Annotated in this window: 58 protein-coding genes (1 of these 58 only partly in view); 24 read left to right on the top strand and 34 right to left on the bottom strand. The window is 74.4% G+C overall.

Annotated elements, in window-relative coordinates; translation table 11 throughout:
• The 9 genes from ACI79A_RS00885 to ACI79A_RS00845 form a co-directional block, all read right to left on the bottom strand.
• Positions 1 to 610, bottom strand: the 5' portion of a protein-coding gene (locus ACI79A_RS00885; protein WP_457078935.1) for a class III extradiol dioxygenase family protein. Its footprint begins 248 nt before the window's first position; 610 of the gene's 858 nt are visible here — the first part of the coding sequence; its start codon is at positions 608 to 610; its stop codon lies beyond the left edge, outside the window.
• Positions 610 to 984, bottom strand: coding sequence for a protocatechuate 4,5-dioxygenase subunit alpha (gene ligA, locus ACI79A_RS00880; RefSeq protein WP_457078933.1), 375 nt, complete (start codon positions 982 to 984; stop codon positions 610 to 612). Before ligA ends, ACI79A_RS00885 begins: the two co-directional genes overlap by 1 nt.
• Before the next feature lie 67 nt (positions 985 to 1051).
• The gene (locus ACI79A_RS00875) at positions 1052 to 1330 is read right to left on the bottom strand and encodes a muconolactone Delta-isomerase family protein (RefSeq protein WP_153361195.1); all 279 of its coding nucleotides are present in this window, start codon (positions 1328 to 1330) and stop codon (positions 1052 to 1054) included.
• A gap of 19 nt (positions 1331 to 1349) precedes the next feature.
• Positions 1350 to 2051: an alpha/beta fold hydrolase gene (locus tag ACI79A_RS00870; RefSeq protein WP_457078930.1), complete on the bottom strand. Its 702-nt coding sequence runs from the start codon at positions 2049 to 2051 to the stop codon at positions 1350 to 1352.
• On the bottom strand, positions 2048 to 2752 hold the full coding sequence (locus ACI79A_RS00865) for a 4-carboxy-4-hydroxy-2-oxoadipate aldolase/oxaloacetate decarboxylase (protein WP_457078928.1): 705 nt from the start codon (positions 2750 to 2752) through the stop codon (positions 2048 to 2050). The genes ACI79A_RS00870 and ACI79A_RS00865 overlap by 4 nt, the downstream gene beginning before the upstream one ends.
• Positions 2749 to 3474, bottom strand: a complete 726-nt coding sequence (locus ACI79A_RS00860) for a PIG-L deacetylase family protein (protein ID WP_457078926.1) — start codon at positions 3472 to 3474, stop codon at positions 2749 to 2751. The genes ACI79A_RS00865 and ACI79A_RS00860 overlap by 4 nt, the downstream gene beginning before the upstream one ends.
• A gap of 209 nt (positions 3475 to 3683) precedes the next feature.
• Positions 3684 to 4388, bottom strand: coding sequence for a response regulator transcription factor (locus ACI79A_RS00855; protein ID WP_457078923.1), 705 nt, complete (start codon positions 4386 to 4388; stop codon positions 3684 to 3686).
• Positions 4385 to 5926: a GAF domain-containing protein gene (locus tag ACI79A_RS00850; protein WP_457078921.1), complete on the bottom strand. Its 1542-nt coding sequence runs from the start codon at positions 5924 to 5926 to the stop codon at positions 4385 to 4387. The genes ACI79A_RS00855 and ACI79A_RS00850 overlap by 4 nt, the downstream gene beginning before the upstream one ends.
• Positions 5927 to 6044: 118 nt before the next feature.
• On the bottom strand, positions 6045 to 6221 hold the full coding sequence (locus tag ACI79A_RS00845) for a hypothetical protein (protein WP_457078919.1): 177 nt from the start codon (positions 6219 to 6221) through the stop codon (positions 6045 to 6047).
• A gap of 330 nt (positions 6222 to 6551) precedes the next feature.
• Here ACI79A_RS00845 and ACI79A_RS00840 point away from each other — a divergent pair, with 330 nt between their 5' ends.
• Positions 6552 to 8027 (top strand): aldehyde dehydrogenase family protein, encoded by a 1476-nt coding sequence (locus ACI79A_RS00840; RefSeq protein ID WP_457078917.1) that lies wholly within the window; start codon positions 6552 to 6554, stop codon positions 8025 to 8027.
• A 58-nt stretch (positions 8028 to 8085) separates the two neighbouring features.
• On the opposite strand, the gene ACI79A_RS00835 is transcribed toward ACI79A_RS00840, so the two are convergent.
• Entirely contained in the window at positions 8086 to 9855 is a 1770-nt protein-coding gene (locus ACI79A_RS00835) for an FAD-dependent oxidoreductase (protein WP_457078915.1), read from the bottom strand.
• Between the two features lie 230 nt (positions 9856 to 10085).
• Here ACI79A_RS00835 and ACI79A_RS00830 point away from each other — a divergent pair, with 230 nt between their 5' ends.
• Positions 10086 to 10913 carry an IclR family transcriptional regulator domain-containing protein gene (locus ACI79A_RS00830; RefSeq protein WP_457078913.1) on the top strand — a complete coding sequence of 276 codons (828 nt, stop codon included), beginning with the start codon at positions 10086 to 10088 and terminating at the stop codon, positions 10911 to 10913.
• 10 nt (positions 10914 to 10923) lie between these two features.
• On the opposite strand, the gene ACI79A_RS00825 is transcribed toward ACI79A_RS00830, so the two are convergent.
• The 5 genes from ACI79A_RS00825 to ACI79A_RS00805 are packed head-to-tail and all read right to left on the bottom strand — an operon-like array spanning position 10924 to position 15220.
• A complete protein-coding gene (locus tag ACI79A_RS00825; protein ID WP_457078911.1) occupies positions 10924 to 11895 on the bottom strand; it encodes a quinone oxidoreductase family protein in 972 nt (323 codons plus the stop codon).
• A 17-nt stretch (positions 11896 to 11912) separates the two neighbouring features.
• Positions 11913 to 12272: a hypothetical protein gene (locus tag ACI79A_RS00820; protein WP_457078909.1), complete on the bottom strand. Its 360-nt coding sequence runs from the start codon at positions 12270 to 12272 to the stop codon at positions 11913 to 11915.
• Entirely contained in the window at positions 12269 to 13180 is a 912-nt protein-coding gene (locus ACI79A_RS00815; RefSeq protein WP_457078907.1) for a DODA-type extradiol aromatic ring-opening family dioxygenase, read from the bottom strand. The genes ACI79A_RS00820 and ACI79A_RS00815 overlap by 4 nt, the downstream gene beginning before the upstream one ends.
• Positions 13173 to 14030 (bottom strand): citryl-CoA lyase, encoded by an 858-nt coding sequence (locus ACI79A_RS00810; protein ID WP_457078904.1) that lies wholly within the window; start codon positions 14028 to 14030, stop codon positions 13173 to 13175. Before ACI79A_RS00810 ends, ACI79A_RS00815 begins: the two co-directional genes overlap by 8 nt.
• Positions 14027 to 15220, bottom strand: coding sequence for a CaiB/BaiF CoA transferase family protein (locus ACI79A_RS00805; RefSeq protein ID WP_457078902.1), 1194 nt, complete (start codon positions 15218 to 15220; stop codon positions 14027 to 14029). The genes ACI79A_RS00810 and ACI79A_RS00805 overlap by 4 nt, the downstream gene beginning before the upstream one ends.
• Positions 15221 to 15454: 234 nt before the next feature.
• On the opposite strand from ACI79A_RS00805, the gene ACI79A_RS00800 reads away from it, so the two are divergent.
• The 3 genes from ACI79A_RS00800 (at position 15455) to ACI79A_RS00790 (ending at position 18049) form a co-directional block, all read left to right on the top strand.
• On the top strand, positions 15455 to 16957 hold the full coding sequence (locus ACI79A_RS00800) for an amidohydrolase family protein (RefSeq protein WP_457078900.1): 1503 nt from the start codon (positions 15455 to 15457) through the stop codon (positions 16955 to 16957).
• 124 nt (positions 16958 to 17081) lie between these two features.
• The gene (sodN, locus tag ACI79A_RS00795) at positions 17082 to 17486 is read left to right on the top strand and encodes a superoxide dismutase, Ni (RefSeq protein ID WP_457078898.1); all 405 of its coding nucleotides are present in this window, start codon (positions 17082 to 17084) and stop codon (positions 17484 to 17486) included.
• Positions 17483 to 18049 carry a flavin reductase family protein gene (locus ACI79A_RS00790; protein WP_457078896.1) on the top strand — a complete coding sequence of 189 codons (567 nt, stop codon included), beginning with the start codon at positions 17483 to 17485 and terminating at the stop codon, positions 18047 to 18049. The genes sodN and ACI79A_RS00790 overlap by 4 nt, the downstream gene beginning before the upstream one ends.
• On the opposite strand, the gene soxR is transcribed toward ACI79A_RS00790, so the two are convergent.
• The 4 genes from soxR to ACI79A_RS00770 are packed head-to-tail and all read right to left on the bottom strand — an operon-like array spanning position 17969 to position 21511.
• Positions 17969 to 18535, bottom strand: coding sequence for a redox-sensitive transcriptional activator SoxR (gene soxR / locus ACI79A_RS00785; protein ID WP_457078894.1), 567 nt, complete (start codon positions 18533 to 18535; stop codon positions 17969 to 17971). The two genes, ACI79A_RS00790 and soxR, sit on opposite strands and share 81 nt — an antisense overlap.
• Positions 18532 to 19902 (bottom strand): FAD-dependent oxidoreductase, encoded by a 1371-nt coding sequence (locus ACI79A_RS00780; protein ID WP_457078892.1) that lies wholly within the window; start codon positions 19900 to 19902, stop codon positions 18532 to 18534. The genes soxR and ACI79A_RS00780 overlap by 4 nt, the downstream gene beginning before the upstream one ends.
• On the bottom strand, positions 19899 to 20453 hold the full coding sequence (locus ACI79A_RS00775; protein ID WP_457078890.1) for an NAD(P)H-dependent oxidoreductase: 555 nt from the start codon (positions 20451 to 20453) through the stop codon (positions 19899 to 19901). Before ACI79A_RS00775 ends, ACI79A_RS00780 begins: the two co-directional genes overlap by 4 nt.
• On the bottom strand, positions 20450 to 21511 hold the full coding sequence (locus ACI79A_RS00770) for an LLM class flavin-dependent oxidoreductase (RefSeq protein WP_457078888.1): 1062 nt from the start codon (positions 21509 to 21511) through the stop codon (positions 20450 to 20452). Before ACI79A_RS00770 ends, ACI79A_RS00775 begins: the two co-directional genes overlap by 4 nt.
• A 90-nt stretch (positions 21512 to 21601) precedes the next feature.
• On the opposite strand from ACI79A_RS00770, the gene ACI79A_RS00765 reads away from it, so the two are divergent.
• The 5 genes from ACI79A_RS00765 (at position 21602) to ACI79A_RS00745 (ending at position 24674) form a co-directional block, all read left to right on the top strand.
• Complete coding sequence (locus tag ACI79A_RS00765) at positions 21602 to 22072, top strand: MarR family winged helix-turn-helix transcriptional regulator (protein WP_457078886.1); 471 nt, start codon at positions 21602 to 21604, stop codon at positions 22070 to 22072.
• A 95-nt stretch (positions 22073 to 22167) separates the two neighbouring features.
• Complete coding sequence (locus ACI79A_RS00760; protein ID WP_457078884.1) at positions 22168 to 22497, top strand: putative quinol monooxygenase; 330 nt, start codon at positions 22168 to 22170, stop codon at positions 22495 to 22497.
• 71 nt (positions 22498 to 22568) lie between these two features.
• Entirely contained in the window at positions 22569 to 23420 is an 852-nt protein-coding gene (pdxY, locus tag ACI79A_RS00755; protein WP_457078881.1) for a pyridoxal kinase PdxY, read from the top strand.
• A 16-nt stretch (positions 23421 to 23436) separates the two neighbouring features.
• Positions 23437 to 24150: a TSUP family transporter gene (locus ACI79A_RS00750; RefSeq protein ID WP_457078880.1), complete on the top strand. Its 714-nt coding sequence runs from the start codon at positions 23437 to 23439 to the stop codon at positions 24148 to 24150.
• Positions 24151 to 24194: 44 nt separating this feature from the next.
• Positions 24195 to 24674 carry a heme-degrading domain-containing protein gene (locus tag ACI79A_RS00745; protein ID WP_457078878.1) on the top strand — a complete coding sequence of 160 codons (480 nt, stop codon included), beginning with the start codon at positions 24195 to 24197 and terminating at the stop codon, positions 24672 to 24674.
• Between the two features lie 537 nt (positions 24675 to 25211).
• Here the strand turns inward: ACI79A_RS00745 and ACI79A_RS00740 are convergent.
• Both ACI79A_RS00740 and ACI79A_RS00735 read right to left on the bottom strand, forming a co-directional pair.
• A complete protein-coding gene (locus ACI79A_RS00740; RefSeq protein ID WP_457078875.1) occupies positions 25212 to 27140 on the bottom strand; it encodes an MDR family MFS transporter in 1929 nt (642 codons plus the stop codon).
• Entirely contained in the window at positions 27137 to 27667 is a 531-nt protein-coding gene (locus ACI79A_RS00735) for a MarR family winged helix-turn-helix transcriptional regulator (protein ID WP_457078873.1), read from the bottom strand. The genes ACI79A_RS00740 and ACI79A_RS00735 overlap by 4 nt, the downstream gene beginning before the upstream one ends.
• A gap of 182 nt (positions 27668 to 27849) precedes the next feature.
• On the opposite strand from ACI79A_RS00735, the gene hrpA reads away from it, so the two are divergent.
• A complete protein-coding gene (hrpA, locus tag ACI79A_RS00730) occupies positions 27850 to 31866 on the top strand; it encodes an ATP-dependent RNA helicase HrpA (RefSeq protein ID WP_457078871.1) in 4017 nt (1338 codons plus the stop codon).
• Positions 31867 to 31875: 9 nt separating this feature from the next.
• Here the strand turns inward: hrpA and ACI79A_RS00725 are convergent, their stop codons facing one another.
• A complete protein-coding gene (locus ACI79A_RS00725) occupies positions 31876 to 32238 on the bottom strand; it encodes a hypothetical protein (RefSeq protein WP_457078869.1) in 363 nt (120 codons plus the stop codon).
• A 160-nt stretch (positions 32239 to 32398) separates the two neighbouring features.
• Here ACI79A_RS00725 and ACI79A_RS00720 point away from each other — a divergent pair, with 160 nt between their 5' ends.
• The 5 genes from ACI79A_RS00720 (at position 32399) to ACI79A_RS00700 (ending at position 36825) form a co-directional block, all read left to right on the top strand.
• A complete protein-coding gene (locus ACI79A_RS00720) occupies positions 32399 to 32803 on the top strand; it encodes an ATP-binding protein (RefSeq protein WP_457078867.1) in 405 nt (134 codons plus the stop codon).
• A 75-nt stretch (positions 32804 to 32878) separates the two neighbouring features.
• Positions 32879 to 33034, top strand: a complete 156-nt coding sequence (locus tag ACI79A_RS00715) for a hypothetical protein (protein ID WP_457078865.1) — start codon at positions 32879 to 32881, stop codon at positions 33032 to 33034.
• Between the two features lie 184 nt (positions 33035 to 33218).
• Positions 33219 to 35516: a xanthine dehydrogenase family protein molybdopterin-binding subunit gene (locus ACI79A_RS00710; protein WP_457078863.1), complete on the top strand. Its 2298-nt coding sequence runs from the start codon at positions 33219 to 33221 to the stop codon at positions 35514 to 35516.
• Positions 35513 to 36016: a (2Fe-2S)-binding protein gene (locus tag ACI79A_RS00705; protein WP_457078861.1), complete on the top strand. Its 504-nt coding sequence runs from the start codon at positions 35513 to 35515 to the stop codon at positions 36014 to 36016. Before ACI79A_RS00710 ends, ACI79A_RS00705 begins: the two co-directional genes overlap by 4 nt.
• Positions 36013 to 36825: an FAD binding domain-containing protein gene (locus ACI79A_RS00700; RefSeq protein ID WP_457078859.1), complete on the top strand. Its 813-nt coding sequence runs from the start codon at positions 36013 to 36015 to the stop codon at positions 36823 to 36825. Before ACI79A_RS00705 ends, ACI79A_RS00700 begins: the two co-directional genes overlap by 4 nt.
• Positions 36826 to 36912: 87 nt before the next feature.
• On the opposite strand, the gene ACI79A_RS00695 is transcribed toward ACI79A_RS00700, so the two are convergent.
• The 5 genes from ACI79A_RS00695 to ACI79A_RS00675 all read right to left on the bottom strand — a co-directional run bounded on the left by ACI79A_RS00695 (position 36913) and on the right by ACI79A_RS00675 (position 42519).
• The gene (locus ACI79A_RS00695; RefSeq protein ID WP_457078857.1) at positions 36913 to 38199 is read right to left on the bottom strand and encodes a sulfate adenylyltransferase subunit 1; all 1287 of its coding nucleotides are present in this window, start codon (positions 38197 to 38199) and stop codon (positions 36913 to 36915) included.
• Positions 38199 to 39119, bottom strand: coding sequence for a sulfate adenylyltransferase subunit CysD (cysD, locus tag ACI79A_RS00690; RefSeq protein WP_457078855.1), 921 nt, complete (start codon positions 39117 to 39119; stop codon positions 38199 to 38201). Before cysD ends, ACI79A_RS00695 begins: the two co-directional genes overlap by 1 nt.
• Before the next feature lie 126 nt (positions 39120 to 39245).
• Entirely contained in the window at positions 39246 to 40859 is a 1614-nt protein-coding gene (locus ACI79A_RS00685; protein ID WP_457078853.1) for a sensor histidine kinase, read from the bottom strand.
• Between the two features lie 4 nt (positions 40860 to 40863).
• The gene (locus tag ACI79A_RS00680; protein WP_457078851.1) at positions 40864 to 41589 is read right to left on the bottom strand and encodes a response regulator transcription factor; all 726 of its coding nucleotides are present in this window, start codon (positions 41587 to 41589) and stop codon (positions 40864 to 40866) included.
• Between the two features lie 126 nt (positions 41590 to 41715).
• A complete protein-coding gene (locus ACI79A_RS00675) occupies positions 41716 to 42519 on the bottom strand; it encodes a siderophore-interacting protein (RefSeq protein WP_457078848.1) in 804 nt (267 codons plus the stop codon).
• A gap of 339 nt (positions 42520 to 42858) precedes the next feature.
• Between ACI79A_RS00675 and ACI79A_RS00670 the strand changes: the two genes are divergently transcribed.
• Together ACI79A_RS00670 and ACI79A_RS00665 are read left to right on the top strand one after the other, a co-directional pair.
• On the top strand, positions 42859 to 43068 hold the full coding sequence (locus ACI79A_RS00670) for a DUF2945 domain-containing protein (protein ID WP_457078846.1): 210 nt from the start codon (positions 42859 to 42861) through the stop codon (positions 43066 to 43068).
• 34 nt (positions 43069 to 43102) lie between these two features.
• Positions 43103 to 43531 (top strand): DUF2795 domain-containing protein, encoded by a 429-nt coding sequence (locus ACI79A_RS00665; protein WP_457078844.1) that lies wholly within the window; start codon positions 43103 to 43105, stop codon positions 43529 to 43531.
• A 64-nt stretch (positions 43532 to 43595) separates the two neighbouring features.
• Here the strand turns inward: ACI79A_RS00665 and ACI79A_RS00660 are convergent, their stop codons facing one another.
• A complete protein-coding gene (locus ACI79A_RS00660; RefSeq protein WP_457078842.1) occupies positions 43596 to 44576 on the bottom strand; it encodes a hypothetical protein in 981 nt (326 codons plus the stop codon).
• Between the two features lie 955 nt (positions 44577 to 45531).
• On the opposite strand from ACI79A_RS00660, the gene ACI79A_RS00655 reads away from it, so the two are divergent.
• A complete protein-coding gene (locus tag ACI79A_RS00655) occupies positions 45532 to 47133 on the top strand; it encodes an LCP family glycopolymer transferase (RefSeq protein WP_457078840.1) in 1602 nt (533 codons plus the stop codon).
• A 267-nt stretch (positions 47134 to 47400) separates the two neighbouring features.
• Here the strand turns inward: ACI79A_RS00655 and pstB are convergent, their stop codons facing one another.
• The 6 genes from pstB to ACI79A_RS00625 form a co-directional block, all read right to left on the bottom strand.
• Entirely contained in the window at positions 47401 to 48180 is a 780-nt protein-coding gene (pstB, locus tag ACI79A_RS00650) for a phosphate ABC transporter ATP-binding protein PstB (RefSeq protein ID WP_457078837.1), read from the bottom strand.
• A gap of 25 nt (positions 48181 to 48205) precedes the next feature.
• Positions 48206 to 49294, bottom strand: coding sequence for a phosphate ABC transporter permease PstA (gene pstA, locus ACI79A_RS00645; RefSeq protein ID WP_457078835.1), 1089 nt, complete (start codon positions 49292 to 49294; stop codon positions 48206 to 48208).
• Entirely contained in the window at positions 49294 to 50244 is a 951-nt protein-coding gene (gene pstC / locus ACI79A_RS00640; protein WP_457078833.1) for a phosphate ABC transporter permease subunit PstC, read from the bottom strand. Before pstC ends, pstA begins: the two co-directional genes overlap by 1 nt.
• Before the next feature lie 124 nt (positions 50245 to 50368).
• Positions 50369 to 51487, bottom strand: coding sequence for a phosphate ABC transporter substrate-binding protein PstS (gene pstS / locus ACI79A_RS00635; RefSeq protein WP_457078831.1), 1119 nt, complete (start codon positions 51485 to 51487; stop codon positions 50369 to 50371).
• A 261-nt stretch (positions 51488 to 51748) separates the two neighbouring features.
• A complete protein-coding gene (mshD, locus tag ACI79A_RS00630) occupies positions 51749 to 52702 on the bottom strand; it encodes a mycothiol synthase (RefSeq protein WP_457078829.1) in 954 nt (317 codons plus the stop codon).
• 5 nt (positions 52703 to 52707) lie between these two features.
• Entirely contained in the window at positions 52708 to 53445 is a 738-nt protein-coding gene (locus tag ACI79A_RS00625) for a winged helix-turn-helix transcriptional regulator (protein WP_457078827.1), read from the bottom strand.
• 75 nt (positions 53446 to 53520) lie between these two features.
• Between ACI79A_RS00625 and ACI79A_RS00620 the strand changes: the two genes are divergently transcribed.
• The 5 genes from ACI79A_RS00620 (at position 53521) to ACI79A_RS00600 (ending at position 55812) form a co-directional block, all read left to right on the top strand.
• Positions 53521 to 53688 (top strand): hypothetical protein, encoded by a 168-nt coding sequence (locus tag ACI79A_RS00620; RefSeq protein WP_457078825.1) that lies wholly within the window; start codon positions 53521 to 53523, stop codon positions 53686 to 53688.
• Between the two features lie 112 nt (positions 53689 to 53800).
• Positions 53801 to 54634: a hypothetical protein gene (locus tag ACI79A_RS00615; protein WP_457078823.1), complete on the top strand. Its 834-nt coding sequence runs from the start codon at positions 53801 to 53803 to the stop codon at positions 54632 to 54634.
• Between the two features lie 18 nt (positions 54635 to 54652).
• On the top strand, positions 54653 to 55333 hold the full coding sequence (locus tag ACI79A_RS00610) for an LmeA family phospholipid-binding protein (protein WP_457078821.1): 681 nt from the start codon (positions 54653 to 54655) through the stop codon (positions 55331 to 55333).
• 46 nt (positions 55334 to 55379) lie between these two features.
• Positions 55380 to 55718, top strand: coding sequence for a thioredoxin family protein (locus ACI79A_RS00605; protein ID WP_457078818.1), 339 nt, complete (start codon positions 55380 to 55382; stop codon positions 55716 to 55718).
• Entirely contained in the window at positions 55699 to 55812 is a 114-nt protein-coding gene (locus ACI79A_RS00600; protein WP_457078816.1) for a putative leader peptide, read from the top strand. Before ACI79A_RS00605 ends, ACI79A_RS00600 begins: the two co-directional genes overlap by 20 nt.
• Positions 55813 to 55909: the final 97 nt, after the last annotated feature.

The raw sequence follows: 55909 nt of genomic DNA, 5'->3' as shown, positions 1-55909 counted from the left end.
TGAACCCCGCCCGCGCACCGGCCAGCTGGTGGGACATGCCACCGGTGCCCAGCACCCCGACCGTGATGTCCTCGGGGAAGCTGCGGATCGCCCGGCCCAGCGCCTTGCCCAGCGCGTAGCAGCGCGCCGCGGTCGGCTGCGGGTACTGGATGACGTTGACCAGCAGCGGCACGACCGGGCACGGCCACGCCTCCCCCGGGTCCGGAGTCCACACCGACAGCGGCACGGTCAGGCCGTGGTCGACCTCCAGCTCCTGGAAGACCGTGAGGTCGAAGCCCTCGTCGACCAGGTTCTCCAGCAGGTGCAGGGAGAGGTCGGGGTGGCCGACCACCTCGGGCACCGGCCGCTGGCCGAAGCCCTCGTCGGCGACCGGGTAGCGCTCGGCGGTGCCGATGCCGAAGGTCGGCACGATGTCCAGGTCGATGCCGTTGGCGTGGTCGTTGTAGATCACGATCGCCACGTCGGGCTTGTGCTCGGCCAGCCACTCACGGGCCGGCTGGTAGCCGTCGAACAGCGGCTTCCAGTTGTCGTCCTGGGTCTTGTCCCGGTCCATCGCCGCGCCGATGGACGGCACGTGCGAGGTCGCCAGCCCCCAGATCACCTCGGCCATCAGGACCGCCCTCCCGCGGCGAGCGCCGCCTTGAACTCGTCCTCGGTCATCCCGGTGAACACACCGCCGAGGTACTGCATGGAACGCCCGTCCATCATGGCGAGCTTGTAGACGTAGAAGATGCTGCCGCCGAGGTCGATCATCGCCTGCCAGTCCCGCTCGGTGACCGCGCGCGTCTGCTCGGGGGTGAGCCCGAACTCCGCGCAGTAGGCCGGCTCGTCGGACAGGAAGCGGTCCCGGGCCTCCTTGGTGCGCAGGCTCATGAACAGCTTGTTCATCTTGAACCCGCGCCGGCTGGTGGCGCCGTCGAAGATGGGCGTGCCCGGCACGTCGATCTTCGACCGCGGTGGTGCGCTGGTCTGTTCGGTGGTCATGAGGGCCTCCTCGCCCGTCGGCCGTGCTCCCTGCTGGTGTCCGTGCCGTGCCTGGTGCCGGTGCCGCTCACGTGCGCTCCTGCGGGTGGGTGGCCAGCGCCTCGACGTGCACGTCGAGCCAGGGGGCCATGGGCAGCGACATCAGTGCGTCGTGCAGCTCGGCCGGGTCGGCCGCCTCGTAGAGGCCGACGGTGGCGTTGCGGCCGGGCACCCGCCACAGCCGCTTGAGCACGCCCGCCTCGCGCAGCTCGACCGCGCGCGCCCGCTCACCGGCGCGCAGCTCAGCCCGCCGCTCGGGCGGGAAGTCGGCGGGCAACCGGTTCTCCGACCGGACCAGGAACTCCATCTGCAGGTCTCCTCCCCGCTCAGGCCAGCTCGTGCAGCACGTCGGCCAGCGCCTTCGGCGCGGTCACCATCGCCTCGTGCCCGGTCTCCAGCTCGTGCACCGGCCAGCCACGTTCCCGTGCCCGGTCGGCCTGCGACTGGAACACCCGCATCCAGCTGACGCACTCGATGAACGCGGCCGGCACCCCGTCAGCGGCACCGGAGAGCCGCAGCGGGTCGGTGTAGGTCTTCCACGGGTGCGCGGTCAGCCGCGGGGTCAGCCAGTCGACGTCGGCCTGCTCGGTCACCCCGAGCACCGACAGCTTCCGCACCGGGACCAGCCAACCGAAGCCCTGCTCGGCCGCCGACTCCGCCCAGTGGTGGGCCACCGTCTCCGGCTGCAGCGAGACCGCGGTCTCCCCGTCGGACCCCACGAAGGCGTCGAGGAACACCCGCCGGCGGATGCGCTCGGGCACCCGGTCGGCGACCATGCTGATCACGTGGCCGGCGTAGCTGTGCCCGACGAGCACGACGTCGCGCAGGTCCAGCACCTCGATCAGCCGGACGACGTCCTCGGTGTGGGTGTCCAGCCCGACCTGGGGCGAGAGCAGGTGCGCCCGCTCGGAGAGCCCGGTGAGCGTGGGGGCGTGCACCTCGTGGCCGGCGGCGCGCAGCAGCGGCGCGACCCGGTCCCAGCACCAGCCGCCGTGCCAGGCGCCGTGCACGAGGACGAAGGTGCTCATGCCCGCTCCTCCAGCTCGCTCGCGGGGACGTAGGTGACGCCCAGGGCGGCCAGCTTCTCGCGCATGCCGTAGACGTCGAGGCCGAGCACCCCGGCCTGGAACTGCTCGCGCTTGGCCTGCTCGTTGGCCTCCCGCGCGGTGGAGGCCTCGGCCACGACGGGCGCGTCGGCGCGCGGGACGACGAGCACGCCGTCGTCGTCGGCGACGATCACGTCACCGGGGCGCACCAGCGCGCCGGCGGCGACGACCGGCACGTTCACCGACCCGGGCGTGGCCTTGACCGTGCCCTGCGCGGAGACCGCCCGGGACCACACCGGGAAGCCCATCGCGGTCAGGTCGGCGACGTCCCGGACACCGGCGTCGATGACCAGGCCGAGCACGCCGCGGGTGGCCAGCTGGGTGGCGAACAGCTCGCCGAACATGCCGTCGGTCGACGGCGAGGTCGTGGCCACCACCAGCACGTCACCGGGGCCGCACTGCTCGATGCTGGCGTGGATCATCAGGTTGTCCCCGGGCTGGCTGAGCACCGTGACGGCGCGGCCGGCGATCCGGGCGCCGGGGTAGATCGGGCGCAGCACCGGGTGGGTGAGGCCGCGCCGGCCCATCGCCTCGTGCGCGGTGGCCACCCCGGCCTTCGCCAGCACCGCCACGGCGTCGGCGTCCGGGCGCGGGGTGTCGGTGACGATGACGTGCCGGCTCACCACAGCTGGTTCCCCACCGTCGGGAAGGTGCGCTGGAAGGCCTCGGCCTGGGTGACGCCCTTCGGGGCGCCGTTGCGCCGGGCCTGCACGCCGCGCCGGGTGCCGAGCTGGGTGTAGTAGTCGACCAGGTGCCCCTGCCCGCCGCCCATGCACTGCATCGCCTTGCTCTTGAGCTCGAACACCGGGGTGATGTCCAGCAGCAGCTCGGGGACGAACCCGCAGACCTCGGGCTGGTGCGGCTCGAACTGCAGCACCTGCGCGGCCCCCAGTGGCGTCGCGCCCGGGTCGTGCCCGTGCGCCTGGGCGACCATCCGGGTGAGCAGCGTCGTCTCGTGCGCCAGGTTGTGGTCGCGGTTGTACGGGTCGTTGGCCACGTGGGTGAGGAGCACGTCGGGCAGCCGCTCGCGCATCACCCCGACGATCCGGTCCTGCGCGGCCTCGTCGACCCGCAGCGGGTAGTCGCCGAGGTCCAGGAAGTCGATGCTGGCACCGAGCAGCCCCGCGGCCTCGGTGGCCTCGGCCCGCCGGGCGTCCTTGACCCCCTGGAGGGTCATCCCCTCCTTGGCCCACAGCCCCTGCGACTCACCGCGCTCGCCGAAGCTCAGGCAGAGCACGTGGACCGACGCGCCGCGCTGGGCCGAGAGGGCGATGGCTCCCCCCGCCCGCCAGACGAAGTCGGCCGAGTGGGCGCTGATCACCAGCACGGACGGGTTGTCGGGCATCGGGTGCGCGCGCTCCTCGGTTCGGGGTGCCGCCGTCGGGAGTGACCGGTGACACGTCCACGCTAGGCCTGCGAGGCCTCCGGCGGTATCCGTCGGCGGTCAGCTCGTGACCGGGCAGTGCGACAGGTGCCGGCTACGTCATCCGTCGCAGCGTCATCCGTCGCAGCGCCATCCGTCGCAGTCATCCCGTCGCAGTCATCCCGTCGGCGTCAGCTGGGCGGTGGGATGAGCCCGTCGCGGATGGCGAGCAGCGCGGCCTGGGTGCGGGAGGTCAGCTGCAGCTTGGAGAGCACGTTGCTCACGTGCGTGCGGGCGGTGCGCTCGCTGATCACCAGCCGGTCGGCGATCTCCCGGTTCGAGTGGCCCTGCGCCACCAGCACCAGGATCTCCCGCTCCCGGGTGGTCAGCGCGGCCAGCCCCACCTGCGGCCCGGACATCCGCCGGGTCAGCTGGCGGGCGACCGCGGAGTCCAGGTGCACCTCCCCCGCCGCCGCCGCCCGCACCGCGGCGACCACCTCGGTCGGCTCGGCGTCCTTGAGCACGTACCCGGAGGCGCCGGCGGCCAGGGCCGCGTGCACCCGCTCCACCTCACCGAAGCTGGTCAGCACCACCACCGCGACGCCCGGGTGCACCCGCGCGATCGCCTCGGTGGCCTCGATGCCCCCCATCCGCGGCATCTGCAGGTCCATCAGGACGACGTCGGGCAGCGGCGCACCGGTGGTCTGCCGCTGGGTCAGCTGGGCCAGCGCGTCCTGCCCGTCGCCGGCCTCGGCGATCACCTCGAGGGCGGGAACCGCGTCGACGTAGGCGAGGATCCCGCGCCGGACGACGGCGTGGTCGTCGACGACCATCAGCCGGATCACCCCCGTCGCCGGCGCACCGGCCTCCTGGCCCCCCTGCTCCTGCTCGCTCACCGGTCCAGCCCTCCCTGGGTCCGCTCTCGTCCCTGCTCGACCAACGGCAGCGTGAGCCGCACCTGCCAGCCGCCACCGTCGCGTGGTCCGGCGGTGCAGCGCCCGCCCCACCGCTCGGCCCGCTCGCGCATCGACACCAGCCCGAGCGTGGGGCCGGCCGGCACCTCCGCCGCACCGCGCCCGTCGTCCAGGACGGTCACCACCAGGCAGTGCTCCGCCGGGTCGAGGGCGAAGCGGACCTCCACCGCGGAGGCCTGCGCGTGCTTCACCACGTTGTGCAGCGCCTCCTGCACCACGCGGTAGACGTCCTCCTGCACCGTCAGCTCCCAGGCGGGCTCGACGTCGCCCTCGGCGAGCACCTCGATCACCAGACCGGTCCGCACCTCGACGCTGTCGGCGTGCGCGCGCACCGCCTCGACCAGGCCCCGGTCGGCCAGCTCCAGCGGCCGCAGCTCGAAGACCAGCCCGCGCAGGTCGGCCAGGGCGCTCTGCGCCAGCTCGGCCAGCTCGCCGGCGGCGGCCCGCACCCCGGCCGGCCCGGCGTCCCCGGCGTCCAGCTGGGCGCGCAGCGCGCCGGCCTGGAGCCGCATGGAGAACAGCTGCTGGACCACCGAGTCGTGCAGGTCCCGGGCCAGCCGGCGGCGCTCGTCGGACTCCGCCTCCGACCGGGTGTGGGCCAGCAGCGCCGCGATGTGGATGGCGACCGCGGCCTGGTCGGCCATCGCCTCGAGGAAGGCCAGCGAACTGGCGCTGGGGTCCTCCCCCGGCTTGTAGTACGCGTTCATGACGCCGACGGTGCGCCCCCCCACCACCAGCGGGACCGAGGCGAAGCTGTCCCACTCGGGGGTGTCCATCACCGCGTGCAGCGGCGCCCAGCGGGGGTCGGCCATGATCACCGGCTTGCGGTGCCGGACCACCACCGGCCGGCCGGTGGCGAAGGCGTCCATGAAGCGGACGTGGGCCCCCAGCCGGCGGACCGCCGACAACCGCTCGGTGAAGTCCGCGGCGTCCCCGAAGCCGGCCATGCCCAGCACCCGCACCTCGGCCCGCGGGTCGTCCAGGGCGAAGATCTGCACCGCGCCCAGCTGGGCGGTCCGCACCACCTCCTGGGCCACCGCGTCCAGGGTCGTCCGCAGCGAGCGGACGCCGGCCACGCGGGCCGCGGCGCGGGTGATGGCGGTCAGCCGGTCCTGCTGGCGCAGCTCGTCGGTGACGTCGCTGAACCAGACGGCGGCGTGCCCGTCGGGCAGCGTGGTCAGCCGGTACTCGAGCGTGCGTCGACGGCCGTCCGCGGTGGTGACCGCCTGCAGCGCGCCGCTGCCGTCGGGCACCCCGAGGCCGGCGGCCGAGGTGCCGAAGGGGACGAACCCCGGCGGCAGGTCACCGTCGGCCAGCCCGAGGATGACCCGCCCGGCGCGGTTGACCCGCACCAGCCGACCCTCGGGGTCGAGCACGCCGAGACCGTCGGCGGACACCTCGACCAGGGCGACCAGCAGCTCCTGCGCCGTCCGCTCCTGCGCCACCGTCCCTGCGCCCATCGCCACCCACCCCCAGCTCGGGTCCGGCCGCACCGGTGCGGCCGTACGACCAGAGCGTGGCAGGTCGGGCATCGGGGCAGGACGGGGTGTCACCCCGCGGGGGTCCGCCACCGGTCGGTCACCCCGCGGCGGGGCCGGGGAGGAACTGCCCGGGGACGTCATGGCCGGCGACGTCATGGCCGGCGACGTCATGTCCGGCGACGCTGTGGCCGCCGCCCGCGGCGAGCGTGCCGGCGGAGCGCGCCAGGACCGTCGCGCACGGCGCCGCGGACCACGTGCTGGTGCTGGCGGACACGGGCCGTGCTCCTCTCGACGCGGGTGGGCCGTGCACCGGTCGCGACCGGTGGACGCCTGCTGCTGTGATGCAACCCGGAACGACAACGGCTGTCGCGCGCGCCCGGGCGCGATCGCCCTACGTCATCCGTCCCACGGGCGGCGGACCCGCCGGGATCGGGCACCGGTACCACCGAGACGGATGACGTAGCCGGGCCCGCCGCCGGGTGACGAGTTGCGGACAGCTGTCCGATCCGCCTTCCGTCGAGCCGTCGGCCTGCCTACGGTGGACGGCGAACCACCCCGGGCCGTACGTACCGGCCCTGGTCACCGCCGACCCCCGGGAGCATCCGTGCCGTCCCTCGCAGACCTGCCCGAGATCACCACAAACCTCTTCATCAACGGCGAGGTGCACACCGCCGACGACTCACTCCAGGTCATCGACCCCGCCGACGGCGTCTCGATCGTCGGCTACGCCGCGGCCGCCAGCGCCAAGCAGGCCGAGCAGGCCGTCGCCGCCGCGCACCGCGCCTTCCCGGCCTGGGCCGCCCGCACCCCGGCCGAACGCGCCGAGCTGATCACCGCCGCCCTCGCGCCGCTGGAGGCCGACCGGCCGGCGACGGCCGAGGTGCTCACCCGGGAGAACGGCAAGATCCGGATGGAGTCCTTCATCGACTCCATCGTGTTCGCCCACCGCTTCGGCCTGGCCACCGCGCTGGTCGACGAGGTCGACCGGGTCGTCGAGCTGCCCGCGCCGCCGACCGACCTGCGCATCTCGTACCTGCCGCTGGGCGTCGTGACGATCATCGTGCCGTTCAACTGGCCGCTGGCGATCCTCGCCGCCTCGCTGCCCCAGGCGCTGCTCGCCGGCAACACCGTGGTGGTCAAGCCGCCGCCGTCCTGCCCGCTGGCCACCGTGCGCACCGTGCAGCAGGTCGCCGAGCTGCTGCCGCCGGGCGTGCTCAACGTGGTCACCGGCGCCGACGCCGAGATCGGCGCGGCGCTGATCCAGGACGACCGGGTGAAGAAGGTGTGCTTCACCGGCAGCCCCGGCGGCGGCAAGCGGATCATGGCGATGGCCAGCGAGTCGCTGACCCGCGTGGCGCTCGAGCTGGGCGGCAACGACCCCGCGCTGATCCTGGCCGACGCCGTGCTCGACGAGGACGCCTTCCAGAAGCTGTACAGCGGCACGTTCGACTCCACCGGCCAGATCTGCATGGCGGCCAAGCGGATCTACGTGCACCGCTCCCGCTACGACGAGGTCGTCGAGGGCCTGTCCGCGGCGCTGTCCGGCGTCCGGTTGGGCCACGGGCTCGACGAGGGCGTGAACATGGGCCCGCTGCACAGCCCCAAGCAGAAGGAGTACGTGCAGGAGCTGGTCGACTCCGCCCGCTCCGCCCGCTCCGCCGGCTACGAGGTGCGCGAGTTCGGTGAGCCGGCCCCGGGTGCGGACACCTCCCGCGGCAACTTCCTGCGGCCCTCCATCGTGCTCGACCCCAGCGACGACGCCCGCATCGTGGTCGAGGAGCAGTTCGGGCCGACCATCCCGATCCTGCCCTTCGACGACGAGGAGGACGCGATCGCCCGGGCCAACGACACCTGGTCGGGCCTGTGCTCCTCGGTGTGGACCGGCGACCGGGACCGCGCCGCCGCGGTGGGCGCCCGGCTGCGCACCGGCTACACGTTCGTGAACTCCCACGGTGCCGGCGTGCTCGACGAGCGCGCTCCCTTCGGTGGCTTCGACGGCAGCGGAATGGGCCGCGAGCTGGGCATCGAGGGCATCCGCGAGTTCATGGACACCCACTCGGTCGGCCTGCCGCCGCAGTGAGTGCCCCGGGGCCCCGCGGCGACGTCGCGGGGCCCCGGCCGCAGGCGCCCGGGGTCGGTCACGCGCTCCCGAGCACGGTGGTCAGCGCCGTCCGCAGCCAGTCGGCGGCCTGCCCGGCCGACTCCGGCGCATCGAGGTGGCGGGCGGCGACGTAGCAGTCCGGCCGCACCAGGAGCACCCCCGCGTCGCCGATCTCCCGTCGTTCCGCCCAGGTGCCGTAGGGGTCCTCGAACGGCTCCCCCGGCCCGATCGACACCAGGGTGATCGAGAGCCCCAGCTCCTCCCCCAGGGCGGCTGCCGCGTCCAGCCACGACCGCCCGCCGATGCCGGTGACCACGCTGAACCGGCCGGAGCCGACCAGGTCGAGCGTCGACACCCGGCGCCCCGCCCGGGTGACCCAGGTGTGCGGCAGCTTCGCCCCGGGCCAGGTGGTGGGCTGGGCGTAGAGCACCGGGTCCCGCTGGTAGGCCGGCATCGGCGTCCCGTCGGGCACGACGGCGCCGGAGGCGTAGCGCTGGTTGTGCTCGACACCGTGCGCGTCGAACTCGTACGCCTTGTAGGCGATCGCCTCCCGCAGCGCCGCCCGCACCTTCTCCCCCGCCGGTCCCGGCGCCTTGCGCAGCGCGAGCTGCTGCGCCAGCCGGTCGACGTCGGTCGTGTCGGTCAGGTCGAGGGCGGCGAGGATGCGCCCGGTGTCGGCGATGCTCTGGTTGGCCCGCTCGACGATCTGCCGGGCGATCGGCGCCCGCTCGGCGTCGTAGCTGTCCAGCAGCCGGGGCGAGGCCGTGCCGGCCACCACGTGCGCGAGCTTCCAGGCCAGGTTGTAGGAGTCCTGGATGGAGGTGTTGGACCCCAGGCCGTTCGTCGGCGGGTGGCGGTGCACGGCGTCACCGGCGCAGAACACCCGCCCGCGGGACAACGTGGTGGCGAAGTGGTGGTTCACCGTCCACGGCGAGCGGGAGGTCACCTCCATCTCGAAGTCGTCGGAGCCCACCAGGGCCACGGCGAGCTCCCGGACGACGTCGTCGGTGAGCGTGGGCGGCCCGGCGGCGACCTCGTAGCCCCACATCAGCATCCACTCGGTCCACGGCTTGATCATCCGGAGCACGCCGAGGCCGACGCCCTCCTTCTCCGCGCCGGGCTGCAGCATCCAGTACAGGACCGAGGGGCGGTGCGCGACCAGGTGGGTGAGGTCGGCCCGGAAGACGATGCTCAGCGCGCCGGCCACCGCACCGGGGCCTTCGAAGGGCAGGTCGAGGTCGGCGGCGACGGCGCTGCGCGCACCGTCGGCGCCGACCAGGTACCGCGACCGGATCGTGTGCTCGGCACCGGTCAGCCGGTCGCGCACCGTCGTCGTCACGCCGTCGTCGTCCTGCACGTGGCGCAGGTACTCGGTGTCGAACCGCAGCCGGGCGCCCCGCTCCTGGGCGGCCTTGGCCAGCACCGGCTCGGTGATCGTCTGCGGCGCGTCGAGCATGGTGCAGGGGCTGGCCAGCTCGTAGTCGGCGTGGCGCACGGTGTCGGTGCCCCAGGAGGGGATCCGGCCCAGCTCCTCACCGACCAGGCTGGTGCAGAAGGTGGTGTTGCCCATCTGCTCCCACGGGGTGGCCAGCGCCAGCAGCGTCTCCTCGACGCCCATGTCGCGCATCGCCTCCATCGTGCGCTGGTTGGTGATGTGCGCGCGAGGGGTGTCCGCCAGCCGGCTGTACTTGGTGACCAGCAGGGTGCGGGTGCCGTAGCTGGCCAGGAAGAGCGCGGCCGACGCACCCGCCGGACCTGATCCGACCACCAGCACGTCGGTCTCGACGTCGGCTCCGCCAGCGCTCATCTGCATCTCCCGGGGGCTGCGAGGGTGGCGCGTACGGCGGTCCGCGGTACGGCCACCCCAGGCCTACCGACACCCATCCACTGTGTCAAGGGTCACATGCCCCCTCGCCGTACCGGCACGGACGACGCGGTAGTTGAACGGACGACTGTCCGTTGGCGCGTCCGCAGGGGTGACCGCCCGCCCACCCCGTGCCATCCTGAGCGCGGCCGGACGACGGAAGGGGGCCACCGATGGCAGGGCGCGGCAGCGGGCCGGACTTCGTGGAGGCCCTCGCGCGCGGGCTCGACGTGCTGGCGTGCTTCGGCGCCGATCGGCCGACGATGACGCTGAGCGAGGTGGCCACCGCGGCCGGGCTGGCCCGGCCCACCGCCCGGCGGTTGCTGCTCACCCTCGAGGAGCTGGGGTTCGTCCGCACCGCCGGGAACGGGTTCCAGCTGACCCCGAAGGTGCTCACCCTCGGTACGGCCTACGTCGGTGCACTGGGCCTGTGGGACATCGCCCGGCCACACCTGGAGACCCTGGTCGCCCAGACCGGGGAGTCGTCGTCGATGGCCCAGCTCGACGGCTCGGACATCGTCTACGTCGCCCGGGTCGCCGTGCCGAAGCTGATCGCGCTGCGCGTGGAGATCGGCACCCGCTTCCCGGCGGCGCAGACGTCGCAGGGCAAGGTGCTGCTGGCCGCCCTCTCCCCCGCCGAGCTGGACGCCGTGCTCGCCCAGCCCAGCCGGGCCGGGCTGCCGCCCTACATCGGCTCCTCGGCCGAGCAGATGCACAGCGAGCTCACCGAGGTGCGGGCGCGGGGCTGGGCGCTGGCCGACGAGGAGCTGGCGCCCGGCGTCCGCTCGGTCGCCGTCCCGGTCCGCGACGGCTCGGGAGCGGTCCGCGCCGCGATGAACGTGACCGTGCACGCCGCGGAGACCAGCACCGACCGGCTGCTCGGCGAGCACCTGCCCCGGCTGCTGCGCACCGCCGGTGAGGTCAGCGCCGAATGGGCGCTGTGGCAGTCGCGCCCGCACGTGACGGTGCCCCGCACCGGCGAAGCCCGCGGCACCGCCTGACCCCCGGGAGTCAGGCGGGGAGGAGCACCTGCCGCCGCCCGCCGCCGGCGGCGGTGGCCGCCCATGCCTCGGGCGCGCGGTCCAGCGGCAGCACCTCGTGCTCGACGCCCAGCGCGCCGGCCGCCGCGTGCCCGAGCACCGCGGTCAGCGCCGCGGCCCGCTGCTCCGCGGTCAGCGCGTTGTTCGTGTAGCCGAGCACGTCCGCGGCGCGGCTGCGCAGAACCGCGGAGGAGAACTCGGCGGCGTCGGAGCCAGAGCCGCCCAGGTTCACCAGCCGGCCGCCGTGGGCGAGCACCCGGCTGGCGGCGGTGGCCGCCTCGCCGAAGACCGGGTCGACGACGACGTCCACCGCGCCTCCGCACGCGGCACCGAGCCGTTCGGTGAGCGCGGCGACGTCCCCGCCGGTGCGCACCACCTCGTCGGCGCCGGCGCGGGAGGCCCGTCCCGCGGCGACGTCGGACCGGCACAGCCCCACCACCCGGCCGGCGCCCAGTGCCCGGGCGGCGCCGACGGCGACCTGGCCGACCGCCCCGCCGGCGCCGAGCACCAGCACCGTCTCCCCCGGCTGCAGCCGGGCGCGCCAGGTCAGCGACATCCACGCGGCGACGGCGGACAGGCCGAGGGCCGCCACCGCCGGGTCGGGCACCCCGTCGGGCAGCGGCACCACGTCGGCATCCGGGACGGCGCACCGCTCGGCGAGGCTGCCGTCGCCGGGCGCCATGCCCGCCGAGGTGGCGAACCAGACCCGGGTGCCGGCCGCCAGCGCGCCCGACTCCTCGACCACACCTACGCCCTGCACGCCCGGGACGTAGGGCACCGCCGGGCGCCCGAAGTAGGAGCTGCCGGAGGCACACAGCAGGTCCAGCGGGACCACCGGCGCCGCGGTCACCCGCACCGTCGTCGACCCCGGGCCGACTCCCGGGGCGGGGTGCTCCCCCACCGCCGGCGGCCGGCCCGGCTCCTGCACCAGGACCGCGCGCACGTCAGGTGGCCCGCACGTCAGGTCGCGATGTCCGGGTACGGCATGGAGATGTGCTGCATCGCCCTGCCGTAGGCCTTCTGGTACTCCAGCGGCCCGTGGTCGCGCTCGAACATGGCGATGAACAGGGTCAGCGTGAGGAACGGGTGCGCCCCCAGCTGGAACAGTGCCACGTGGTCGTGCTCGCGCAGCGCCCGCCGCTCCTCCTCGGTGAACGCCAGCCAGGTCGTCTTCTCGTCGACGATGCAGTTGAGCAGCTGGTTCGCCCGCTCGCGCTCCCACCACTCGACGGTTCCGGCCGGGTCCTCGCGGTACCGCTCGACCAGCTCGGGGTCGCGGTCGACGGTGTAGAGGAACTTGTCCAGCAGGTACTTGCTCACGCCGGCACCCCCGCCCCGTCAGCAGCCGCCCCGGCAGCGGCCGTCCCGGTCGGCAGGCCGTTGGGGTACCAGGTGAAGTACGCCTCCATGGTGTGGAACAGGTCCAGGGTGTCGACGTGGTCGGCCTTCTGGCCCTCCCCGGCGACGCCCATCATCAGCATGAAGTCCATGAAGCCGTGGGTCGCGTTGCCCGGGTGGTGCAGCGACTCCAGCGAGACCTCGGCCAGGCAGCCCTCGATGTCGCCGCTGGCGATCCACTCGACGGCCTTGCGGTCGAACTCCGGGTCGGGCCCGTGCTCACCGAACTGGCGCGGCCCGCCGAGCTCGAGGCTGAGGTGGCCGGTGCCGATGATCGCCACGCGCTCGTCGGACTCCCACGACTCCACCCAGGTGCGCAGCGCCTTGCCGAGCTGGACGAACCGCTTCGGCTGCGGCAGCGGCGGGGCGAAGATGTTCGTGTACACCGGCACGATCGGCAGGTCGGCCTCCGGCCGCAGCGCGATGATCGGGCAGGTGACGCTGTGGTCGATGCGCAGCTCGTTGCTGAAGGCCAGGTCGAACCCGTCGTCCAGCCCGGTGCGCAGGATGTGCGCGGCCAGGTCCTCCTGACCCCGCAGGGTCATCTTCGGCAGGCCGAACTCGCGTTCCTCGTTGTACCAGTTGGCGTCGAAGAAGGGCGCCTTGCCGACGAGGAACTGCGGCATGTTGTCCAGCCACAGCTGGTGGAAGTGGTCGCTGCCGACCATCACCAGCACGTCGGGCTCGGCGCGGTTGAGCGTCTCGGCGAACGCCTCCTGCTTGGCCACCCACTCGTCGGCGAACGGCGGCCGGTCGGCACCGGTCGACGTCTTGGCCCGGTAGTAGAACGGGTGGTGGGTGGACGCGATGACCGCGGCCAGCTCAGCCATGAGTACCTCCGTTGGTCTCAGTGGGAGGAGGAGAGGACGGAAGAGCGTCGGGGACGTACGGGTCGGGGTCGACGGACCGGTTGTTCAGGTCGACCGAGAGGAAGACGTCGTTGGCCACCGGGTGGCGCAGCTCCTCGGCCAGCTGGCCGATGAGCCCGGCGGTGCGGGCCAGCAGCGCGAAACCGCGCAGCAGCTCCAGCGGCAGGCCGAGGTCGGCGAGCGCGGCACCGCAGACGCCGGCGCCGTTGAGCGGCAGGGTCTTGCCGAGCACCCGGGGGTGCACCCGGCCGATGGCGGCGAACAGCGACAGGTGCGGGCCGTAGAGGCCCTCCTCCGCGGCGATCTCGAACAGCCGGGGGGTGCGCGGGTCGCCCTGCTTGTGCACGTGGTGGCCCAGCCCCGGCACGAACCGCCGGGCGGCGCGCTGCGCGGTGACGGTCTCCAGGGCCAGGGCGTCCCAGCCGGCGTCGTCGGTGGGCAGGCCGCCGTCCACGCCGGTGAGCACCTCGTGCAGGAACCGGCCGCAGTCCTCGGTGACCCCGAGGAAGCGCGAGCCGCCGCCGAGCAGTCCGGCGGCCAGCGCGCCCTGCACCGAGTCGGGCGCGGACAGCCAGGTCAGGCGGGTGACGATCGCCGTCGGGGTGAAGCCGTGGTCGGCGAGCGCCGCCAGCACCGCCTCGAAGACGCGGGTCTCCCCCGGGGTGGGACGGCGCTGGGTGGCCAGCCAGAACGCCAGCTCGCCGAAGCCCACCGAGCCCATGACGTCGCGGGCCAGGTCGGTGCCGAGCAGGGTGATCGACTCCAGGCTCGAGGCCCCCAGCGCGGTGGGGTACTCGGGGCGGTCGCTCATCGCGCGTCCTCCTGCGGCCCGGTCAGCCAGCGCCGGAGCTCCGCGCCGTGCTCGTCCAGCCCGGGCGGGGGCAGCCGGTAGTCGGCGGGGGTCGCGGAGAAGGTGATCGGGTTGCGCACCGAGGGGACGGCCGAGCTGCCGTCGCCGACCGACACGACCGGGTCCAGCCCGATCCGCTCGGCGAACGCGACTCCCTGGTCCACGGTGTTGATGGGACCACACGGGACGCCCGCGGCGATGATGTCGGCGAACCACTCGTCCTTCGTGCGGGTGCGCAGCCGCTCGACCAGCAGCGGGCGGAGCTCGTCCCGGTTGGCGGTGCGGTCCTCGTTGCGGCTGAACCGCGGGTCGTCGGCGAGCTCGGGGACACCGAGCACCTCGACCAGCTTGCGGAACTGCCCGTTGTTGCCGGCGGTGATGATCAGGTCGCCGTCCGAGCACGGCAGCGGCTCGTAGGGGAACAGGCTCGGGTGGCTGTTGCCCATCCGGAACGGCACCACCCCGCCGGCCACCACGGCGCTGGCGTGGTTGACCAGCCCGGACAGCGCCGAGGACAGCAGGTTCACCTCGACGTGCTGCCCACGGCCGGTCTCGTGCCGGGCGTTGAGGGCGGACAGGACCCCGATGGTGGCGTGCAGCCCGGCCATCACGTCGAACACCGAGATGCCGGCCCGGTACGGGTCGCCGTCGGGGTCGCCGGTGAGGCTCATCAGCCCGGAGATCGCCTGCACGATGAGGTCGTAGCCGGGCAGCTCGGCGCCGCCGGGCTGGCTGCCGAACCCGGTGATCGAGGCGTAGACGACCGCTGGGTTGGTCGCGCTGACCGTCGCGTAGTCCAGGCCGAAGCGGGCCAGTCCGCCGGTCTTGAAGTTCTCCACGACGATGTCGGCGCGCCGGGCCAGCTCGCGCGCCACGGCGACGTCGTCGGGGTCCTTGAGGTCCAGGGCGATCGACCGCTTGTTGCGGTTGACGCCCAGGTAGTAGGTGGAGACCCCCTCGCGCACCGGCGGCTGCCAGGTGCGGGTGTCGTCGCCGTTGGGACCTTCCACCTTGACCACCTCCGCCCCGAGGTCGGCCAGCAGCATGGTCGCGTAGGGGCCGGCCAGGATCCGGGAGAAGTCGGCGACCAGCAGGCCGCTGAGCGGGCCCGGACGCGGGGCGGCGCGGGGCGGACCGGGGTGCTCGGGCATCGGGACAGGCACTCCTCGACGGTGAGGGCCGCCATACGGACGGCCGTCCGGCGGACGCCCGGAGTCTTCGACGGCGCGCCTCCGGTGTCAACCCCGGCGATGGCGCCACGCCTGCCTCGTGCTCGTCCGACGTGCTCCCCTTGACATGTGGCGGGCGCCACGATGAAGGTGAGCCCGAATGTGGTGACCGATGGACGGACGCCCGTCCGCAAGCCTCGATCCCCTGGAGGAACCGTGTCCGATCCCGACACCGGAGTCGCGGACCAGCCGGCCGGCCGGCCCGTCGTGCTGCGTGGCGGCACCGTGCTGACCATGGACGACGCGCACACCGTGCTGCACGAGGCCGACGTGCTGGTGGTCGACGACCGCATCGCCGCCGTCGGCCCCGCCCTCGAGGTGCCCGCCGGGACCCTGGAGATCGACGCCACCGGCGGCATCGTGATGCCCGGCATGATCGACACCCACCGGCACATGTGGCAGACCGCGATGCGGGGCTACGGCGCCGACTGGACCCTCACCCAGTACTTCGTCTGGTACTACCTCGAGCACGGCAAGGCGTTCCGCCCCGAGGACGTGCACGCGGGCAACCTGGTGTCGGCGTGGGACGCGCTGGAGGCCGGCGTCACCACCACCGTCGACTGGTCGCACGGCCTGCAGACGGTCGACCACGCCGAGGCCGCCGCCGATGCGCTGCTCGCCGTCCCCGGCCGGTTCGTGCTGGCCTACGGCAACATCCAGGCCGGCCCCTGGGAGTGGACCGCCGACCCGGCCGTGCAGGGCTTCCTCACCCGGCGCCGCGACGAGGGCCGGCTCGGCCTGCAGCTGGCGTTCGACGTCACCGGTGACCCGGCGTTCCCGGAGAAGGCGGCCTTCGAGGTGGCCCGGGAGCTCGGCCTGCCGGTGACCACGCACGCCGGCGTGTGGGGCGCGACCAACGACGACGGCATCCGGCTCATGCACGAGAACGACTTCATGACCCCGGAGACGGTGTACGTGCACGCCGCGACGCTGACCACCGACTCGTACCACCGGATCGCCGCGACCGGCGGCTCGATCTCGGTCTCCACCGAGTCCGAGCAGAGCGCCGGGCAGGGCTACCCGCCCACCTGGCAGGTGCGCCGGCACGACATCCCGGTGTCGCTGTCGATGGACACCAGCGTCTGGTGGAGCGGCGACCTGTTCTCCGCGATGCGGACGACGCTGGGCGCGGACCGCTCGCGCGAGCACCTGGAGGCACACGCCAAGGGCGAGACCGTCACCCACGTGCACCTGCGCGCCGAGCAGGTCGTCGACTGGGCCACCCGCGGTGGCGCGAAGGCGCTGGGCCGCGACGACCTCGGCAGCCTCGAGGTGGGCAAGAAGGCCGATGTCGTGCTGATCAAGAACGACGCGTCCCCGGTGTCCTTCCCGCTGCTGAACCCCTACGGCCACGTGGCCTTCCAGGCGCAGCGGGGCGATGTGCACACCGTGCTCGTCGACGGCCGGGTGGTGAAGTCCGCGCACCGCCTGGTCGGCGCCGACCTGCCGGCGGTGCGCGCCACCGTCGAGTCGACCGTGGAGCACCTGCGCTCGACCCTCGGCGAGGAGGTGTGGGCCTCGGGCATGAACCCGGATCTCCCCGGCGACGAGGTGCTGGACAACCCCTACACCTACACCGAGTACAAGTCGCACTCCACGCACGGCGCGCGCGGCGGCGTCTTCGGCGAGCCCTCCGACGACGTGCACACCCGGCACTGAGCCCCGCCCCGCCGCCCGCGCCGCACCGGCCGGGCGGCGGGGTTGCGCTCATGTGCACTTGAGGGGGTTGGCTCAGGCGGACGCCGGCCGCACCGGTCGGCGCCGTCCGAGAGGAGCTCCCCCGATGCCCCGACTCCGCGCGCTGTTCTCGCGCACGACCGTCTCGGCCCACTGCGACCTGCCCTGCGGCGTCTACGACCCGGCCCAGGCCCGGATCGAGGCCGAGTCGGTGAAGGCGATCCAGGAGAAGTACCAGGCCAGCGACGACGAGGTCTTCCGGACCCGCTGCATCCTGATCAAGGAGCAGCGGGCGGACCTGGTCAAGCACCACCTGTGGGTGCTGTGGACCGACTACTTCAAGCCCCCGCACTTCGAGAAGTACCCGCAGCTGCACGAGCTGTTCAACAAGGCCACCAAGCAGGCCGGCGCCGCCGGCGGCAAGGGCAGCATGGACCCCGCCGAGGGTCAGAAGCTGCTCGACTACATCGCCGAGATCGACAGGATCTTCTGGGAGACCAAGGCGGCGTGAGGAAGGACCTCCCTGCCCCTCGGACGGCGGCGGTCCCGGCCGGCGCCCTCCGGGGGGCGTTCGGGGCGGTGCCGACCGGCGTGGTCGCCGTCGGCGGCCTGATCGGCCGCGCCCTGGACGGCCCTCGCGACGGCCCCCTCGACGGCCCCCCCGACGGACCCCTCGACGGCACTGCGCCGCTGGCGATGGTGGCCTCCACCTTCACCGGCGTCTCGCTGGACCCGCCGCTGGTGTCGCTGTGCGTCCAGCACGGCATCCGCACCTGGCCGGCGCTGCGCGCGCTGCCCCGGCTGGGGATCAGCGTGCTCGCCGAGGGGCAGGGCGAGCTGGCGCGCGCCCTCGCCTCGCGCCGTCCGGAGCGGTTCGACGCGGTGGACTGGACCGCCACCGCCGACGGCGCGCTGCGCATCGAGCCCGCGACGGCGTGGTTCGACTGCGCGGTGGAGTCCGAGCTGCCGGCCGGGGACCACCTGATCGTGCTGCTACGGGTGCTCGACCTCGACGTCGTGCCGGGGCGGGCGCCGCTGGTCTGGCACGGCAGCGCGTTCGCCGCCCTGGGCTGAGCCGGGCGCCGGTCGGTCGGGGCGAGCGGCCCGCCGGGGCGCCTGCCACCGGGCCCCGGCGCCCAGCGCCCCGGCCGCGTCCCCGGGGTTGACCAGTGAACAGGTGGCCAGCGACAGGCAGCCGCAGCCGATGCACGAGCCGAGGTCGACCCGCAGCCGCTGCAGACCGGCGACCGCCTCGTCCACCCGCGCCAGCCAGGCGCCGGTGAGCCGGGACCACTCCTCGGCGGTCGGCGCCCGGTCGGCGGGCACCTCCGCGAGCAGCTGCTGGATCTCCGCCAGCGACAGCCCGACCCGCTGGGCCGCGGCGACCACCGCGAGTCGCCGGAGCACGTGCCGGGCGAAGAACCGCTTGTTGCCCGGCCCGCGCACGGAGGCGACCAGCCCGCGGGACTCGTAGAAGCGCAGCGTCGGCAGGCTGAGCCCGCTGCGCCGGGACACCTCGCTGATGCTCAGCAGCCCGGCACCGGCACCGGGGCCGGTCACTCCGCGACCGGTCCCCGCGCCGCGCGGAGCAGCTCCGCCCGGTCGACCACCTTGACCCGCTCCCGCCCGGCCTGCTCGCCGAGCGAGCGCTCGAAGGCGTCCACCAGCTCCCAGCCGGCCCACTCGACCAGGTGCACGCCGCGCCGGCGCAGCAGCGCGGGGACGGCCTCCGGGTCCCGCTGGGCCGCGCGGGGCAGCCCGGGCAGGTCGGCGACCAGGTGCCCGACCGTCTCCGCGGCGTCGGACTTCGTGTGCCCGATCAGGCCGACCGGCCCGCGCTTCACCCAGCCGCTGGCGTAGAGCCCCGGCAGCCCCGAGCCGTCCGGCCCCAGCACCCGCCCCTCTGCGTTGGGCACGAGCCCGGCGACGGCGTCGAACGGCACACCGGGCAGCGGGGAGCTGCGGTAGCCGACCGCGCGGTAGACCGCCTGCACGTCGAGCACGGAGGTCTCCCCGGTGTCGACGACGGTGCCGCCGCCGGCCAGCGCCGTGCGGGCCAGCTCCACGCCGGTCACCCGGTCGGTGCCCAGCAGCCGCGCCGGGCGGGTGAGGAAGTGCAGGTGCAGCCGCCGCGGCGCGGTCCGGGCCGCGGGGTCCTGGGTGGCGAAGCCGGTGAGCGTCTCCACCACCTGGGCCAGCTGGTGGGATGCGGCCACGGCCGCGCGCGACGCGTCGTCGAACTGCAGGTCGGCGGGGTCGACGACGACGTCGACGCCGGGCACCTCACCGAGTTCCCGCAGCTCCAGCGGCGTGAAGCGGGCCTGCGCCGGACCGCGGCGGGCCAGCAGGTGCACGTCGGTGACGGCGCTGGCGGCCAGCTGGGCGCGGACGGTGTCGGGTACGTCGGTGTCGGCGAGCCCCGCGTCGTCGCGGACGAGCATCCGGGCGACGTCCAGCGCGACGTTGCCGGCGCCGACGACGGCGACGACCGGGGTCTCCAGCGGCCAGTCGCGTGAGGCCTCGGGGTGACCGGCGTACCAGGAGACGAACTCCGCGGCCCCGTGCGAGCCGGGGAGCTCGGCTCCCGGGACGCGCAGCTCGGCGTCGCGGTTCGCGCCGGTGGTGAGCACGACCGCGTCGTAGGCGGACTGCAGGTCCGCCAGGCTCAGGTCGGTGCCGAACTCCACGTTGCCGAGGAACCGGATGCCCCCGCGGGCGACCATCCGGTGCAGCGACCTGGTGATCATCCGGGTGATCCGGGGGTGGTCGGGGGCGACGCCGTAGCGGACCAGCCCGAAGGGCGCCGGCAGCCGCTCGAACAGGTCGACCTCCACGGCCACTTCCCGGTGCCGGCTCAGCGCGTCGGCGGCGAAGAACCCGGCCGGCCCGGCGCCGATCACCGCCACCCGGTACGGCGCGGCGCTCACGCGGTCCCCGCCCGGGCGCGCAGCAGGTCGGCGACGTCGGCCAGGCCGACCTCCACCCGGCTGTACACCTCCGGGTCGAGCACCAGCGCGCCGTCGAAGGACCCCGCGCCGGCGTAGAACGCCACCGGCACGGTGAGCGCCTGGAAGAAGGCGAACAGCGGCCGCAGCTGGTGCTCCAGCACCAGGGCGTGCCGGTCGCTGCCGCCGGTGGCCACCAGCAGCACGGGCTTGTTGGCCAGGGCGTACTGGTCGACCAGGTCGAACAAGTGCTTGAACATGCCCGGGTAGCTGGCGCGGTAGACCGGCACCGCGGGGATCAGCAGGTCGGCGGTCTCCACCAGCCGCAGCGCCGCCTCGACGTCGGCGGGGACGTCGTCGCGCGTGACCGCGCCGGTGAAGCCGGTACCCAGCCCGTACACGTCGACCCGGTGCGCCTCGATCGGCATGAGGTCGGCGAGGGTGTCGGTGACCACCCCGGCCAGGCCCATCGTCTTCGACCCCTCGGTGCGCGGACTGCCGTTGACGACGACGACCTGCAGCGCCCGGCTCACGCCCCGGCCCCCGCTGGCACCCGGACCTCCCGGCGGAGCACCGGGGCGACCTCGGTGCCGAACAGCTCGATCGCGGCCAGGTGCTCGCGCTGCGGCACGCCACCGAAGCCCAGCTGGACGTTGGCGCGGGTGACGCCGTACAGCTCGGCGAAGGTGGCGATCTTGTCGATGACCTCCTGCGGGCTGCCCACGACGAGGCCGCCGCCGGGGGTGGCCTGCGCGTCGAACGCGCGCCGCGGCAGGTCGAAGCCGCGGCCGCGCTGGTGGTTGTTCTCCCGCATGCCCACGGAGAAGTACGGGAACATCGTGTCCCGCGCCGCCTGGCTGGTCCGGCCGACGTAGCCGTGGGTGTTGATGCTGATCGGCAGGGCCGCCGGGTCGTGCCCGGCCTGGGCCGCCGCCTGCCGGTAGTACCCGACGGTCGGCACGTGGGAGTTCACCGGGCCGAGCAGGATGGCCAGCGCCATCGGCAGCCCGAGCATGCCGGCGCGCACCGCCGAGGACGGCGTGCCCCCGACGCCCACCCAGATCGGCAGCTCCTCCTGCAGCGGGCGCGGGGCGACGTCGGCGGCCACCAGCGGGGCCCGGTGCCGGCCGGACCAGGTGACCGGGTTGGTGCCCCGGATGGCCAGCAGCAGGTCGAGCTTCTCGGCGAAGAGCTCCGCGTAGTCCTCCAGCGAGTAGCCGAACAGCGGGAAGGACTCGGTGTAGGAGCCGCGCCCGGCGATGAGCTCGGCCCGCCCGCCGGAGATCAGGTCGAGGGTGGCGAAGTCCTGGAACACCCGGACCGGGTCGTCGGAGCTGAGCACGGTCACCGCGCTGGTCAGCCGGATCCGCTCGGTGCGCGCGGCGGCGGCGGACAGCAGCGGCACCGGCGAGGAGGCGACGAAGTCCGAGCGGTGGTGCTCCCCCACGCCGAAGACGTCCAGCCCGACCTGGTCGGCGAGGACCGCCTGCTCGATCGTCTCGCGGACGCGGGTCTGCGGCGACGGCGTCGTGCCGGTGGACAGGTCCGGGGTCACCTCGCCGAAGGTGATGATGCCCAACTCGAAGGCCACGGGGCTCCCTCTCTCTCGTGCGGGTGGTCTGCGCACCACCGTACGCCGATTTGCTGACGTGTCAGCGACTTGCCGGTTACCCTCGTCGACATGGACGACGTCGCCTGGCTGGACGAGCGGGAGGAGCGGGTGTGGCGCGCCTTCCTGGCGCTGGGCCGCGCGGTGGACGTCGCCGTCGACCGGCAGCTCACCGCCGAGGGGCTCTCCACCGCGGAGTACGCGGTGCTGGCCTCGCTGTCGGAGGCGCCCCAGGACGCGGTGCGGGCCCGGGAGCTCGCCCGCGAGATCGGCTGGGAGTCCAGCCGGCTGGCCCACCAGCTGCGCCGGATGGAGAACCGCGGCCTGCTCACCCGCGGCCAGTGCCCCGACGACGCGCGGGGGACGATGGTGCACCTGACCGCCGAGGGGCGGGCGGCGCTCACCCGGGCCGCGCCGGGGCACGTGCGCACCGTCCGCGCGCACTTCGTCGACCTGCTCACCGCCGAGGAGCAGACGGTGCTGGCCGCGGTCCTGGAGCGCCTCGCCGCCGCCCGGGACAACGGCGGGACCGGACCGGGCTGAACGGGGCCGGTCCACTTTCCGCGCGGAAAGCGCACCGAACCACCTCGCTTTCCGCACGGAAAGCGTGGCGGGGGCTCGCTGGCTAGCCTGGGCCGGTGATCCTGATCGTCGTGAAGTTCCCCGTCCGCCCCGAGTTCGCCGACCGCTGGCCCGAGCTGGTCGCCGAGTTCACCACCGCGGTGCGCGCCGAGCCCGGCAACGTCATGTTCGAGTGGTCGCGCAGCGTCGAGGAGCCGAACAGCTACCTGCTGGTGGAGGGCTTTGCCGACGCCGACGCCGGCGCCGCGCACACCTCGTCCGCGCACTTCCAGAAGGCGATCGGCGAGATGCCCGACTGGGTCGCCGCGACCCCGTCGATCATGTACGTCGACTCCGCCGACCTCTCCGGCTGGGGCCCGATGGCAGAGGTGCAGCCCCGCGGCTGACCGCCGTCCGCGCACCGGCCGGGAGACGCCTCCCGGCCGGTGTGCGACCGTTCCCGCATGGTGACCCGAGCATGGTGAACGTGCTGTCCATCCAGTCGCACGTGGCCTACGGCCACGCCGGCAACGCCTCTGCGGTCTTCCCGCTGCAGCGGCTGGGCATCGAGGTCTGGCCGGTGCACACCGTCCAGTTCTCCAACCACACCGGCTACGGGTCCTGGACCGGCCGGGTCTTCGACGGCCAGGCCGTCGAAGAGGTCGTGCAGGGGATCGCCGACCGCGGTGTGCTCGGCAACTGCGACGCGGTGCTGTCGGGGTACATGGGCTCGGCCGACATCGGCCACGCGGTCGTCGGGGCAGTCGCCGAGGTCCGCGCCGCGAACCCCGACGCCGTCTGGTGCTGCGACCCGGTGATCGGCGATGTGGGGCGCGGCGTCTTCGTGCGGCCGGGCATCCCGGAGTTCATGCGCGAGGTCGCCGTCCCGGCCGCTGACCTGGTCACCCCGAACCACTTCGAGCTCGACCTGCTGGCCGGCACCCGCACCACCTCGCTGACGTCGGTGAAGGACGCCGTCGCCGCGGTGCAGGCGTTGGGCCCCCGCGTCGTGCTCACCACCTCGCTGATCGCCGAGGACACCCCCGACGACGCCGTCGACCTGCTGGCCTCGGAGGGCGGACGGCACTTCCGGGTGCGCACCCCCCGCCTCGGGGTCTCGGTCAACGGCGCCGGCGATGCGATCGCCGCGCTCTTCCTCGCCCACTGGCTGGAGACCCGCTCGGCCGCCGAGTCGCTGGGCCGCGCGGCCGCATCGGTGTTCGGGCTGCTGCGCCGCACCGCGGAGGCGGGGTCCCGGGAGATCCTGCTGGTGGCCGCCCAGGACGAGTACGTCTCCCCCACCCGGACCTTCGACGTGACCGAGGTCTGAGCCGGGTGGTGCGGGGGTGACCGCCTGGCTGCTCTGCGGTCTGGTGGTCGTCGTGGCCACCATGGCCCAGGCCACCGCGGGCGTCGGCTTCGGCGTCGTGGCGGGGCCGCTGGTGCTGCTGGTCCGGCCCGACCTGGTGCCCGGGCCGATCCTGCTGATCGGGCTGTTCGTCACCGTGGCCGTCGCCTGGTCCGAACGCGCGGCGTGGGAGCCGCGGGTGCTGGGCGGGGCGGCGCTGGCCAGCGTCCCCGGCGCGCTCGGCGGGGTGCTGCTGCTCCGTGCGCTGGACGACGACGTCCTCGCGCTGACGGTCGGCGCTCTCGTCCTGGTCGCCTGTCTCGTCACGGCGGTCGGCCTGCAGCTGCCGTCGGGGCCGGCGGCACTGCGGTGGGCGGGGCTGACGGCCGGCGTGTTCTCGACCGTGGCCGCGGCGCCCGGGCCGCCGATGGTGGTGACCTACCGGCCACCCAGCGCGGCGAGCCAGCGGGCGAACCTCGCGCTGTTCTTCGTGGTCACCTCGGTCGTGTCGCTCGCACTGCTGTCCGTCGGCGGCGAGCTCACCGGACCGGCCGCCCTGAGCGGCGTCGCCCTGCTGCCGTGCGTGCTGCTGGGTCAGCTGCTCGCCCGACCGGTCCGGCGGCGGGTGGACCTCGCCGTGGTCCGCCGGCTGGCGCTGGGCCTGTGCGCCGCCTCGGGCGTGCTGCTGCTGGCGACGACCCTGGCCGGCTGACGACCGGTCCGGCCGGCGCCGGGGGCATCGGGTAGGAACGGCGCATGGCCGACGACTTCCCCTCCTGCACCCAGCTGCTCGCCGAGGAGCAGGAGCTCCAGTTCACCCGGTTCGACAACGACGACGCCTGGGCGCTGGGTTCGGCCCTGGTCACCCGGGCCCGCGCCGAGGGTCTGCCGGTGGCCGTCGACATCAGCCGGAACGGCCACCAGCTCTTCCACGCCTCCCTGCCGGGGACGGCGCCGGACAACGACACCTGGATCCGCCGCAAGGCCGCCGTCGTCGACCGGTTCGGGCACAGCTCCCTCTACGTCGGGCAGCGGGCCCGCGAGGAGGGGACGACGTTCGAGGAGCAGTTCGGCCTGGACCCCGACCGCTACCGGGCCCACGGCGGGGCGTTCCCGGTGCTGGTGCGTGACGTCGGCCCGGTCGGCGTCGTCGTGGTCTCCGGGTTGCCGCAGGTCGCCGACCACGAACTGGTGGTCGCCGTCCTGCGGGAGCACCTCGCGGCCCAGCCCGGCTGACCTGCGGGGCCGGGGCGCGGCGCGCCCCGACCCGCGGCGATCAGTGCTTGCCGTGGGTGAGCTTCTCCATGCCCGAGGTGGAGTCCGCTGCCGCCTTCTTGGCGGCCCGCTTCTCCTTGATGCTGCTGGAGGACTTCTTCGAGGCGTTCTTGTCGACCATGACCACTCCCTCATCGGGAACCGGTCGGCTCCAGGACTGCGACGCTACGCCCGATCCGGCTCCCCGGAGGGCACGCCGGCCGGAGTGCGCGGCCGGAGTGCGCGATCGGAGTGCGCGGCCGGAGTGGGGGGGGGGGGGGGGGGGGGGGGGGGGGGGGGGCGGGGGGGGCGGGGGGGGGGGGGGGGGCGGGGGGGGGGCCCCGGGGCCGGCCGGCCGCGGGGGCGGGCGGGGCGCGGCCCCCCCCCCCCCCCCCCCCGCCCCCCCCCCCCCCCCCCCCCCCCCCCCCCCCCCCCCCCCCCCCCCCCCCCCCCCCCCCCCCCCCCCCCCCCCCACCACATGCCCATGATCAACACCGGCTGGGCGCCGTCGGTGGGACGTCAGTCCCGCGGTCGACCCACCCCGTCGGGGAGGTGGTCGGCGGGCAGGCCGGCCAGCCCGGTCGGCTGGTCCGGCGCGGCCTCGTGCCGGCCACCCTCGGGACGGTCCTCGTCCGCCTCGGCGGCCTCGGGCCGGCCACCCTCCGTCGAGTCGCCCTCGGCCAGCCGTCGGTCGGTGCGGTCGGCGTCCTCCACCGGCGGCTCCACCGACGTCGGCGCCGCGGCCCCGGCGGCGTGGGCGCTCGCCAGCGCCGGGTCGTGCGCGGCGGGGTCGGTGGCCTCGCCGGCACCGGCCTGCTGCGCCTGGATGCCGGACTGGGTGCGCAGCGGCAGCTGGGGCAGGAAGACCAGCACGAAGAAGCCCAGGGCCACCACGCCCGCCGCGATCAGGAAGACCAGGTCGATCGAGTCGGAGAAGCCGGTCTTGAACGGCAGCGCCACGGCGCTGGGCAGCTCCTGGATGAACGAGGTGTCCGACAGGTCGCTGGCGTTGCCGGCGGCCGCCTGCAGCTGCGGTGCCAGCTCGGGGTCGGCGGCCGCGGCGTCGGAGACCGCGCTGCCGATGTCGGTGGGCAGCCGGGTGAACAGCACCGAGAGGAAGACCGCCGTCCCCAGCGTGCCGCCCATCTGCCGGAAGAACGTCACCGACGAGGTGGCGACCCCGATCTCCCGCGGGCTGACCGCGTTCTGCACCGCCAGGATGACCGGCTGGAAGTTGAAGCCCAGGCCCAGCCCCATCAGCGTCATGAACGGGAACATCACCAGCACCGAGGTGTCCGCGCCGACGATGAACGACAGCGACACCAGGGCGGCGACGATGAACACCACGCCGATGAGCGGGAACGGCTTGTACTTCTCGGTGCGGGCGATGGTCTGGCCGGCGATGACCGAGCCGAGCATGATGCCCAGCACCAGCGGGATCATCTCCAGTCCTGCCTCGGTCGGGCTGGAGCCGTGCACGATCTGCAGGTACTGGGGCAGCAGCAGGATGCCGCCGAACATGCCGGCGCCCAGCACGATGCTGCTGAGGCTGCTCACGGCGAAGGTGCGGTTGGCGAACATCCGCAGCGGCAGCAGGGCGTCGTCCCGGTAGGCCCGCTCGGCGAGGACGAACAGCGCGAACCCGACGACGGCCAGGGCGTAGCAGGTCAGCGCTCCGGTGCTGCCCCAGCCCCAGGTGCGGCCCTGCTCGGCGACGATCAGCAGCGGGACGAGGAAGAGCACCAGCGCGAGGGCGCCCGGCCAGTCGATCCGGTGCTCGCGGCGGGTGTGCGGCAGGTGCAGCACCCGGAACACGACGACCAGGGCCAGGATGCCCAGGGGCACGTTCACGTAGAAGATCCAGCGCCAGCCGGTGATGCCCAGGATCGAGGACTGGCCGGCGAGGAACCCGCCGATGACCGGGCCCAGCACGCTGGAGGTGCCGAAGACGGCCATGAACCAGCCCTGGTACTTCGAGCGCTCCCGCGGCGGCACGATGTCGGCGATGATCGCCAGGGCGAGCGACATCAGCCCACCGGCGCCGATCCCCTGGACGGCCCGGTACACGGCCAGCTGGTACATCGTGTCGGCGAGCCCGCACAGCGCCGACCCGACGACGAAGACGGCGATGGCGAACAGGTAGAACGGCCGGCGGCCGTACATGTCGCTCAGCTTGCCGTACAGCGGGGTGGCGATCGTGGAGGTGATCAGGAAGGCGGTGGTCGCCCATGCCTGCAGGTCGTAGCCGTTCAGGTCGTCGGCGATCGTGCGGATCGCCGTGGAGACCACCGTCTGGTCCAGCGCGGCGAGGAACATGCCGAGCAGCAGGCCGCCCAGGATCGTCATGATCTGGCGGTGGGTGAACACCCCGGCGGCGTCGGGGGCCGCTGCGGCGGCGCGGGCACCGCGACGGTTCGCCACGGGCGCGCGGTCGCTGGTCTGGGTCATCGGTCCTTCTCGGGGGAGTCCACGGGGCCGCCGACGGCGGAGCCCAGGGTGGGGAGGTGGTCGGTGAGGTCCTGCACGAACCGGCGCAGCTGGGCGGTGAAGCCGGCCAGCTCACCCGGTGCCCAGTCGGCGGTCACCGCGGCGAGCAGCGCCTCGCGCTCCTGGCGGAGCTGATCGAGGACCGCCTCGCCTGCCGGGGTGACGACCAGCCGGCTGACCCGGCCGTCCTGCTCGTCGGCGACCCGCCGCACCAGCCCGCGGTCGACGAGCAGGGTGACGTGCCGGCTCACGGTGGACGGGTCGGCGTGCACCAGCTCGGCGAGGGCGCCCTGACGCAGTGGGCCGAGCCGGGTGAGGGGGAACAGCAGCACGTGGGCGGCGCGCTCGCGGGCGTCGGGCGCCGCACCGGCCGTGCCGGTGGCCTTGAGCGCGTGCATGACGCGCATCAGCCGGGCCAGCTCGTCGGAGAGCGACGTCGGCGAGTCGTCGGCCGCAGCGGTGCCCGGGGCGGACGCGAGGTCGGTCACGGCGTCTCCGGTCGTCGATGGTGCGGACGGCGCCGCACTGCGCCGGGAACGGTTGCACTCTACAAACCGTTGCGCCACGCATGCAACAAGTTGTGCCGGGCATGCAGTGTGATGCGGGCAACGCCCGGGGCGGGGATGGGACGCTGGAGGCCGTCCGCACCGGAGAGGAACCCCGAACGACCGTGAGCACCCCGCACGACGAGCTGCGCTCGCGGCTGTCCGCGTTGACCCTCGCCGACGAGCACCGGCTCCGCCGGCGCCTCGACGGCACCCGGCGCACCAAGGACCCGGCCGCCCGCGCCCGCCAGCGCGAGCGGATCGCCGAGGACGTCGCCGCCGCGGAGGCCCGCATCGCCGCGCGGCGGGCCGCCGTCCCGGTCGTCGCGTACCCCGACGAGCTGCCGGTCAGCCAGCGACGCGACGACATCGCCGCGGCCGTCCGCGACCACCAGGTCGTCGTCGTCGCCGGCGAGACCGGCTCGGGCAAGACCACCCAGCTGCCGAAGATCCTGCTCGAGCTCGGCCGCGGGGTGCGTGGCCGGATCGGGCACACCCAGCCGCGGCGCATCGCGGCCCGGACGGTGGCCGAGCGGATCGCCGAGGAGATCGGCAGCCCGCTGGGCGACGTCGTCGGCTGGAAGGTGCGGTTCACCGACGAGGTCGGCGACCGGACGCTGGTCAAGCTGATGACCGACGGCGTGCTGCTGGCCGAGGTGCAGCGCGACCGGATGCTCCGCCAGTACGACACGATCATCATCGACGAGGCGCACGAGCGGAGCCTCAACATCGACTTCCTGCTGGGCTACCTGGCCCGGCTGCTGCCCCGCCGGCCGGACCTGAAGCTGGTGATCACCTCCGCGACGATCGACGTCGACCGGATCGCCAAGCACTTCACCGGCCTCCCGGTCGCCCCTGACCGCCGAAACGGCCATGTCGGCGGTCAGGGAGGCGAGGGGGACGGCGCGGAGGTGCCGGTCGTCGAGGTCAGTGGGCGCACCTACCCGGTCGAGGTCCGCTACCGGCCGGTGGTCGACCCCGACGACCCGGACGCCGACCCCGATCGCGACCAGGTGAGCGCGATCGTCGACGCCTGCAGCGAGCTGATCGCCGAGGGGCCGGGCGACGTGCTGGTCTTCCTCGCCGGTGAGCGGGAGATCCGGGACACCGCCGAGGCGCTGGGTGGCGTGACGGAGCGGTCCGGCGCCCCGATCGAGGTGCTCCCGCTCTACTCCCGGCTGTCGGCCGCCGACCAGCACAAGGTCTTCCAGGCGCACACCGGCCGGCGGATCGTGCTGGCCACCAACGTCGCCGAGACGTCGCTGACCGTGCCGGGCATCAGGTACGTCGTCGACCCCGGGACCGCCCGGATCTCCCGGTACAGCCATCGCACCAAGGTCCAGCGGTTGCCGATCGAGCCGATCAGCCAGGCCTCGGCCCGGCAGCGGTCGGGCCGGTGCGGGCGGACCAGCGAGGGCATCGCGATCCGGCTGTACAGCGAGGACGACTACGACGGTCGCCCGGAGTACACCGATCCGGAGATCCTGCGCACCAACCTCGCCTCGGTGCTGCTGCAGATGGCATCGCTGGACCTGGGCGACGTCGCCGACTTCCCGTTCGTCGACCCGCCGGACCGCCGGGCGGTCGCCGACGGCCTGGCGCTGCTGGAGGAGCTCGCCGCCCTCGACGGGGAGGGGAAGCTGACCGAGACCGGCCGGGCGCTGGCCGCGCTGCCGCTGGACCCGCGGATCGCCCGGATGGTCGTGGAGGCCGACCGGCGCGGGGTGCTGGAGGAGGTGCTGGTCATCGCCGCCGGGCTCACCGTGCAGGACGTGCGGGAGCGCCCGGCCGAGCACCAGCAGGCCGCCGACGAGCTGCACCGCCGGTTCGCCGACGAGAACTCCGACTTCCTCGCGCTGCTCAACCTCTGGCGGTACCTGGGGGAGAAGCAGGACGAGCTCTCCGGCAACCAGTTCCGGCGCACCGTGAAGCGCGAGTTCCTCCACTACCTCCGCATCCGCGAGTGGCAGGACCTGCACGGCCAGCTGCGCAGCACCGCCCGCCGGCTGGGCATGACCACCGGTGCCCTCGCGCCCGAGCCCGACGAGCGCGGGGTGACCGCCTCCCTGCTGGCCGGGCTGCTCTCCCAGGTGGGCGTGCAGGCCGAGCCTGCCAAGAACCGCGACGGCAAGCCCGGCCGTCCGGGCCGGGAGTACCTGGGCACCCGCAACACCCGGTTCGTGATCGCCCCGGGTACGCCGCTGGCGAAGAAGCCGCCGCGCTGGGTGGTCGCCGCGGAGCTGGTGGAGACCAGCCGACTGTTCGCCCGCACCGTGGCCCGGATCGACCCGGAGGTCGTCGAGCGGCTCGCCGAGCACCTGGTCAAGCGGACCTACAGCGAGCCCCGCTGGGACGCCAAGCGCGGTTCGGTCGTGGCCACCGAGCGGGTCACCCTCTACGGGCTGCCGCTGGTCGTGGGCCGGCGCGTGCAGTACGGCTCGATCGACCCGGTCGTCTCCCGGGAGCTGTTCATCCGGCACGCCCTGGTGCAGGGGGAGTGGACGACGCACCACCGGTTCTGGGCGGAGAACCAGGCGGCGATCGAGCGGGTCGCCGAGCTGGAGGAGCGGGCCCGCCGCCGGGACATCCGGGTCGACGACGAGACGGTCCTCGAGCTGTACGACGAGCGGATCCCCGCCGACGTCGTCTCCACCCGGCACTTCGACCGGTGGTGGAAGCAGGCCCGCCGGGAGACCCCGGACCTGCTCACCTTCACCCCGGAGATGCTGACCAACGCCGCGGTCGCCGGGCAGGTGCAGGTCGAGGACTACCCGGACCAGGTGCAGCTGACGCAGGGGCTCACCCTGCCGCTGTCCTACGCGTTCGACCCGGGCGCGCCCGAGGACGGCGTCACCGTCGACGTGCCGCTGGGCGTGCTGGACGCCGTCGCGGACCGCACGGCGGGCGAGTCGCTGGCGTTCACGGTCCCAGGGCTGCGGGAGGAGCTGGTCACCGAGCTGCTGCGCTCGCTGCCCAAGCAGCTGCGCCGGGGTCTGGTGCCGATCCCCGACCGGGCGCGTCAGGTGCTGCCGCTCATCGACCCGACGGAGCCCCTGCTGCCGGCGCTGGAGCGGGAGCTGCGCCGGGCGACCTCGGTGGTCATCCCACCCGATGCCTGGAACCCCGCGGAGGTGCCGGCGCACCTGCGGGCGACCTTCCGGGTGCTCGACGACCAGCACCGGCCGCTCGCCACCGGCAAGGACCTGGCCGCGCTGCGGGCGCAGGTCGCCCCGCAGGCCCGGGCGAGCCTGGCCCGGGCGGCGTCGACCTACGAGCGCACCGGGCAGACGAGCTGGACGTTCGACACCCTGCCGCGCTCGGTGGAGGTGCAGCGGGGTGGGCACGTGGTCACCGCGTACCCGGCGCTGGTCGACGAGGGCGAGACGGTGGGGGTCCGGGTGGTCGCCACCGAGGCGGAGGCGACCCGGCTGAGCTGGCGCGGGGCCCGGCGGCTGCTGCTCCTGACCGTCGGTCCGCCGGTGAAGCAGGTGGTCAAGGGGCTCGGCCCGCGCAGCCGGCTGGCGCTGCAGTTCAACCCGGACGGGGAGATCCCGGATCTGGTCGCCGACTGCGCCGACGCCGCCGCCGACGAGCTGGTCGCCGCGGCCGGCGGTCCGCCGCGGGACGAGGCTGCCTGGGCCGCGCTGGTCGAGGCGGCTCGCGCCCAGTTGCTGCCGCTGACCAGCGACGCCGTCCGGCGGGTCGAGGCGGTGCTCACCCAGGCGCGCGAGGTGGCCGTCGCCATCGGTGCGGCACCGGGCCGGCGGGTGCCCGAGGCGGCCATCGCGGACCTGCGCCGGCAGATGGGCGGACTGCTGCACAAGGGCTTCGTGGCGGCGGCCGGTCGACGGCGGCTGCCGGACCTGGTGCGCTACCTGACCGCGATGGCCTACCGGCTGGAGCGGCTGCCGGCCAACGCGGCTCGGGACGCCCTGCTGATGGAGACCGTCGCCGCGGTCACCGCCGAGTACGAGCAGCTGCGCCGGCAGGTGCCGGCCAGCGGCGCGCCGGACGACCCGGTCGCGCGCGTGCGGTGGATGGTCGAGGAGCTGCGGGTGGGGCTGTTCGCCCAGGCGGTGGGCACCCCGCGGCCGGTCTCGGAGCAGCGGGTCTACAAGGCGATCGACCAGCTGCTGCCCTGAGCCGGGCGGTCAGGTCCGGTCCTGGCCGGCCTCCCTGAGCAGGGTGGAGATCCGCTGCCGGGTGACGCCGAACAGCGCGGCGATGCGGTTGATGCTCACGCCCTCGGCGTGGAGCGCCGTTGCCTGCTCCCGCCGCCAGGCGTGCCCGGCGGCGGACAGCGTGCCGAGCACCGCGCTGATGCTCTCGACCACGAGCGGACGGCGCTCCCCGGTCACGACCTCGAGCCAGGGCCGGCCGTTGCGGCGGGCCTCGAGCAGCTTCTCCGCCCGGTCACGGGCGTGCTCCAGCTGGGCCACGCAGGCGTCCAGCTCGGTGACCAGCTGGGCCAGCGCCCGGGCGGCCGGGTCGTCGGGTGTTCCGGCGCCGGTCATGGCGGCTCCTCGTCGGGAAGGCGGTGGGAACCGGTTCAGTAGCACACTATCTAACGACACACCTATTGCATGCAATGGGGGTTGCATCAAAGCACCGCCGGTGCGATTGTCGTCCACAATCCAGTCGCGCCGCGCTGGTCCGGACCGGAACGAGGCCGCGATGTCCACCTTCACCGCAAGCGTCGACCTGCCTCCGATCCCGGGCAGCGTCCCGCTGGCCCGACGGCTGGTCCGGGACGTGCTGCGCGCCTGGGACGTCCCGCAGGACCGGGAGGACGCCGAGCTGCTGGCGACCGAAGTGGTGGCCAACGTCGTCGACCACGCAGGTGCCGACTCCTTCACCCTGGAGCTGACGCTGGCCGGCGCCTGGTTGCGCATCGCGGTCGTGGACGGCTCGGCCGTCCGCCCGGTCGTCCGGGCGCTGGACCACCAGGCCGAGCGGGGCCGGGGCATGCGGCTGGTGGATGCGATCGCCGACCGCTGGGGGGCCGAGGACCACCGGGACGGCAAGCGGGTCTGGTTCGAGCTCGCGCCGGTCGCCGTGGGTGAGCCGCCCGCCGGCTGACCGCTCGGCGTTTGCACCCCGGGGGCAGCGGGGAGGGCCGCTGGGACAGCAGCCCAGTGGACGACGGGAGTCGAGATGACCGAGCCCAGCAACGTGCACCCGGCCGGCGAGGAGCTGACCGACGAGGAGATGGTGGAGGCCGTCGAGGGCTCCACCGACAGCGCTTCGGAGAACGCCGACCGCGCCGGCCGGGACTGGGACGGCGACCCCTCGCAGGCGCCCCGGCAGTGACTGTGCCAGCTGCGGGGCTCCCGGGCCCCGCAGCCGGTCGCACTCGCGTCTGAGGCCCGCCGGCCAGCCCCGTCGCCAGCGCTCCGGGCACCGGGCCTCCCGCCAGGCGGGAGTCCGCTGTGGCCGCGCTCACATGCTGTGGCACCGTGTGCCGGTCCACGTCGCCGTCGACGAAGGCAGGCGCATGAGCATCCTCGGCACCCGGGTCGTCCGCACGGAGGACCCGCTCTTCCTGACCCGCGGGGCGGTGTACACCGACGATCTCGCCGACGAGAGGCTCACCGGCGCCCTGCACGCCACGTTCGTCCGGTCCCAGGTCGCGCACGGCCGGCTGCTCTCGGTCGACACCTCCGCCGCCCTGGACGCACCGGGCGTCGTCGCGGTCGTCACCGCAGCCGACCTGGCCGACCTCGCGCCGATCCCGGCGGGCTTCCCGTTCGTCCACCCCTCGGTCACCCGCGACTGGCTGGCCCGCGACGTCGTCCGGTTCGTCGGCGACCCGATCGCCGTGGTGCTCACCGAGGAGCGCTACCAGGGGGAGGACGCCGCCGAGCTGGTGGCCGTGGACGTCGACCCGCTGCCGGCCGTCGTCGGCACCGAGGCGGCCGCGCGCGGCGACGTCCTGCTGTTCCCGGAGGCCGGCAGCAACGTGCTGGCCGCCTTCGGCGAGCCCGCGCCCGAGGACCTCTTCGCCGGCTGCGAGATCGTGGTGACCCGGCGGATCGTCAACCAGCGGGTCGCCCCGGTACCGCTGGAGACCCGCGCGGCGGCCGCGGTCTGGGGCGACGACGGCCGGGTCACCATCTGGTGCTCCAACCAGGGCGCCCAGCTCGCCCAGCGCGAGATCGCCGGCTGGCTCGGCCTGGACCCGGCGCTGGTGCACCTGATCACCCCCGCCGTCGGCGGGGGCTTCGGCGCCAAGATCGGCGCCGACCCGGAGTTCGCGCTGGTCGCGCAGCTGGCGAAGCTCACCGGCCGCCCGGTGCGGTGGGCGGAGAACCGCTCGGAGAACCTGGTCGGGATGCTGCACGGCCGCGGCCAGGACCAGGTGGTCACCATCGGCGGCCGCCGGGACGGCACGATCGAGGCCTACAGCCTCGTCGTCGACCAGGACGCCGGCGCCTACCCGCGGATCGGCGTCGTGCTGCCCACGCTGACGATGATGATGACCCCGGGCGTCTACGCCTTCCCGCGGGTGCACGCGCAGGCCCGGGCACTGGCCACGAACACCACCTCGATCGGTGCCTACCGCGGCGCCGGGCGGCCGGAGGCCACCGCCGCGGTCGAACGGGCGATCGACCTCTTCGCCGCGGAGATCGGCCTGGACCCGGCCGAGGTGCGGCGGACCAACCTCGTCCCGCCCTTCGACACCCCGCACACCACCCCGACCGGCGCCACCTACGACACCGGCGACTACGCCGCGGCCCTGGAGAAGGCGCTGGACGCGGCCGGCTACGCGGAGCTGCGCGCCGAGCAGGCCCGCCGACGGGCCGCCGGGGACGTGCGGCAGCTGGGCATCGGGCTGTCGGTCTACGTGGAGATCACCGGCGCGGGAGGCGAGGCCGGAGCGCCGCACGAGGACGCGAGCATCGAGGTGCACCCCGACGGCACCGCGACCGTGCTCACCGGCACCTCCCCGCACGGGCAGGGCCACGCCACCGCCTGGGCGATGATCGCCAGCGACCAGCTCGGCATCCCGATCGAGAGGATCACCGTGCTGCACGGCGACACCGACCTGGTGCCGACGGGCGGGGGCACCATGGGCTCGCGCAGCCTCCAGCAGGGCGGCGCCGCGGTGCACCAGGCCGCCGGGGAGCTGGTCGAGCTGGCCCGCGCCCGCGCCGCGGAGCGGCTGGAGGTCGACCCCACCGACCTCGTCGTCGACCTCGGCCTGGCCGGGCTGGCGGTGGCGGGGTCCCCCGGCACGGGGGTGAGCTTCGCCGAGCTCGCCGCCGACGAGCAGCTGCTGGTGCGCACCACCTTCAGCGCCGCGGCGCCCACGTTCCCGTTCGGCGCACACGTCGTCGTCGTCGAGGTCGACGTCGAGTCGGGCAAGGCCGAGGTGGTGCGGGTCGTGGCGGTCGACGACGCCGGCACGATCCTCAACCCGCTGCTGGCCGACGGTCAGCGGCACGGCGGGCTCGCCCAGGGGGTGGCCCAGGCGCTGCTGGAGGAGGTGCTCTACGACGCCGACGGCAACCCGCAGACCTCCACGCTGGCCGACTACCCGTTCGTCTCGGCCACCGAGCTGCCCAGCTTCGAACTGGTGGAGATGGCCACCCCCACCCCGATGAACCCGCTGGGTGCCAAGGGCATCGGCGAGGCCGGGACCATCGGCGCCACCCCGGCGACCCAGAACGCCGTCATCGACGCGGTCGCGCACCTCGGCGTCCGGCACATCGACATGCCCACCACCCCGATGCGGGTGTGGCGGGCCATCCAGCAGGCAGCCCAGCAGGCGCAGCAGGAGGGGGACCGGTGAAGGTCACGATCACCGTCAACGGCCAGGAGCGCACCGACGACGTCGAGCCGCGGATGCTGCTGGCGCACTGGCTGCGCGACGCCTGCGGGCTCACCGCCACCAACATCGGCTGCGACTCGACGTCCTGCGGGGCGTGCACCGTCGTCGTCGACGGGCTGACCGTGAAGAGCTGCACCGTGCTCACCGCGCAGACCGACGGGGCGCAGGTGACCACCCTGGAGGGGCTGGCCGGGCCGGACGGCGAGCTGCACCCGGTGCAGGCCGCGTTCCGCGCCGAGCACGGCCTGCAGTGCGGGTTCTGCACCCCCGGCATGGTGATGGCCGCGATCGGGGTGCTCGCCGACAACCCCGATCCCAGCGACCGGGAGGTCCGGGAGGGGCTGGAGGGCAACCTCTGCCGGTGCACCGGTTACCACAACATCGTCCGTGCGGTGCAGGCCGCGGCGCAGGCCGGTCCCGCCGCCGGTCAGGTGCCCGGCCCGGCCGGGGTGACGGAGTGATCCCCGCGCCGTTCGAGCTGGTCCGCGCCGGGTCGGTCGAGGAGGCGCTCGCCGCGCTGACCGAGCACGGCGACGACGCCAAGGTGCTCGCCGGCGGCCACTCGCTGCTGCCGCTGATGAAGCTGCGGCTGGCCGTGCCCGCCGTGCTGGTCGACATCAGCGGCATCCCCGACCTCTCCTACGTGCGGGTCGAGGGCGCGGAAGTCGCGATCGGCGCGGGCACCCGGCACCACGAGCTGCAGCGCTCCGCCGTCGCCGGCACCGAGGTGCCGCTGCTGCCGCACGTCGCCGGCCGGGTCGGCGACCCGCAGGTGCGCCACCGCGGCACCCTCGGCGGCACCGTCGCGCACAGCGACCCCGCCTCCGACCTGCCCACCGCCCTGCTCGCCCTCGGCGGCGACGTCGTCCTGCAGGGGCCGGGCGGGCGGCGCACCGTGCCGGTGACCGACTTCTGGCTGGGGTTCTTCGAGACCGCGCTGGAGCCCGACGAGCTGGTGGTGGAGCTGCGGGTGCCGCGCACCGGCGCCGCCGGCTGGGGCTACCAGAAGTTCACCCGCCGGGAGAACGACTGGCCGATCGTCGCGGCGGCCGCGGTGCAGGGGCGGGTGGCGCTGGCGAACATGGCCGGCGCCGTCGTCCGGGCCACCGCGACCGAGGAGGCGCTGGCCGCCGGGGCGTCGATCGCCGAGGCAGCCCAGCTCGCGGACCAGGGGCTCTCGCCGTCCTCGGACATGCACGCCGACGCCGACTACCGCCGGCACCTGGCCCGGCTGCTCACCCGCCGCGCCCTGGAGCAGGCCGCCCGCTGACCGGTGCCCCGGTCTCGCTTTCCGCGCGGAAAGCGAGACCGACACCTCGCTTTCCGCGCGGAAAGCGAGGTGTCGGGGGTCCTGCGACTAGCGGGCGGGGGTGAGCATCCCGGCGCCGACCGTGGCGTTGGTGGCCTCGTCGATGAGGATGAACCGCCCGGTCGCCCGGTTGCGGTGGTAGTCGTCGACGAACAGCGGCTGGGTGGTGCGCAGCGTGACCCGGCCGATGTCGTTGAGCCCGAGGCTGCTGGACTCCAGGTCGCGGTGCAGGGTGTTCACGTCCAGCCGGTACTGCACGTCCTTGACCACGGCGCGCACCGAGCGGGTGGTGTGCTTGACCGCGAGCCGCTGCCGGGCCTGCAGCGGCTGGTCGGACATCCAGCAGACCATCGCGTCGAGGTCCTGGGTGACCTGCGGGGCGTTCTGCGGGCGGCAGATCAGGTCGCCGCGGGAGACGTCGAGGTCGTCGGTGAGCCGGACGGTGACCGACATGGGCGGGAACGCGGCGTCGACCGGGCCGTCGGGGCCGTCGATGCCGGCGATCGTCGTGGTCAGCCCGCTGGGCAGCACCTGCACCTCGTCGCCGGTGCGCAGCACGCCGCCGGCGACCCGGCCGGCGTAGCCGCGGTAGTCGTGGAAGGCGTCGGACTGCGGGCGGATCACGTACTGCACGGGGAACCGGGTGTCGACCAGGTTGCGGTCGCTGGCCACGTGCACGTGCTCGAGGTGGTGCAGCAGCGAGGTGCCCTCGTACCAGGGCATGTTCGCCGAGCGGGTGACCACGTTGTCGCCCTGCAGCGCCGAGATCGGGACGACGGTGACGTCGGGGACCTCGAGCTTGGTGGCGAAGGCGGTGAACTCGTCGCGGATGCCCTCGTAGACGGCCTCGGACCAGTCGACGAGGTCCATCTTGTTCACCGCGACCACCAGGTGCGGCACCCGCAGCAGGGAGGCGAGGAAGGCGTGCCGGCGGCTCTGCTCGACCATGCCCTTGCGGGCGTCGACCAGCACGATCGCCAGGTCGGCGGTCGAGGCGCCGGTGACCATGTTCCGGGTGTACTGCACGTGCCCGGGGGTGTCGGCGAGGATGAAGGTGCGCCGCGGGGTGGTGAAGTACCGGTAGGCGACGTCGATCGTGATGCCCTGCTCGCGCTCGGCGCGCAGGCCGTCGGTGAGCAGCGCCAGGTCGACGTAGTCGCCGCGGCTGGCCCGCTCGATCGCCGCGTACTGGTCCTCGAAGACCGCCTTGCTGTCGAACAGCAGGCGCCCGATGAGGGTGCTCTTGCCGTCGTCGACCGAGCCGGCGGTGGCGATCCGCAGGATGTCCTTGCGGGCGGTGGCGATCTCCGCGGCGGCCTGGGAGAGAGCGCTCATCAGAAGTACCCCTCCTTCTTCCGGTCCTCCATGGCGGCGTCGCTGACCTTGTCGTCGCCGCGGGTGGCGCCACGTTCGGTCAGCCGGGTCACCGCGATCTCGGCGATGACCTCCGCGACCGTGGTGGCGGTCGAGCGGACCGCGGCGGTCAGGTTGGCGTCGCCGACGGTGCGGTAGCGGACGCTCTCGCGCAGCACCTGCTCGCCCTCGCGGGGGGTGATGAACTCGTTGACCGCGTAGAGCATCCCCTGCCGGTCGACGACGTCGCGCTCGCGCGCCAGGTACAGCGGCGGGATGGCGATCTCCTCCTGCGCGATGTAGCCCCAGATGTCCAGCTCGGTCCAGTTGGACAGCGGGAACACCCGGATCGACTCGCCGAGGTGGATCCGCCCGTTGTAGAGGTCCCAGAGCTCCGGCCGCTGGTTCTTCGGGTCCCACTGGCCGAACTCGTCGCGGAAGGAGAACATCCGCTCCTTGGCCCGGGCCTTGTCCTCGTCTCGGCGGGCCCCGCCGAAGAGCGCGGTGAAGCCGTGCTCCTCGACCGCGTCCAGCAGCACCGGGGTCTGGATCCGGTTGCGGGAGCCGTTGGGCTCCTCGCGCACCGTGCCGGCGGCGATCGCGTCGGGCACCGAGGCGACCACCAGCTCCACCCCCAGCTCGGCGACCCGCTTGTCCCGGAACTCCAGCACCTCGGGGAAGTTCAGCCCGGTGTCGACGTGCATCACCGGGAAGGGGATGCGGGCCGGGGCGAACGCCTTGCGGGCCAGCTCCAGCATGACGATGGAGTCCTTGCCGCCGGAGAAGAGCAGCACCGGGCGCTCGGACTCCGCGGCCACCTCGCGCATGACGTGGATTGACTCGGCCTCCAGCGTCTGCAGCTGGGTGAGCCGGTGGTCGGGCAGTGAGGCGAGCGGCGTCACGCTGTCGAGCTCCCGGGAACGGCGGGCAGGGGCATGCGCGCCGTCACGGGGACGACGTCACTCGTGGGCCAACCCCATCGGGCTGATGGGGATTCCCGGCACCAGTGTCCGGCATGGCCCGGGCGGTCAGGCCCCCGGCTCCTCCGCGGGTCCGTCCGGCTCCCCGGGCGCCACCTCCTGCGGGCCCGAGCGGGGCAGCCGGACGGCGAAGGTGGCCCCCTCGCCCGGGGCGGTGGTCAGCTCCACCCGGCCGCCGTGCGCGGCCACCAGCGAGGCGACGATCGACAGCCCCAGCCCGGTTCCCCCGGCGGCCCGCGTCCGGGAGGCGTCGGCGCGGTAGAACCGCTCGAACACCCGGTCGGCGTCGGCCCGTGCCAGGCCCGGGCCGTCGTCGGCGACGGCCAGCACGACGGAGTCCGGGTCCTCCGGGTCCGCGGCGACCCGCACGGTGACCCGGGCCTCGACCGGGGTGTGGGTGAGCGCGTTGGTCACCAGGTTGCCCACCACCTGCCGCAGCCGGGCCTCGTCACCGCGCACCACCGGCGCATCGGTCAGCGAGTCGTCCAGGTGCAGGCTCACCGAGCGGTCCGGTTGGACGGCGCGGGCGTCGTGGACGGCGTCACCGGCCACCTGGGCCAGGTCGACCGGGCCCAGCGACAGCGGGCGCTGCTGGTCCAGCCGGGCCAGCTGGAGGAGGTCCTCCACCAGCGAGCCCATCCGGGTGGCCTCGGACTCGATGCGCTGCATCAGCCGCCCGGTGTCCTCCGGCCCGCGGACCGCGCCCTGCCGGTGCAGCTCGGCGAACCCGCGGATCGAGGTCAGCGGGGTGCGGAGCTCGTGGCTGGCGTCGGCGACGAACCGGCGCATCCGCGCCTCGGAGGCCCGGGCCTGCTCCTCGGAGCTCTGCTGGGCGCGGAAGGAGCTCTCGATCCGGCCGAGCATGCCGTTGAGCGCGGTCGACAGCCGGCCGACCTCGGTGCGGTCGTCGCCGGCCCGCACCCGGCGGGACAGGTCGCCGCCGGCGATGGCGCGAGCGGTGTCCTCCACCTCCTCCAGCGGGCGCAGGCTGTTGCGCACCAGCAGGTAGCCGGCGACGCCGAGGACCACCAGCACCGTCACCCCGACCACCAGCTCGATGGCGATCAGCCGCGCGAGCACGGCCTGGTCGGTGGACACGTCGACCCCGTAGACGATGCTGAAGGTGGGCGTCACCGGTTGGACGACGACCCGCCAGCGGGTGCGGCCGTCGCCGGACCGCACGGTGAACGGTTCCTGGCCGGACGCCGCCACCTGGTTGGTGTCCACGTCGTCCAGGTCCGGTGTGGTGTCCGACGTCCGTCCGTCGGACAGCTCGGCGAAGGCCCCGTCGGGACCGACGCAGGCCAGGAACGTCCCGCGCCCGGCGAGCTGGGCGTCGGGGGTGGTGCAGGCACGCTGCAGCGTGGGCAGGTCGTTGGCCAGCTGCGCGGCGTAGCTGACCACCTCCTGGTCCCGCTGCCCGACGAGGTACTCGCGCAGCAGCGAGGTGGCGGCGAACCCGGTGGCGGTCAGCGCGGCGGCGACCAGCGCGACCAGCAGGGCGACCATGGTGACCCGCAGCGGGATCCGCGGCGCCCGGTCCGGGGGCGCCTCCGCCGCGGCGGGTGCCGTGAGGTCGTCCGCGCCGTCGTCCGGGCCGGACGTGAGCGCGCCGGCGGAGCTGGTGCCCGCCGGCACGCCGTCGGTCCGGGTGCCCGTCACGCGGTCAGGCGCCGCGGGGCAGGCGCAGCGAGTAGCCCACGCCGCGCAGGGTGTGCAGCAGCCGGGGCTCGGTGGTGTCGATCTTCCGCCGCAGGTAGGAGATGTAGGACTCCACGACGTTGGCCTCGCCGTTGAAGTCGTAGTTCCACACGTGGTCGAGGATCTGCGCCTTGGACAGCACCCGGCCGGCGTTGGTCATCAGGTAGCGCAGCAGCTTGAACTCCGTCGGGGAGAGGCTCACCAGCTTCCCCGCCTTGATGACCTCGTGCGACTCCTCGTCGAGCTCGATGTCGGCGAAGACCAGCTTGGGCGACTCGGCGACCCGCTGCGCGCCCTGGGCGCGGCGGAGGACCGCCCGGATCCGGGCGAGCACCTCGTCGAGGCTGAACGGCTTGGTCACGTAGTCGTCCCCGCCGAGGGTCAGGCCGGTGACCTTGTCCTCGCCTGCGTCGCGGGCGGTCAGGAAGAGGACGGGGGTGTGCGTGCCGTTCTCCCGCATCCGGCGGACGACGCCGAAGCCGTCGAGGCCGGGCATCATCACGTCGAGGACCAGCAGGTCGGGGCGGAACTCCTCGGCCAGGGCCAGCGCCTGCTGCCCGTCGGCGGCCGTGGCCACCTCGAACCCGGCGAAGCGCAGGCTGGCCGACAGCAGCTCGCGGATGTTCGGCTCGTCGTCGACCACGAGCAGCCGGGCCTCCGGCGCCGCGGTGGTCGGGCTGCTGGTGGGCACTGTCCCTCCCGATGGAGCCGGTCCGGCGATCGTCATGCCGCCAGCTTCGTGGCCGTGGCTGCGTCCCTCCTGGACGGTACCTGTGAGGACGCTGCGAAGCCCGCGCTCACGCGGCGGTGCTGTCCGTCAGCCGGCGGGGGACATGGCCCGGCCGCGGCGCCAGTAGCCGATCGCGTGGTGCTGCCCGCGGCGCAGGCCCCAGCGGCCCCGCAGGTCGGCCCGGACCGCCCGGACGGCCGCGGACTCGGCCGCCACCCAGGCGAAGACGTCGTCCCCGTCCGGGCGGGGGAGGGCTGCGACGGCGTCGGTCAGCAGTGTGCTGAGCCCCGGCTCCGTGCCGCCCCGGTGCAGCCAGCGGAGCTCGATCCCGGCGGGGGCGGGGAGTTGCTGCTCCTCCTCCGGTCCGGCGACCTCGAGGAGGGCGATCCCGCGGGTGTCCGGGGCGGCGTCGGCCAGCACCCGGCTGATCGCGGGGATCGCCGTCTCGTCGCCTGCCAGCAGCAGCCACCCGGCCGGTGCGGAACCCAGCGGTGCGGCGCTGGCCACGCCGAGGAGGGCGCCGGGCGTCGCCGCGGCCGCCCACGAGGCGGCCGGCCCGTCGCCGTGCAGCACGAAGTCGACGTCGAGCTCGCCGGCGGCCGGGTCCTGCCGGCGCGCGGTGTAGCTGCGCAGGCTCACCCCGTGGCTGCCCTGGGGCCAGACGATCCGGCCGTCCCGGGCGACCTGCGGCCACCGCGGGTCGGCATCGCCCGCGCGCGGGACCAGCAGGGACAGCGTGGGTCCGGCTGCCGCGACCACTGGTGCGGAGGCGCTCAGGGTGACCCGGCGGACGGCCGGCGTGACGTCGCGCACGGCGGTGACGGTGAGGACGTCGACCGGGCGGGCGTCCGGGGCGCTGCTGGCGGGCTGCGGGTCGGCGGGGGCACTCACGGTCGCCCAGCCTAAGCGGGCCGACCCGACCGGCCCCGGGGGAAAGGGGCCAGCCGGGCCGGCGTTCGCGGACGGTCCTGTCACGGAACGTGACCAGTGCGTGGCGCTGGTCAGCGGAGACGTTCTGGACACCCCGTCGAGTGAGCACGCTACGTGACGATCTTCGCCGGGGCATTCCCTGGTCGGGTGACCCCCCTCGATGGGGTGACCCCGCCGACGGCTCCGCGCTGGGCCCCGGAGCCCGGTCTGCCGTCGATGTGTGCGGTGTCGCCGGCCCGGGCAGGCACCCCCGCACGACGGGTGCCGAGCCGGAGGCCCCACCGCGCAGAGGAGGCCGGGATGCCCGAGGAGTTCAGCAAGGGCGACCACGTGACGTGGAAGAGCCACGGCGGTGAGGCCGAGGGCACGGTCCAGCGGGAGATCACCTCGGACACGAAGGCCGCCGGCCGGACCGTGCGGGCCAGCGAGGACGACCCGCAGTACGAGGTCAAGAGCGAGAAGAGCGGTGGGACCGCCGTCCACAAGCCCAGCGCACTCGAGAAGGACTGACCGTGGCGGCCCGAGGGCCGCAGGAGGAGGAGACGTGAGCGAGACCGGAGGCTTCGACGCCGCTTCGAGCCGGAGCACCAAGCACAACCCGCGCCTGGACCAGGAGCTCGAGCACGAGGTGCAGGGGATGATGAAGGCCGAGCGGGCGACCCGTTCGGAGGAGTGGCGCGAGGTGGAGCCCGTCGGGGAGGACCAGCCCGACATCGACGCCGACCCGGCCGGCACGCTGACCGGAGGCGTCCCGCAGGGCATGACGGCGAACGCGGTGGTGGCCCGGGCCGAGCTCGCGCGCTGGCTGGACCGCGCCGACTTCCCGGCGACGGGCGGGGACCTGGTGGAGGCCGCCCGCGACCACCGGGCGCCGGACGTCGTCGCCGACGAGCTGGCCAAGCTCCCGGGGGACCAGGTCTACGACCGGATCGGTGACGTGGTCCGGGCGCTGGGGTACCCGACCGAGACCTGAGTCGCCGCACGGCAGGACCGGGCCGGCACCGCCCCAGCGGGGCGCGGTGCCGGCCCGGTGCGTCTCAGTCGCCCGCGGACCCGGCGCCCGCGGACCCGGCGCCCTCCTCGTCGGCGATCTCCTCGGCCCCGCGACGGCGGAAGATCTTCGACCCGGGGAAGCCCTTCACCACCTGGCGCATGTCCTGCACGGTGTCCAGCAGCTGGTGCACGTCGGGGGCGACGTCGCCGAGGGTGACGAGCACCGGGAGCACGTCCTCGTCCAGGTGGGTCACCATCGCCGGCAGGCGGTCGATCAGGTGGACCAGGGCCTGCACCTCCTCGGGGTGCATCTCCTCGGCCAGCCTGGTCGCCACCGGCGCCATGTCCTCCAGCGCCGGGCGGTAGGCGTCCAGCAGTGGTGCGAAGGCCGACAGCAGGGCCTCGGCCCGCCGCAGCAGGCCATCGGCGTCCGCCGTGGTGCCGCCCACCGCCGTCACCAGCTCGCCGGCCAGCTCGGTGGTGCGGCCGGCGGCCGCGACCGCGGCGTCGGCGGCGGTCTGGGTGTCCCGGACGGCGGTGATCGCCTCGTCCGCCGCCTGCTGGGTGCCCCGGACGGCGGTGATCGCCTCGTCGGCGCCCTGCTGGGTGCCCCGCACGGCGGCGATCGCGGCATCGGCGGCGAGCTGGGTCTCGCGGACCGCCGCGATGGCGGCGTCGGCGCTCTGCCGGGTGTCGTCCACCGCGGCGATGGCGGCGTCCGCGACCTGGCGCGTGCCGTCCATGCCGGCGATCGCCGCGTCCGCGGTACGGCGGGTCGCCTCCATGCCGGCGATCGCGGCGTCGGCGTGCGACCGGGTGGCATCGATGTTCGCCATCGCCGTCTCGGCGCGCTGGACCGCCTGCTCGGCCCGGTCGAGCAGGCCGCCGACGCGGGTGAGCAGCTGCTCGGCCTGCCCGACCGCGCTGACCACCCGTGGGAGCAGGGCGAGCCCTTGGCCGATGCCCTCGCGCAGTCCGTCGACCGCGCCCAGCAGGTCCGATGGCCCGGGGATGGGCAGCTTCACGGCGTCCTCACCGGTGGAACGGTACTGAGCGAACCGGTACCTCGCCGGTCGAACGGTGGCCCACGACGGGCCGACTCGGCCGCGGTGCACCCGCGCGTTCGGCCCTGATCGCGCCGGTCACCCGTATCGTGGAACGGTCCGTGCTCGACCGGTCACCGGTCGGCGCGGCGCGAGCGGCCCGGACGCGGCGCCGCAGAACCACGACGATGGAGTGCCCAGACCGGTGGCGGACGACCCCAGGCGACGCGGCCCCGACGGTGACCGGTCACCGTCGAGGCCCGCGGCCCCGGGCGCGGCCGGCCCAGCGGCACCGCTCACGGTCGACGAGCTGCTGGCCCGGACGGGCGCGGGCGCGGGCGTGCGCCGCCGTCGGGCGGAGCGGCGGGAGGCGGCCGAGGGCACCGGCTCGACCCCCGTGGTCGGGGGCCCCGGGGACGACGGTGCTCAGCCCTCACGCCGGGAGGGCCGGCCGAACGGCGCCTCCCGCCCGGCTTCGGCCCCGCCACCGGTCCTGCCGACGGGCTGGCAGCCGGCGCTGCCGGCCGAGCCGGCGGCCACGGGCGAGGCCCGGCCGGCGACCTGGTTCCAGCCGGCTGCTCCCGGCCCCCACCCTGCCGCGCCGCCGCGGCCGACGCCGCACGCGCGCCGCCCCGGAGCTCCCGAGACGGGCGCCCAGCCGACCCCGCCCCCCACGACGGGCGTCGTTCCGGCCGCGCCGCCGCGGCCGTCGCCGGGACCGGCGACCCCCCGTCCTTCCGACGTTGCCCCGTCCGGTCCCCGTCCCGCCGGTGGCAGTTCGGCCGCTGACCGTCCGGCCATCGCCCCGGAGGCCGCCCCGCGGGCTCCAGCGCCGCCCCAGCGGCCGCACACCGCGTCGCCCGAGCGGCCGCGCACGGCGCCGCCCCAGCCACCGCGGGTCGCGACGCCGCCGCGTCCTGCCGACCAGCCCGAGCCGGTGGTGCCGGTTCGGCCGGCGTCCTCCCCGCTGCCCGAGGTGCCCTCCCGGCCGCCGCTGCCCGCCCAGCCCTCCGTCCCGGTGCCGGGGGTGCGGCGCAGCCTGCCCGTGCCGCCCATCCCCGGCCGGGACGCCCCCGTCCCCCCGCCACCGGCCGAGCAGCCCGCCCCCGTCCGGCGCCGGGCGCCGGCCGGGCCGGGGCGCCGACGGCTGGCGCGCGCCGGCGTCGCGGTGGCTGCCCTGCTCGCCACCGTCCTCGCCTTCTACGTGGGGCTCTACTTCTACGCCGACGTCAGCCTGCAGCGGGTCGACGCGCTCGCCACCGACGGACCCGAGGTGCTCGCCCCGCAGCTGCAGGAGACGTCACGGACCTACCTCGTGGTCGGCACCGATCTGCCCGGCCGCACCGGCCCGGCCGCGGTGAGCACCCTGGTCGCGCACGTCAGCGGCGACGGCGGCTCGGCGGTGCTGGTCTCTGTCCCGCCCACCGCCCTCACCGACACACCCACCTGCCGGGGCGCCGACGGGGAGGTGCGGGAGGCGGTCACCGAGCCCTTCGCCACCGCGCTGCTCGACGGCGGACCGGCCTGCCTGGTCCGGGCGGTGCAGCAGGTTTCCGGACTGCGGATCGACCACTACCTGCAGCTGGACGCGGCCCGGCTGCCGGAGCTGGTCGACGCGCTGGACGACGTCACCATGTGCCTCCCCGTGCCGACGGGCGACGCCGCGCTCGCGCTGCCTGCCGGTGTGCACGAGCTGACCGGTGAGCAGGCCGCCGGCTACCTGCGCCCGGGCGGAGACGGCCACGACGTCACCGGGGACGCAGTGGCGCAGCGCCAGGAGAGGCTGCTCGCCGCCACGATGGGCACCGCCGTGGCCGGCAGCACGCTGGCCGACCCGATGACCCTGACCCGTTTCCTCAGCCGCGCCTCCGACGCGCTGACCGTCGACGCCGACACCACGCTCGGCGACGTGCGCACCTTCGGGACCACCTTCGCCGACCTGGACGCCGATGCGGTCGATCGGGCTGCCCTGCCGGTGAGCCGGATCGGGTACGTCCCCGCCGGCGGCGACCAGGCGGCCGTGGTGGTCGACGCGACCGCCACCCGGCAGCTGTTCGACGCGGTCATCGACTCCGGGCGGCTGCCGGCGGCCGAGGAGGTCGCGGCCGAGGCCGCACCGGCGGACTCCCCGCCGGCGCCCGCCGAGGCCGACCCGGTGCCGGAGGGGACCACGGTCAGCGTCGAGCCGGCCGGGGTCACCGTCGACGTGCTGGACGGTACCGGCGGGGAACGGACGGCGGAGGTCGCCGACGGGCTGGCGGCGCAGGGCTTCCGGGTCGCCGCCCGCGGGGTGGAGCCCGCAGCGGTCGACCGCACCGTCGTCCGGTACGGCCCGGCGTCCCTGGAGCCGGCCCGCACCGTGGCCGCCGCCGTCCCCGGTGCCGTGCTCGTGGAGAGCGACCAGGTCGGGGGTGCCGTGCAGCTGGTGGTCGGCCCGGACTACACCGGTCTCGCGCCGGTCGCCCTCGGCACCCCGGTGCCGGGCGCCGCAGCCCCGGCGCCGGCACCGGCGCCCGAGGGCACCGCCGACTGCGGCTGACCTCGCCGCCCGGTTCGCCACGGCGGGCACCTGCTGCGAGGGCGAGCCCTGTGCTCCCGGCATGCGCCTGTCGTCGGTTCCGGTCCGGGAGCCGGCGGGCAGCGCACAACGACGTACGCAGGGAGCGCCGGGCCGGCGCCGCCCCGGACACGGCGCCGCCCCGGACACGACGCCGCCCCGGACACGACGCCGCCCCCGGTGCAGCGCCGGTGAGGGCGCCGCGCCGGGGGCGTCGGCGAGTGGATCAGCCTGGAGGTCAGGCAGCGATCACCCGAAGCGGCCGGAGATGTAGTCCTCGGTCGCCTTCTGGTCGGGGTTGCTGAAGATCTTCTCGGTCGGGTTGTACTCGATGAGACGCCCCGGCTGACCCACGCCGTTGAGGTTGAAGAACCCGGTGGTCTCGCTGACCCGCGCGGCCTGCTGCATGTTGTGCGTGACGATGACGATGGTGAAGCGCTCCTTCAGCTCCATCATCAAATCCTCGACGGCGAGGGTGGAGATCGGGTCGAGCGCCGAGCACGGCTCGTCCATCAGCAGCACCTCGGGCTCGATGGCGATCGCCCGGGCGATGCACAGCCGCTGCTGCTGGCCACCGGACAGACCGGAGCCCGGCCGGTCGAGGCGGTCGGAGACCTCGGCCCAGAGGTTCGCGCCCTTGAGCGAGCGCTCGACCAGGTCGTCGAGGTCGGACTTCTTCATCTTCTTGCTGTTCAGCCGCACGCCCGCCACGACGTTGTCGTAGATGGACATGGTCGGGAACGGGTTGGGCCGCTGGAAGACCATGCCGATCTGCCGGCGGACGTCGACCGGGTCGACGTCGCCGCCGTACAGGTCCTGCCCCTCGATGACCACCTTGCCCTCGACGCGCGCGCCGGGGATCACCTCGTGCATGCGGTTGAGCGACCGCAGGAACGTCGACTTGCCACAGCCGGAGGGGCCGATCAGCGCGGTGATGCTGCGCGGCTCGATGGAGAGGTTGACGCCCTCGACGGCCTTGAAGTTGCCGTAGTAGATGTCGAGGTCGGAGACGTCGATGCGCTTGGCCACAGGGAGATCCTCCGGATCGGGTCGGTCAGCGACCGGTCTTGGGGGCGAAGAAGCGGCTGATCAGGCGAGCGACGACGTTGAGGCCCATGACCAGCATGATGAGCACCAGGGCTGCTGTCCAGGCCCGGTCGATCGCGTTCTGCGGCGGCACGCCCGGCTGGGTGAGCTGGTAGTACGCGTACACCGGCAGTGTCGCCATCCGCCCGTCGAACGGGTTGAAGTTGGTGGCGTTGGTGATGCCGACGGTGATCAGCAGCGGTGCGGTCTCGCCGATGACCCGGGCGATGGCCAGCGTGACGCCGGTGCCGAGGCCGGCGATCGCGGTGGGGATGACGACCTTGACGATGGTCCGCCACTTGGATACACCGAGCGCGTAGGAGGCCTCGCGGAGCTCGTTGGGGACGAGCTTCAGCACCTCCTCGGCCGAGCGGACGACCACCGGGATCATCAGCACCGACAGCGCCACGGCGCCCATGATCCCCAGCCGGATGCCCGGGCCGAAGAACAGCACGAACAGGGCATAGGCGAAGAGGCCGGCGACGATCGAGGGGATCCCGGTCATCACGTCGACCAGGAAGGTGATCGACCGCTTGAGCCGGCCGGAGCCGTACTCGACCAGGTAGATGGCGGTCATCAGGCCGATCGGCACGGAGATGAGCGTGGTCAGCGCGGTGATGATCAGCGTGCCCATGATGGCGTGGTAGGCGCCACCGCCCGGGCCGATGACTCCTTGCAGCGAGGCGGTGAAGAACTCGGCGTCGAAGCGCTCCGCCCCGCGGCGCACCACCTCGTAGATCAGCGAGACCAGCGGCACCATGGCGATCCCGAAGGCGCTGACCACGAGGCAGGTGATCAACCGGTCGGTGGCCTTGCGCCGGCCCTCGGTGAACCGGGAGAGCAGGTAGGTGCCCAGCGTCCCCAGCGCCACGGTGTAGATGACGAACAGCACGACGTTCCAGCTGGTCAGCAGCAGGATCGCCAGCGCGACCAGTGCGGCTGCGCCGAACATCGCCCACGGCACCCACGGCGCCTGCTTCGCGTGGTGGCCCAGTTCGGGCTGCCCCTGCGCCGGAGCGGCCGGCGCGGTGCTGGGCTGCTGCGTCGACGTGCTCATCAGTTCGCTCCGGAGAAGTCGGCCCGGCGGTTGACGACCCACCGGGCGAGCATGTTGACCAGGAGGGTGATCACGAACAGCGCCAGCCCGCTCGCGATCAGGGTGTTGACGGCGAGCCCGGTCGACTCCGGGAACTGCAGGGCGATGTTCGCCGCGATGGTCTGCGGGTTCGCGCTGGAGATGAGTGCCCAGGTGATGCCGGCCGCCGAGCCGGACAGGATGATCGCCACGGCCATCGTCTCGCCGAGCGCGCGGCCCAGCCCGAGCATCGCGCCGCCGATGATCCCCGACTTGCCGTAGGGGATGACGGCCATCTTGATCATCTCCCAGCGGGTGGCGCCCAGCGCGAGGGCGGCCTCGGTGTGCAGCGTCGGCACCTGGCTGAACACCTCGCGGGAGATGGCGCTGACGATCGGCAGGATCATTACACCGAGCACCAGCCCGATGGTCAGCATGGTGCGGCCGGTGGAGGAGACCGGCCCGGCGAAGAACGGGAGGAAGCCGAGGGTCTCCTCCAGCCAGCGGTAGAAGGGCACCAGCCGCGGCGCCAGCCAGGCGATGCCCCAGAAGCCGTACACGATGCTCGGGATGGCGGCGAGCAGGTCGACCACGTAGCCCAGCCCGGCGGCCAGCCGGCGCGGCGCGAAGAACGTGATGAACAGTGCGATCGCCACCGCGAGGGGAGTGGCCACCAGCAGGGCGATCACCGCCGAGAGCAGCGTCCCGAAGATCAGCGGCCCGATGTAGGAGGCCAGACCACCCCCACCGGGGAGCTCGTCCGCGGAGGCGGTCAGCGCCGGGACCGACTCGCTGATCAGGAAGACGGCCACCCCGGCCAGGATGACCAGGATGAGGATGCCGGCGCCCTTGGCGGTGCCGGCGAAGATGCGGTCGCCCGGCCTGCGCTTGGGCGGCTGCTGGGTGGGGGGTGCGTTGGTGGTGGAGGTCACCGATCGCTCCGGGGGGCTCGAACTGCTGGGCGCTGGAAGTGGTGCAGTGGATCACGCGCCACGGCGGCCCGGGGTGTCCGGGTGGACACTCCGGGCCGCCGCAGCGCGCTGATGGCCGACTCGGTCAGCTGGCGGCCGAGATGGCGTCGATGGCGCCCTGGGCCTGCTCGCGCAGGGTGTCCGAGATGGGGGCGCTGCCTGCGGCCTCGGCCGCAGCCTGCTGGCCCTCCTCGCTGATCACGTAGCCCATGAAGCTCTTGACCAGGTCGGCGGTCTCCTGGTCCTCGTACTCGATGCAGCCGACGTGGTAGCTGACCAGCACGATCGGGTAGTTGCCCGACTCGGTGGTGTCGCGGGCGAGCTCGATGGCGAAGTCGTACTCGCCCCGGCCCTCCAGCGTCTCCGAGTTCTCCACCACGGCGGCGGCAGCCTCGGCGGTGGGCTCGACGAACTCGTCGCCGACGCCGATGTTGGCCACGCCCAGGTCGCCGGCCTGGCTCAGGTCGGCGTAGCCGATGCTGCCGTTCCCGGCCCCCACGGCGCTGACCACGCCGGAGGTGCCCTGGGCGGCCTCGCCACCGGGCACGGGCCACTCGCCATCGGGCTCGTGCGGCCATGCCTCGCCGGCCGCGGCAGCCAGGTACTCGGTGAAGTTCTCCGTGGTGCCGGAGTCGTCGCTGCGGTTCACCGGGGTGATCGGCAGGTCGGGGAGGGTGGCGTCGGGGTTGTCCGCCGCGATCGCCGGGTCGTTCCAGTTGGTGATCTGCTGGTTGAAGATGCCGGCGAGGACCTCCGGGGAGAGGTTGAGCTCGTCGACGCCCTCGAGGTTGTAGATGACGGCGATCGGCGCGATGTAGTTGGTCAGCTCGAAGATGCCGGCCGTGCCACAACGCTCCTCGGCCTGCGCGAGCTCCTCCTCGTCCAGGGCGGCGTCCGAACCGGCGAAGTCGGTGCCGCCGGCGAGGAACTGCTCACGGCCACCGCCGGAGCCGACCGGGTCGTAGTTGACGGTGACGTCCGGCTGGACGCTGGAGTAGCCCGCCGTCCAGCCCTGCATGGCGGCCTGCTGGCTGCTGGCGCCGGCGCCCACGAGGGTGCCGCTGAGCTGCTCGCTGGCGGAGCCGCCGCCGGAACCGTTGTCGGATCCACCGCCCTCGTTGGAGGCGCCGCAGGCGGCGAGGGCGAGGGTGGCGGCGAGCCCCGCGGACAGGGCCGCAGCGCGCGTCGTCGTGCTGAGCTTCAACTCAGTGGCCTTTCGCTGGTGTGCCCGGACGTCGGAGCCGGGCAGCGGGAACCGAACGACGAGGACGCTAAGCAGGCCAGGTGGACGGATCCGGGTGTCACGGTGAACGAACGGTGAACGCGAGCCGAGCCTTCGGCCACAGGGCGGAGGACGTTGTACGTCGAACGGGTGAACGAGCTCGTGGCGAGGTGGCCGTTATCGCTTCGTTACGGTAATGCGTGGCCTGGCTCACTCTCGAGCGCGTCGCGGCCGGGGCTGCGGTCAGGAGCGGTCGGAGCCCCGCCGCCAGGCGACGTCGACGGCGTGCCGGACGAACCCGCTGCGCTCGTAGAGCCGCACCGCCGCGGTGTTGTCCTCCTCGACGTACAGCAGCACCGCGCCCAGTCCCAGCCGGCGCAGGTGCGCGAGCCCCAGGTCGGTCAGCGCGCGGCCCAGGCGCATGCCCTGCGCGTCGGGGTCGATGCCCAGCACGTAGATTTCGCCCACCGGGTCGGGCCCGGCCTCGCCGGCGGGGTGCACCTTGGTCCAGTGCGAGCCGAGCAGTCGGCCGCCGTCGTCGGGGTCGCCCTCCCAGGCCAGGAAGAAGCCCGCCGGGTCGAACCACGGCTCCGCCTCGCGCAGCGCGACGTCCTCGGCGGTCCAGCGGCCCTGCTCCGGGTGGGCGGCGAACGCGCGGGCGTTCACCCGCAGCCAGGCGGCCTCGTCGGTGCCCGGGCGGAAGGTGCGCACCGTGACCCCCGGCGGCAGCGCCGGCTGCGGGTCGGGGTCGACGTCGGTGAGCGGGCGGCGCATCTGCAGCAGCACCCGGGCCCGTTCGTAGCCGCGGGCCCGGGCGAGTTCGGCCGAGCCCGGCCGCTCGCCGTGCGCCCAGACGCGCAACGGCCGGTCGCCGGCGAGCGTCTCGAGGTGGGCCAGCAGCGCGGTGCCGATGCCGCGCCGGCGGGCGGCCGGCGCGACCACCAGCTCCGCCTCCGCCTCGGCCTCGCCGGGGGCGACCTCGAGCCGGGCGTAGCCCACGAGGGAGCCGTCGGCCGCTCGGGCGACGACGTCCCGGCCGCCGGCCGGACCGCCGTGCTGCAGTCGCAGCTCGGCCTCCTCCGACACCGGCCGGACGCCGTCAGCGGTGAGCGCCGCGCCCAGGAGCGCCCGCACCTCGGCGACGGCCTCCCGCGGGAGGCCGTCGCCGTCGGTGATGTCGGTGGTCGTCCCGGCCACGCCGCTCAGGAGACCGGCGCGCCGGTGTCGGTGGCGGTCGCGTGGGCCGCGGCGGTGGCGTCGGCGACCTGCTGGTCGAGCTTGTAGCCCACGTTGCGCACGGTGCCGATCAGCGCCTCGTGCTCGGTGCCGAGCTTGGCCCGCAGGCGGCGGACGTGGACGTCGACCGTGCGGGTGCCGCCGAAGTAGTCGTACCCCCAGATCTCCTGCAGCAGCTGCGCGCGGGAGAAGACCCGGCCCGGGTGCTGGGCGAGGTACTTGAGGAGCTCGAACTCCTTGTAGGTCAGGTCGAGCGGGCGGCCGCGGAGCTTGGCGGAGTAGCTGTGCTCGTCGATGACCAGCTCGCCGGCCTTGGTCACCCCGCCGTCTCCGCCGTCGACCGGCGTGGCGGCGGCCATGCGCCGGGCGGTGGCCCACTTCAGCCGGGCGTCGACCTCGGCGGGGCCGGCGGTGTCGAGCACCACGTCGTCGACGCCCCAGTCGGCCGACAGCGCGACCAGGCCGCCCTCGGAGAGGACGGCGACCAGCGAGGCCGCGACCCCGGTGGAGGCCAGCAGCGAGCAGAGCGTGCGGGCGGAGACCAGGTCGTGCCGGGCGTCGACCAGCACGACGTCACCGGCGTCGCCGTCGAGCAGGCTGGACAGCTCCGGGGCGACGACGCGCACCTGGTGGGCGAGCAGCCCGAGGGCCGGCAGCACCTCGGTCGTCGCCTGCCGGGCCGAGGTCATGAGCACGAGTCGCATGGGGGTCTCCTCACCGTGCTGCCATCTGGCGGGCCGTCGACGCCGATGTCGAGGTGAGCAGGCAGGATAGCGGACGTGCGGCGCCGATCCGCCCTCCCGGGCGACGGCGCGCTGCTGCGGGTCCACACCGACGACGGCGTGCAGCTCGCCGGCTTCTCCGCCCCCGCCCTGCCCGGGGCGCCCGCCGGGCGGCCGACGTTCGTGCTGGCGCACGGGTTCGGCGGCTCCGGGAGAACGGGGTGACCGCGCCGCTGGCCGAGCGGATCGGCCGCTGGGCGGTGGCGGCCGTCGGTCCCCCCGACACGTCGCGCCGGGGTGCCCCGACGGCGACGGGGGTCTCTGGGACGATCAGCGGGTGACCTCCGCCGCGCCCGACACCCTGCCGTCGTCGCAGCTGTCGTCGCGCCGCCACCACCTCCCGGCCGCCCTCGCCGTGGTCGTGGCGGCCGCACTGCTGGCCGGGCTGCCGGAGCTGCTGGGCACGCCCGGCCGGGTGGCGGCCGTCGCCGTGCTGCAGGTGGCCCTGGTCGCCGGCTGGGTGGTGGCCACCGGCATCCGCGGGGCGGTCGGGTCGGTGCTGCTGGGGGTGCTCGCCGCCGCCGGCGCCGACGTCGCGCTGCTGCTGCCCGAGCGCCCCGAGCTGGACGGGCTGCTGGTCGTGCTCGGGCTGGGCTTCCTGGCCGCCGTCGTCCACCAGATGACCCGCCCCGCGCCGCGGCTGTACCTGGTGGCCTCGCTGGCCGGGGTGCTGCTCCTGCTGTGCTCGGTGTGCGCCCTCGCGGTGCAGCTGGGGGTCGCGCGGATCGACGACGGCCCGACGGCGGCGACCACCGGGGCGATCGTGGTGGGCACGGCGCTCGTGGTCGGCCACCTGGTCGACCTGCTGCTGCCCCGCCCGGTGCTGGCTCCCGGGGTGCCCCGCGGCCTGGTCGGCCTGGTGCTGGCCGTGCTGGCCGGCGTCGCCGTCGCCCTGCTGGCCGGCGGTGGGGGGCCGCTGGTGGAGCAGCTCTGGTCCGCGATGTACGGGGCGACGCTGGCCGGGGTGGCCACGCTGACCGCGGTGGGCGCCTCCTACGTCGTGGTCGAGCGCGGGGAGCCGAGCTGGGCGCTCCCGGTCGTGCAGGCGCTGCTCCCCTTCGCCGCCGCGGCGCCGTTCGCGTACGCGCTCACCCTCTACGCGACGGGCTGAGCGGCGGTGCGGACGCTCGTGGTGCTGCTCCTCCTGCTGGCCGGACTGCTCGTCGTCGCCGACCGGGTGGGGGTGGCCGTGGCCGAGGACCAGGTGGCCGGCCAGCTCGTCGAGCGGGGCGGGCTCGCGGGTGAGCCGGAGGTGGACATCGCCGGGTTCCCGTTCCTGACCCAGGCGGTCGCCGGCCGCTACGAGGAGGTGCGCATCCAGGCCACCGCCGAGGAGCTGGGGCAGCCGGCCGGCACCTCGGCCGACGTGGTGCTGCGCGGCGTCGAGGTGCCGCTGTCCGACGTCTTCTCCGGATCGGTGCAGGAGATCCCGGTGGAGCGGGTCGACGGGACGGCGACGCTGTCCTACGCGCTGCTGAGCCAACAGCTGGGTGGGGACACCACGCTGCGCCCCGCCGGGGGTGACAGGCTGGAGATCACCAGCACCCTGGACGTGCTCGGGGTCGAGTTCCCGGTCAGCGCGACCGGCACGGTCTCCCTCGACGGTCAGGAACTGGTGGTCGACGTCGCGGAGGCGTCGGCCGTCGGCATCGACGTCCCCGGCTCCTTCGTCGACCGGGCTGCCGACCTGCTCGACTTCCGCTACACCGTGCCCGAGCTGCCCTTCGGGCTGCAGCTCACCGGTGTGGACCCGCAGGACGACGGCGTCCGGGCCCGGGTCGAGGCGACCGACACCGTGCTGCGCGGCTGACCAGCACGGCGGAATGCGCCCGTGGTGGGCGGGCGTTCCCCCCGAGGTGACCGGTCCCGCGCAGTCGCTCGCCGTGCTGGCGGCGCTCGGCGCCCGCCCGGCGGAGGCCGACCTCACCGTCGTGCAGTTCTCCACCGCCTTCTGCGGGTCGTGCCGCGCCACGCGTGCGCGGCTGCGGCAGCTGGAGAGCACCCGGCCGGGGCTGCGGCACCTGCACGTCGACGCCGAGAGCCACCTGGACGCGGTGCGCGCGCTGGAGGTCCGGGTGACCCCGACGCTCATCGCGCTGGACCGGTCCGGGGCGGTGGTCGCACGGCTCTCCGGGGCGCCGCGCCCGCAGGAGCTGACCGCCCTGGTCGACGCCCATGTCCCACCTGCCCGGTGATCCGTTACCCTCGGCAGTCGTGGGCACCCTGCTGACCTCGCGACGCACAGTCGACCTGTGCCGCGTCGGCAGCTGCCTCTGTCCGGCCTGCTGAGGAACCACGCCTCCCCTCCGGCCCCGCCGTCCCCTCCCGCCCGAGCCCGTGTGCCGGCGGTCGACTGGGTACCGGCCCCGCGAACGCACCGCAGATC

Source organism: Modestobacter sp. SYSU DS0657 (genome assembly GCF_054050925.1).
This window is presented reverse-complemented; position numbering and strand designations above follow the sequence as displayed.

Excerpts from the sequence above, each read along its gene's own strand:
- ligA (WP_457078933.1), bottom strand. The coding sequence starts at position 984 with ATGACCACCGAACAGACCAGCGCACCACCGCGGTCGAAGATCGACGTG.
- ACI79A_RS00810 (WP_457078904.1), bottom strand. The coding sequence starts at position 14,030 with ATGAGCGACCGCCCCGAGTACCCCACCGCGCTGGGGGCCTCGAGCCTG.
- ACI79A_RS00740 (WP_457078875.1), bottom strand. The coding sequence starts at position 27,140 with ATGACCCAGACCAGCGACCGCGCGCCCGTGGCGAACCGTCGCGGTGCC.
- ACI79A_RS00805 (WP_457078902.1), bottom strand. The coding sequence starts at position 15,220 with ATGCCCGAGCACCCCGGTCCGCCCCGCGCCGCCCCGCGTCCGGGCCCG.
- ACI79A_RS00715 (WP_457078865.1), top strand. The coding sequence starts at position 32,879 with ATGACCGAGCCCAGCAACGTGCACCCGGCCGGCGAGGAGCTGACCGAC.
- sodN (WP_457078898.1), top strand. The coding sequence starts at position 17,082 with ATGCCCCGACTCCGCGCGCTGTTCTCGCGCACGACCGTCTCGGCCCAC.
- ACI79A_RS00765 (WP_457078886.1), top strand. The coding sequence starts at position 21,602 with ATGGACGACGTCGCCTGGCTGGACGAGCGGGAGGAGCGGGTGTGGCGC.
- ACI79A_RS00725 (WP_457078869.1), bottom strand. The coding sequence starts at position 32,238 with ATGACCGGCGCCGGAACACCCGACGACCCGGCCGCCCGGGCGCTGGCC.
- ACI79A_RS00710 (WP_457078863.1), top strand. The coding sequence starts at position 33,219 with ATGAGCATCCTCGGCACCCGGGTCGTCCGCACGGAGGACCCGCTCTTC.
- ACI79A_RS00860 (WP_457078926.1), bottom strand. The coding sequence starts at position 3,474 with ATGCCCGACAACCCGTCCGTGCTGGTGATCAGCGCCCACTCGGCCGAC.
- ACI79A_RS00720 (WP_457078867.1), top strand. The coding sequence starts at position 32,399 with ATGTCCACCTTCACCGCAAGCGTCGACCTGCCTCCGATCCCGGGCAGC.
- ACI79A_RS00850 (WP_457078921.1), bottom strand. The coding sequence starts at position 5,926 with ATGGGCGCAGGGACGGTGGCGCAGGAGCGGACGGCGCAGGAGCTGCTG.
- ACI79A_RS00670 (WP_457078846.1), top strand. The coding sequence starts at position 42,859 with ATGCCCGAGGAGTTCAGCAAGGGCGACCACGTGACGTGGAAGAGCCAC.
- ACI79A_RS00745 (WP_457078878.1), top strand. The coding sequence starts at position 24,195 with ATGGCCGACGACTTCCCCTCCTGCACCCAGCTGCTCGCCGAGGAGCAG.
- ACI79A_RS00875 (WP_153361195.1), bottom strand. The coding sequence starts at position 1,330 with ATGGAGTTCCTGGTCCGGTCGGAGAACCGGTTGCCCGCCGACTTCCCG.
- ACI79A_RS00600 (WP_457078816.1), top strand. The coding sequence starts at position 55,699 with ATGTCCCACCTGCCCGGTGATCCGTTACCCTCGGCAGTCGTGGGCACC.
- pdxY (WP_457078881.1), top strand. The coding sequence starts at position 22,569 with ATGGTGAACGTGCTGTCCATCCAGTCGCACGTGGCCTACGGCCACGCC.
- ACI79A_RS00815 (WP_457078907.1), bottom strand. The coding sequence starts at position 13,180 with ATGGCTGAGCTGGCCGCGGTCATCGCGTCCACCCACCACCCGTTCTAC.
- ACI79A_RS00625 (WP_457078827.1), bottom strand. The coding sequence starts at position 53,445 with ATGCGACTCGTGCTCATGACCTCGGCCCGGCAGGCGACGACCGAGGTG.
- ACI79A_RS00695 (WP_457078857.1), bottom strand. The coding sequence starts at position 38,199 with ATGAGCGCTCTCTCCCAGGCCGCCGCGGAGATCGCCACCGCCCGCAAG.
- ACI79A_RS00830 (WP_457078913.1), top strand. The coding sequence starts at position 10,086 with ATGGCAGGGCGCGGCAGCGGGCCGGACTTCGTGGAGGCCCTCGCGCGC.
- ACI79A_RS00870 (WP_457078930.1), bottom strand. The coding sequence starts at position 2,051 with ATGAGCACCTTCGTCCTCGTGCACGGCGCCTGGCACGGCGGCTGGTGC.
- pstA (WP_457078835.1), bottom strand. The coding sequence starts at position 49,294 with ATGAGCACGTCGACGCAGCAGCCCAGCACCGCGCCGGCCGCTCCGGCG.
- ACI79A_RS00835 (WP_457078915.1), bottom strand. The coding sequence starts at position 9,855 with ATGAGCGCTGGCGGAGCCGACGTCGAGACCGACGTGCTGGTGGTCGGA.